Consider the following 53749-nt stretch of genomic DNA (forward strand, 5'->3'; position numbering starts at 1 on the left):
CGATATGCGTCGCGTCGTACGGCGTGATGCCGCAGACGTAGAGCCGGGCGACATCCGTGGGCCGGGCCTCGACGACCTGGCCGGTTGCGGTGTCGTGCAGCCTCGGGGCGTCCGACCGACCCGGAATCGACGGGACGACGGGTCGTTGCCATGCACGCATTCCCTCAGCCTAACTAGGCGCTGATCGTGTTCGTGGCCAGCAGCACGAAGAGAGCCGAGCCGAGCAGGATCCGGTAGATCACGAAGGGCAGGAAGCTGTGCTTGGAGATGTAGTTCATGAAGAACGCGATGACGGCCAGGGCCACACCGAAGGCGACGACGGTGGCGACGAGCGTCTCCAGCGGGCCGAACAGCTCCGGCGTGCAGTTGCCCGCCGCCTCCACGCACGGCTTCGCGACCGACTTGTACATCTGGTAGAAGCCGCTGCCGAGCACAGCCGGGATGGCCAGCAGGAACGCGTAGCGGGCTGCGGCGGCGCGCTCGTAGCCCATGAAGAGTCCGGCCGTGATCGTTCCGCCGGAGCGTGACACGCCGGGGATGAGCGCGAGGGCCTGCGCGAAACCGTAGACGATGCCGTGGCCGACGGTGAGGTCGTTCAGGCGCCGTTTCTTCGCGCCCACATAGTCGGCGATGCCGAGCAGGATGCCGAAGACGATCAGCACGGTCGCGGTGATCCACAGGTTCCGCAGCGACGTCTCGATCTGGTCCTGGAAGAACAGCCCGAGCACGATGATCGGCAGCGAGCCGAGGATGATCAGCCAGCCCATCCGCGCGTCCGGGTCGGTGCGGGGCACCTTGCCGACGAGCGACCTGCCCCACTGCCCGATGATGCGCACGATGTCGCGCCAGAAGAAGAGCACGACCGCGGCCTCCGTGCCGATCTGGGTGATCGCGGTGAACCGCGCCCCCGGGTCGGCGCCGGTGCCCAGGAATTCGCCGACGATGCGGATGTGGGCGCTGGAGGAAACGGGCAGGAACTCGGTCAGTCCCTGGACGAGGCCCAGGATGATGGCGTTGAGGAAATCCACGTGTGCTGGTGCTCCGGTTGCTAGTAGGTCGACAGCAGGTCGGTCAGGACCCGCCTGCCAAACACTAATGCGTCCAGCGGCACCCTTTCGTCCACACCGTGGAACATCGCCGGGAAGTCCAGTTCCGGCGGCAGCTTCAGCGGGGCGAACCCGTAGCCCTTGATGCCCAGCTTGCTCAGCGCCTTGTTGTCGGTCCCCCCGGAGAGCAGGTACGGCAGGACGGGTGCCCCCGGGTCGTGCCGGCCGAGTGTGTGGACCACGGCCTCGACGAGCGGCCCGCTGAACTCGGTCTCGAGCCCGATGTCGCGGTGGACGATGACGATTTCGATGTCGGGGCCGACCAGCTCGGCGACCTCGGCGAGCACGGCATCCTCTTCGCCGGGCAGCGAGCGGATGTCGATGAATGCCTCGGCCAGGTCGGGGATCACATTGTGCTTGTACCCGGCCCGCAGCAGGGTCGGGTTGGTGGTGGTGCGCAGGCTCGCCTGGATGAAACCGGAGGCGGTTCCCGTGGCGAGGGCGAGCTCGTCCGGTCCGACCCGCTGCGGGTCCACGTCGAGGATGCGGGCGAGTTCGGCGAGGAGCTCCGTGGTCGTGTTCGTGAGCCTGATCGGCCATTCCCGCCGGCCGACCTTGGCCACGGCCTCCGCCAGCCGGGTGATCGCGTTGTCGCGGATCAGCCGCGAGCCGTGCGCGGCCTGGCCGCGTGCGACCAGTTTGATCCAGATCAGGGCCTTCTCGCCGGTCTGCAGCAGGTACGCGCGCTTCCCGCCGAGGGTGATCGAGTAGCCGCCGACCTCGCTGATCGCCTCGGTGGCGCCGGCGAAGAGTTCCGGGTGGGTGTCGACCAGGTAATGGGAGCCGAACACTCCCCCGGCCTCCTCGTCGGCGAAGAACGCGACGACGAGGTCCCGGGCGGGCTCCTCGCCGGCGCCGAGGATGTCCGTGAGCGAGGCGAGCATCATGGCGTCCATGTTCTTCATGTCCACGGCTCCGCGTCCCCAGAGCAGCCCGTCCTTGATCACGCCCTCGAACGGGTCGACGCTCCAGTTGGCCGGATCGGCCGGCACCACATCGAGGTGGCCGTGCACGACGAGCGCGCCCCGGCTGCTGTCGCGGCCCTTGACCCTGGCCACGACGCTCGTGCGGCCCGGCGCGGATTCGAACACCTGTGGTTCCAGGCCGAGGCCGCGCAGCCGCGCTTCGACGTATTCGGCGGCATCCGTCTCACCGTTCGAGCGCCCCTCGCCGTAATTCGTGGTGTCGAAACGGATGAGATCGCGTGCGATCTCGGCCGTCAGATCCAGTCGGTTGTCGGCCACGGTGCTATCAACGGAGGGTGCCATGGTCCTCACGCTACCGGCATCCGATGGGTGCCGGGTGAATCAGGGCAGGTCCGAATCCGTGCTAAGTTATTCCTCGGCAGTCGATGCGAATCAGCTGCCCAAACACCCGCCCGGGTGGCGGAAATGGCAGACGCGCTAGCTTGAGGTGCTAGTGCCCGTAAGGGCGTGGGGGTTCAAGTCCCCCCTCGGGCACGGAGATTGAAAGTACTGAAAAGTGCGGGCAATCAACGGGAACTGGTTGAGACAGTTCAGAGGGGCCGGATCGAGAGATCCGGCCCTTTTTCATGCCCCTCCGGAACCGGTGATCGACCTCCCCCGGAACGGATCGCGGGGACTGGCCGTCGGGCGCCCCGTTGTGCATCCCAGCCGGGGATTGTCCCCATTGACACCCCGGTATCGCTGGAGCAGGATGTGACTCACATCGGTGCCCTCGTGTGAACTGTGTGGGCACATCTCGAAGAGGAGCGCCCTGTGCAGATTCCGGCCCCATTCGATTACGCCCGCGCCACCAGCGTCGAAGACGCACTCGCCCTTCTTGACCGACACGGCCCGGAGTCGAGAGTCGTCGCCGGCGGCCACAGCCTCCTGCCGATGATGAGGCTTCGGCTGGCTCGGCCCGAGTGGCTGATCGACATCAACGACCTGTACGAGCTCGACTTCATCCTGCGGGAGGGCGACTACCTGCGGGTGGGCGCGATGACCCGGCATACGACGCTGCTGGAGTCCGCCGAAATCGCCCGGCTCTTCCCGATCATCACGGATGCCGAGAGGGTGATCGCGGATCCCATCGTGCGCAATCGGGGAACCATCGGCGGCTCGCTCTGCCAGGCCGACCCGGCCGAGGACCTGTCCACCTGCTGCGTGGTCCTCCGCGCGGAGGCGGTCGTTCGTGGTCCGGGCGGGGAGCGCACCCTCTCGATGAGCGAGTTCCACAGGGGTCCGTACGAAACCGCCGTCGCCCAGAACGAGATCCTCTGCGAGGTTCGCTTCCCGATCCTGCCGCGGTCCGGCAGCGCCTACGAAAAGGTGGAGCGCCGGGTCGGCGACTGGGCCGTCGTGGCGGCCGGGGCCGCCGTTTCGCTCGCCGAGGACGGCACGATCGACGACGTGTCCATCGGCCTGACGGCGGCCGGCATCGACCACACCATCGCCGAGGCCGAGGCCGTCCTGCACGGCAAGAAGCCGACAGAGGGGCTGTTCATCGAGGCCGGGCGCCTGGCGGCCGCGGCATCCGACCCCATCGCCGACCAGCGCGGACCGGTCGACTACAAGCGGCACCTCGCCGACGAACTCACCCGGCGGGTGCTGCGGCAGGCCTGCGCACGCGCCCTCGAAGCCCGGCACACCACAACCCAGGAAGGCTGAACCGATGCAGATCAGCATGACGGTGAACGGCGAGGACATCACCCGCGAGATCGAACCGCGGGTTCTCCTCGTTCATTTCATTCGTGACGTCCTCCGCCTGACCGGCACGCACTGGGGCTGCGACACCTCCAACTGCGGCACGTGCGTCGTCCTGATGGACGGCCTGCCCGTGAAATCCTGCACGGTGCTCGCGGCCATGGCCGACGGGCACGCCATCACCACCGTCGAGGGCCTCGCCACCGGCGGAACCCTCGACCCCGTTCAGCAGGGGTTCATGGAGGAACACGGCCTGCAGTGCGGATTCTGCACGCCCGGCATGATGCTCACCGCCCGGGCCCTGCTCGACCGGAACCCGCACCCCGACGACGGCGAGATCCGTGAAGCCATCTCCGGCCAGATGTGCCGGTGCACCGGCTACGCCACCATCGTCCGCTCGGTGAAGTGGGCGGCCGAACACCCCGCAGCGCAAGAGACCACCGGAGAAGAGGTGACCGCATGACCATCCTCGAAGGACACCCCGCCAACCCGGCGGCCGGCGACGCCGACCGCCCGATCGGCTACGGCCGCCTCCAGCGGAAGGAAGACCCCCGGTTCGTCCGCGGCAAGGGGAACTACGTCGACGACATCGTACTGCCCGGCATGCTGCACGGCGCCATCCTGCGCTCCCCGGTCGCGCACGCCCGCCTGGTCTCTATCGACACCAGCAAGGCCCTCGCGCACCCGGGCGTCAAGGCGGTCATCACCGGCCAGGACCTGCTGGGCCTCAAGCTCGCCTGGGCGCCCACCCTCTCGGCCGATGTGCAGGCCGTCCTCGTCACCGACAAGGTCCGTTTCCAGGGCCAGGAGGTCGCCTTCGTTGTCGCCGAGGACCGCTACTCCGCCCGCGACGCCCTCGAACTGATCGAGGTCGACTACGACGTGCTGCCGGCCGTCGTGGATGCCCGCAAGGCGCTCGACCCCGGCGCCCCGGTCATCCGCGACGAGATCGAGGGCCGGACCGACAACCACATCTTCGACTGGGAGGCGGGCGACAAGGCAGAGACCGACGCGGTGTTCGCCTCGGCCGACGTCGTCGTCTCGCAGGAGATGGTCTACCCGCGCTCGCACCCGGCGCCGATGGAGACCTGCGGCGCAGTCGCGGACTACGAGCCGATCGACGGCACGCTGACGCTCTACGAGACGTCGCAGGCCCCGCACGCCCACCGCACCCTGTTCGCGATCGTCGCCGGCATCCCCGAGCACAAGATCCGCATCGTCTCCCCCGATATCGGCGGGGGGTTCGGCAACAAGGTCGGGATCTACCCGGGCTATATCCTCGCGGTCGTCGGCTCGATCGTCACCGGCAAGCCGGTGAAATGGATGGAGGACCGCTCCGAGAACCTCATGTCGACCTCGTTCGCCCGCGACTACATCATGCAGGGAGAGATCGCCGCCACGAAGGAAGGCAAGATCCTCGCGGTGCGCACCACCGTGCTCGCCGACCACGGTGCGTTCAACGCGACGGCGCAGCCGACGAAGTACCCGGCGGGCTTCTTCCACATCTTCACCGGCAGCTACGACCTCCAGGCCGCGCACTGCAAGGTGACCGGCGTCTACACGAACAAGGCCCCCGGCGGCGTCGCCTACGCCTGTTCCTTCCGGGTCACCGAAGCGGTCTACCTGGTCGAACGGATGGTCGACATCCTCGCCAGGAAACTGGAGATGGACCCCGCCGAACTCCGGCTGAAGAACCTGATCAAGCCGGAGCAATTCCCGTACAAGAACAAGACCGGCTGGGAGTACGACTCCGGCGACTACGCGACGGCGCTCCGCAAATCGATGGAGATGGCCGGTTACGACGAGCTCCGGCGCGAGCAGAAGGAGAAGCGCGCGCGAGGCGAACTGATGGGCATCGGCATCTCGTTCTTCACCGAAACCGTCGGAGCCGGACCGCGCAAGCACATGGACATCGTCGGCCTCGGCATGAACGACGGCGCCGAGCTGCGGGTGCACCCCACGGGCAAGGCCGTCGTGCGGATCTCCGTGCAGAGCCAGGGCCAGGGCCATGAGACGACGTTCGCCCAGATCGTGGCGGAGGAAATCGGTATCCCGCCGGAAGACATCGACGTCGTGCACGGCGACACCGACCAGACGCCGTTCGGCCTCGGCACGTACGGCAGCCGGTCCACGCCGGTCAGCGGCGCCGCCGTCGCCCTCGTCGCCCGCAAGGTCAGGGAGAAGGCGAAGTTCATCGCCGCCGCCATGCTCGAGACCCGGCCGGAGGACCTCGAATGGGAGAAGGGCCGCTGGTTCGTCAAGGGTGACCCGAGCGTCGGGAAGACCATGGCCGAAATCGCCATGGGCGCCCACGGCACCGTCGCCCTGCCGGAGGGCATCGAGGGCAACCTCGACGCCGAGGTCACCTACGACCCGCCCAACCTGACCTTCCCCTTCGGCGCGTACATCTGCGTCGTCGACGTCGACCCGGGCACCGGCCACGTCAAGGTGCGGCGCTTCATCGCCGTCGACGACTGCGGCACCCGGATCAACCCGATGATCATTGAAGGGCAGGTGCACGGCGGGCTCACCGACGGCGTGGGCATGGCGCTGATGCAGATCATCGAGTTCGACGCCGAGGGCAACAACCTCGGCGGGTCGTTCATGGACTACCTCATCCCCACGGCCCTGGAAGTCCCGAACTGGGAGACCGGCTTCACCGTGACCCCATCGCCGCACCACCCGATCGGCGCGAAGGGCATCGGCGAGTCGGCCACCGTGGGCTCCCCGCCCGCGATCGTCAACGCGGTCGTGGACGCGCTCGCGCCGTTCGGGATCCAGCACATGGACATGCCGTGCACCCCGGCCCGCGTCTGGGCAGCCATGCAGGGCCGTCCGCGGCCACCGATCTAGCATGGCGGCGCTGGGGGCAACCCTCGCGGAGAAGGCGCAGGAACTCGCCGGACGCCGGGAACCGCACGTGCGGGCCACGGTGGTGCGAGCCCAGCATCCGACCAGCGCGCACGCCGGCGACACCGCCCTCATTCGCGCCAGCGGGGAGATCGACGGGTTCGTCGGCGGGAACTGCGTGGAGGCGTCGGTGCGGGAGTACGGGCTGATGACACTGTCCACCCGGGAGCCGATCCTGCTGCGCGTCGTGCCGGGCGAGCCGTCGCGCGTGCGCGAGGAGGGTGCTGTCGAGGTCTCCAATCCGTGCCTGAGCGGCGGTGCGATCGAGATCTTCCTCGAGCCATGGATCCCGGCGCCGAGGGTGCTCGTGGTCGGGTCGACCCCGGTCGCGCAGGCTCTCGCCCGGCTGGGCGCCGGCGTCGGCCTGCAGATGGAACTCGCCGAGGGAGGCTCCGCGGAACCCCGTGCCGACGACGCGGCCCTCATCGTCGCCTCGCACGGGCGGGACGAAGAACCCGCTCTGACGGCCGGCCTGCGTGCCGGCGTGCCGTACGTGGCGCTCGTCGCCAGCGCGAAACGCGGCGCCGCCGTGGTCGCCTCCCTCGACGTCGACGAGGAACAGCGCTCGAGGGTGCACAGCCCGGCCGGGCTGGAGCTGGGTGCCCGCACCCCCGGCGAGATCGCGCTGTCCATTCTCGCGGAGTTGATTTCCGAACGCTCCCGGGTACGGCCCGAAGTGACCGCGCCACCTGCGGTCGCGTCGGCGATCGACCCGGTTTGCGGCATGACCGTTGCCGCGGTGGAGGCGAGCCTGCACGCCGAGTACGCCGGAGCCACGATCTACTTCTGCTCGGAGGGCTGCCGCAGGGCCTTCCTGGCCGATCCGGAGCGGTATGCCGTCGCGTCCTGACTCCCGGACGGCCGGACTCGTCCTGGCCGCCGGCGCCTCCGTCCGGCTCGGACGACCCAAGCAGCTCCTCCCCTACCGTGGCGGGGTCGTCCTGGACGCCGTCCTGGCCACCGCCAGGGCGAGCGGCTTCGACCAGATCGTGCTGGCTCTCGGCGGCGCGGGTGACGCCGTCCGGGACACCGTCGACACCGCGGGCTGCGATGTGGTCGACAACCCCGACTACGACGCCGGATGCTCCTCCTCGATCGCCGCCGCGATCCCTGCATTGCACCCGCAGACCGACGTTCTCGTGCTGCTGCTCGGGGACCAGCCGGGGGTGAGCCCGGAGAGCGTGCGAGGCCTGCTGGACGCACGAGGGGACTCGCCCATCGCGGTCTGCCGCTACGACAACGGCATCGGCCATCCGTTCGCCTTCGACCGCACCATCCTGCCGGACCTGGCCGCCCTGCACGGCGACAAGGGGCTCTGGAGACTCCTCGACCGGCGCGCGGCCGAGGTCACCGAGGTCCGGGTGAGCGGGCCGATTCCGCTGGACATCGATACCGAGGCCGACTACGAGCGTGCCCTCGCCCAGGTAGGGGACCTCGGATGAGCCGCCCGGCGCGCGCGGGCGCGGAGGAGGAGATGCGCCGGCTCGTCCCCGACGTCGCGACCCTGCTGGACGCCCTGAACACCGAGGACTACCTGGCCGACGTCGGCCTCGCGACGGCGCTCTTCCTCGCGGTGCGGCTGCCGCAGCCGATCCTTCTCGAGGGCGAACCGGGCGTGGGCAAGACCGAGGCGGCCAAGGCCCTGGCTCGCGTGCTCGACACTCCCCTGTACCGCCTGCAGTGCTACGAGGGCATCGACGCGGGAGAAGCGCTCTACGAATGGAACTATCCCCGCCAGCTGCTCGGGATCCGGCTCGCCGAGGCGCGGAAGGTCGACATCGACGAGACCGACCTGTTCGGGCCCACCTACCTGCTCCGCCGCCCGCTCCTGCAGGCGATCGAGCACGCCGGACCTCGCCCCGCCGTGCTGCTGCTCGATGAGATCGACCGCGCCGACGCGGAATTCGAGGCGTTCACCTTCGAGCTGCTGGCGGAGGCCGCGGTCACGATCCCCGAACTCGGCACGGTCCAGGCGAGCCATCCGCCGATCGTCATCCTCACTTCCAATCGCACCAGGGACCTGCACGACGCCCTCACCCGCCGCTGCCTGTACCACTGGATCGACTATCCGAGTCCCGAGCGCATCGCCGAGATCGTGCGTCGCCGGGTGCCGAGCAGCGCGGAGCGCATCGCGATTGAAGCAGCGTCGGCCATCACCCGGCTGCGCACCCTGGACATGGTCAAACCCCCCGGCATTGCCGAGGCCATCGACTGGGTGTCGGCGCTCACCGTGCTCGGAGTGGACCGGCTCGACGCGGCCACCGTCGACCGCACGTGGGGATCGGTCCTCAAGAACCGCGACGACCTCGACCTTGCCGGCACCCGCGGGGCCGCCTGGGTGGCCGGAGGCGGCAATGGCTGAGCGCGGGCGTTCCATCACCCAGACGAGCGTGGAGGCGGCCGCCCTGGCGGTCGGATTCATGACGGCTCTCCGCCGGGCGGGCCTGCCCACCTCCCCCGACCGCGCCGCACGGTTCGCCGAGGCGCTCGCCCTGGTGCCACCGGATGCCCGCGAGCGGCTCTATTGGACGAGCCGGGTCGTGCTCGTCTCCTCGAGTGAGCAGCTGCCCGTGTTCGACGCGGTCTTCGACGCCGTGTTCGGCGGCTTCCTCGACCCGGCCGACAGCCGCGGTGACCTGAACGCTCCTCCGGCGATCGGCGCCGAGCCGCGAGCCCGCCCGGCGGCACCCGACAACCGGCCGACCGACGCTGAGGAATCGGAAGAGGCCCCGCGTCCGCCCGCCGCGCTTCCAGGGCGGGACGGAGCGGACGACCGGGCGGGGCCGGAGCGGGAGGCGACGCTCCTGGTCGCCTCGGCAGAGGAACGGCTCCATGAGATGTCCTTCGCCGAACTCTCCGGCGACGAGATCGCCCAGATCCGGCACCTCGTGCGGCGGATCGTGCTGTCCACCCCGGAGCGGCAGAGTCGCCGGACCAGGCGGTCCCAGCAGGCCACCGAGCGCCTCGACCTCCGTCGCACCGTCCGGGCGGCCGAACGAAGCGGAGGCGACTCCATCCGGCTGGTCTACTCACGCCGCCGCCCACGGGCACGCCGCCTGGTCCTCCTGTGCGACGTCTCCGGATCGATGGAACCCTACACGAGGGTCTTCCTGTCGCTGCTCCAGGGCTCGGTCGCCGGCGCCCAGGCCGAGGCATTCGTCTTCTCGACCCGGCTGACCCGGCTCACCCGCCAGCTGGCCTCCCGCGACGCGGACGAGGCGCTGGCGCGGGCCGCCGAGAGCGCCTCGGACTGGGCGGGCGGGACCCGCCTGGCGGAGAGCATCCGGCGGTTCATCGACGAGCACGGGCGCCGGGGCCTCGCCCGGGGCGCGGTCGTCGTCATCATCTCCGACGGCTGGGCGCAGGATGCCCCGGAGCAGGTCGGCGCCCAGATGGCGCGGCTCAGCCGGCTCGCCCACCGGATCGTCTGGGTCAACCCGCGCAAGGTGGCCGCCGGCTACCGGCCGCTGGTCGGCGGCATGGCCGCAGCGATGCCCTACATCGACTCGTTCGTCAGCGGGCACAGCTACGCGGCGCTCGCCGAGGTGGCGGCGGCGATCCGGGACGACCGGCGGGCACCGCAGGGCAAACCGCACCACACGACCAGCGACACCACCTGACAAGAAGAGGACATCATCATGGAACTTGAGAGCACTTTCTCCGTCGTCGCACCGATCGACCAGGTGTGGGCGACCATCATGGACTTCGAACGGGTCGCCGGCTGCGTGCCGGGGGCGCAGATCCTGAACAAGCTCTCCGAAGACGCGTACCAGGTCGGCATGAAGGTGAAGCTGGGCCCGGTGTCCATGCAGTACAAGGGCCTGCTGAACGTGGTCGAGCGCGACGTCGCCGCCCACCGGGCGGTGTTCGAGGGCAAGGCGCAGGAGGCCCGCGGCCAGGGCACGGCCCAGGGAACCGGGAGTCTCGTCCTCGTCCAGGACGGGGACACCACGCGCGGCACGGTGCGCGCCGACGTGGCCCTGTCCGGCAAGGTCGCCGCGATGGGCAAGGGCGTCATCGGCAGCGTCACCGACCAGATGATGGCCCTGTTCGCCGAAAACCTGCAGGCCATGGTCGGGGCGCCCGCCGCGGAGGCAGCCGCCGCGGGAACTTCCGCCCCGGCGACGGAAGCGGGCCGGGCCGGCGGCGGCACGGGCCGTGCCACGCCCGCCCCGGCCGCGGACACGAGCCTGGACGCCTTCGCCTTCGCCAAAGGCATGATCACCGACCAGCTCAGCAGCCCGCCCAAGCTCCTCGGCCTGCTCGCCGCGGTGGCTTTCATCGCCTACCGCATCGGCCGACGCGCCTCCCGGAAGAACGGGCGATGACGATGCGTGCCGGGACGCACTCGGATGCGTGAGGTTCTCGGTCCCCTGATCACCGGGTGGCGGACGGGCGGAACCGCCGGCCTCGCCACGGTCGTGCGAACGTTCGAATCCGCGCCGCGGCCGGCGGGGGCGTCCATGCTGGTCACACCGGACGGCGAGGTCGTCGGCTCGGTCTCGGGCGGCTGCGTGGAGGGCGCGGTCTACGACCTCGCCAGCCAGGTCGTCGCGGACGGCAAACCCGTCCTGGTCCGGTACGGCATCAGCGACGACGATGCCTTCTCGGTCGGGCTGACCTGCGGCGGCATCCTGGACGTGTTCGTCGAACCCGTTTCGCAGAAGACCTTTGAAGAGCTCGACGCCGTTCGGGATGACATCGAGAACTCCCGGGCCGTCGGCGTCGCGACGATCATCGACCATCCGGAGCCCGGCTGGGCCGGACGGCACCTCGTGGTCCGGCCGCACGGCTTCGACGGCAGCGTCGGGTCTGAACGGGCCGACCGTGCGATCAGCGAGGACACCCAGGGGCTGCTGGCCGCCGGCCGGAACAGCGTACTGACCTACGGACCGGACGGCGAACGGCGCGGGGAGGGGATGCGAGTCTTCTTCAACAGCTTCGCGCCCCGGCCGCGGATGTTCGTCTTCGGCGCCATCGACTTCGCCGCGGCCCTCAGCCGGCTGGCCGCGTTCCTCGGCTACCGGGTCACCGTCTGCGACGCTCGCGCCGTGTTCGCGACCCCGGCCAGGTTTCCGGACGCCGACGAGGTGGTCGTCGCGTGGCCGCACCGGTACCTGGCCGAGCAGCTCGCCGCCGGTCTGGTGGACGAACGGGCGGTGATCTGCGTGCTCACCCACGATCCGAAATTCGACGTGCCGCTGCTCGAGGTGGCGCTGCGGGCACCGCGGGTCGCCTACATCGGTGCGATGGGGTCCCGGCGCACCCACGACGACCGCCTCAGGCGGCTGCGCGAGGCCGGTGTCGGCGAGCCCGAACTGGAGCGCCTGCACAGCCCGATCGGACTCGACCTGGGCTCACGCACCCCGGAGGAGACCGCCGTGTCCATTGCCGCCGAGATCATCGCCCTGCACTGGGGCGGCAGCGGCGAGCCGCTCGGCCGGCTGGGCGACCGGATCCACCACGACGACCTGGCCGAACCGGCCTCGCGGGCCGGCGCGACGCCGGGCGGCGTCTGAACCGGCTCTGGCCGAAGTGGCGGTGGTCGAACCAGCGGGATCTAGTGTGCCGCCGCGCGCGACAGCGCCTCTTCGAAGGCGACCCACGGCAGCATCGCGCATTTGACCCTGGCCGGGTAGCGAGAGACCCCGGCGAAGGCCGCGGCATCCCCGAGCCGTTCCTCGTCGGGCTCGATGGTGCCTCGCGACCGCAGCATGTCCCGGAACGCGCCGAGCAGGGCCGTGGCCTCACTCGCCGGGAGACCTCGGACGGTGTCGCTCAGCACGGAAGCGGATGCCATCGAAATGGAGCATCCCTCACCGCGCCAGGCGAGGTCCTCAATCCGGTCGGTCCCCGACGGGGCTTCGCCGGCGGAGGCCGCGCCGACGCTCACGCTCACGGTCACCTCGTCGCCGCAGGTCGTGTTGACCTGGTGGGACTGGGCGGTGCGAGTGCCGTCGGCCTCGCGCGCGACGAGGTCCGCCAGCGGCTCGACCGAAAAGCCATGCCGGGCCTTGGCATGGTCGAGGATGATCTGCTGGTAGAGCTGCTGCAGGTCGCTGGACGTCATCGGCTCACTCCAAAGAAGGGGGCGACCTCGCGCAGGGTGGCCAGGAACTGGTCCACCTCGTCGGTGGTCGTGTACAGGTAGGTGCTGGCCCGGGTCGACGCCGTCACGCCCAGCCGGCGGTGAAGGGGCTGCGCGCAGTGGTGGCCGACGCGGACCGCGATGCCGGCTTCGTCGAGGAACTGGCCGACGTCGTGCGCGTGCACCCCGGCGACGTCGATGCTGGCCAGGCCGATGCGTTCGACGCCGGCGGCGGGACCGAGCACCCGGACGCCCGGGATGTCGGCGAGCCCGGCCAGGAGGCGCTGCCCGAGCTCCGTCTCCCTGGCCTCGATCCGCCCCATGCCGACCGAGGACAGGTAGTCGACCGCGGCGGCCAGGGCGATCGCCTGCGAGACGCGCTGCGTGCCGGCCTCGAAGCGCTGCGGCGGCGCGAGGAACTCTGCACCCTGCATGTCGACGGTGGTGATCATTGATCCGCCGGTGAGGAACGGGGGCATGTCGGCCAGCAGCTCGGCCCGGCCGAATAGCACGCCGATGCCGGTGGGACCCAGCATCTTGTGTCCGGAGAACACCGCGAAGTCCACGTCGAGGGCGGCCACGTCCACGGGCACGTGCGGCACGGACTGGCAGGCGTCGACCAGCACAAGGGCGCCGACAGAGCGGGCGAGGGCGACAAGGTCGGCGACCGGGTTGACGACCCCGACCACATTGGAGGCGTGGGTGAAGGCCAGCAGGCGGGTGCGCGCCCCGATGACGGCCGCGGCGGCGTCGAGGTCGAGGGTGCCGTCATCCGTGACCGGGATGAACCGCAGCGTCGCGCCCGTGCGCAGCGCGAGCTGCTGCCAGGGGATGAGGTTCGCGTGGTGCTCCATCTCGGTGACGACGAGCTCGTCGCCGGGACCGAGGCGGAATCGTTTGGCCGCCTCTCCCCCGAGCCCGAGGGACGCGTTGGAGAAGGAGTAGGCCACGAGATTGATGGCCTCGGTGGCGTTCGAGGTCCAGACCACTTCGTCGGTCTTCGCCCCGATGAAGGCGGCAACGGTCGACCTCGCGTCCTCGAAGGCCTCCGTCGCCGTGAAAGCGAGCGTGTGGGCGCCGCGGTGCACGGCGGCATTGCGCTGCTCGTAGTACTCCCGCTCGGCGTCCAGCACGCTGGCGGGGTTCTGCGAGGTGGCCCCGGAGTCGAGGTAGACGAGGGGCCGGCCGTTGACCGGTCGCCCGAGGATCGGGAAATCCCGGCGAATGCCGGCGACCTCCTCGTCGGTCAGGGATCGAGGGGGTGCGAGCTTGAAGGCGTCAGCGGAGGGCATCATGTTTCAGGATATTCCTTCACCCCGCCAATCGCGCGGGAGAGTTGGAGCGGTGGGCGCTTGAGGCGTGGGTGCTTGAGGTGCGGGGCGGGTGCCGGAGCGGTGGGGACCGGAGCGGCGGGTTCAGCCGGGCGCCGGAGCCTCGTCGAGGATCCCGACGAAGCGGCTCCCGACTCCGTCGAACTCCCGTCGGCGGAGGCCGGCCGCCGGGGCGGGCAGCTCGTCGTAGCCGTGATCGTCGCACGTGATGTAAGTGAAGGCCGGCCACCACTTCTTGGGCCGCGCGGCTTCGGTGAATCCGCAGACGTCGCAGCGCAACTCGACCCAGACGGGCTTCTTGCCGGTGCGGTTCGCACGCGACTGGACCAGCCAGGCGGGCGGGTTGGACTCCATCTCGGCCAGTTCGGCCTCGGAGAGCCGAGTGGGAATGCCGTGCCGGTGCGCCATCTCCAGCGGGATGTCCAGCCGCAGGGCCGCTTCGCGTCTCGTAATCATCTCCCTCAACGATAGACGCTGCCGTCGCCGCCGACCACCGGAAGCGGGCGGCAGGCCCGGCGTGCGGCAGGCCCGGCGGGTCAGGCGCCGGCGTGCGCCGCGCGGAGACCTGAGATGTCGATCTTCTGCATCCCCAGCATGGCCTGCATGACCCGGCCGGCCTTCGCGGGGTCCGGGTCGGCGAGCAGCTCACCCAGCACCGAACTGGTACATCGGGCCCCCGTTGAGCGTCTGGAAGGTGAGCGCCTGGAACTCGACCCCGTCGAGCGGCCTGACGGATCAGGTCCGAGCCGGGTACTCTAACCGACAGGACACGCCCCGAGGCCGGTTCGCATCCGGCCGGAGCGCATCCGGTCGGCGCCGCGGCCCATGGACCGTTGAGATGAGAGGGTCGAGATGAGCGAGCCAGTTCCCGGGCAGCCTTCCGCAGGGAAGGGCTCCGGACCCACCGCCAACACGGTCATCCTGATCGTCGGCCTGTCGCTGGTGGCGATCACGACCATCGTCGGGTTGCTGTTCGCACTGAATTTCCGCGGCGGCCCGGTCGACCAGGACGAAGACCTGGCCGCCGGCCGGAGCGTCGCCGTGGAGATTCCGAATGCCGCGCTGGTGCTCGGGCCGAGCGACGACGACGAGATCCACGTCACGATGCGCGGCAGCTACATCGGGACGGCGCCGACCCTGGCGGCGAGCACGTCCGGCGGAGTGACCACCATCAGCGGCGGATGCTCGCGCCAGTGGTTCAGCTTCTGCTCCCTCGAGGTCACCGTGCGACTCCCCGAGTCGCTGCCGCTGGCCGTGGCGGGCGAGAACGGTGCCATCACGGCATCCGGGCTCACGGGTGAACTCAGCCTGCACACGACGAACGGTCGCATCGAAGCGTCCGGCACGGAGTCCAGGATCGAGCTGCGCACCACCAATGGGGCCATCCGCCTGCGGGAGGCGACCTCCGACGAGGTCAGCGCCGGCACGACCAACGGCAGCGTCGATCTGGGCTTCCTGGATCCGCCGGACGACGTCGTGGCCAGGAGCACGAACGGCTCGGTGACGGTGCGGGTTCCGGTGGACGGCGTGCGCTACTTCATCACGGCGCAGACGACCAACGGGTCGACGAACACGAACTCCGTGCCGGGTGACCGCGATTCCGAGCACACGATCGTTGCGGAGACCACGAACGGGAGCGTGTCGGTCGTCCCGAACTGAGGCGCGCTTCCTGCCCGGTCGGGACCGGCCGCGGGGGTGGGACAATGAGGGATGCGAGACACCGTTTCCCCGCTGGGGCTCCTCCTTGACGTTGATGGCCCGATCGCGAGTCCGGTCACCCGGTCCATCGCCACTCCGAGCATCCTGACCGACCTGATTCTCCTGGCCGGCGCCAATGTGCCGATCGCGTTCATCACCGGGCGTTCGGCCGCCTTCATCCGCGACGAGGTCGTCACCCCGCTGGTCGCGGCTGGCCTTCCAGGCGATTTCCGGATGTACGGCGTGTGCGAGAAGGGTGCCGTGTGGTTCCCCATCTCGGCAGCCGGGATGGGCGAGGTCGTGGTGGACGACAGCGTCGCCCTGCCGGCGGCCGCCGTCGACGCGCTGCGCCGGCTCGTGGCGGACTCCTTCGGCGACACCATGTTCTTCGACGAAACCAAACAGGCCATGGTTTCGGTCGAGCAGCGCACGGATGTCGACAACGGTGCCTACCGGGCCGCCCAGGAGGCGTTCAACGAGTCGGCATTCGCCCTGCTCACCGCGCGCGGCCTGGGGGTTCGGCTCGGTGAGCGCGAGGCGCCGGACTCGGCCGGGCGGATGCCCTTCAGAATCGACCCGACGATCATCTCGACGGACATCGAGTCGGTGCTCCTGGACAAGGACAACGCCGCGGAACGCGCGCTCGCGTTCTTCGCCGAGGGTGGTCCCCTCCCCCACCTGTGGCGTTCGGTCGGCGACTCCCGCAGCGACTATCTGATGGCCGATCACCTGCATGCCGCCGGCTACGACGTCTCCCACGTGGACGTGCGTCCGGCCGACGGGATCCTCGACCGGCCCTACCCGGTCATCGTCATGGGCGAGCAGATCCACGACGAGGCCGGCGCCAGCTTCCTCGACTACTGGGTCGACAGGCTCGGGCTCCGCGCGAACCGATCCGCCGGTCAGTCCTGAACGAAGCGGATGCCGTTCTGCAGTCGGCTCCGCAGCTCGAAGACCTTCTCGAAGGAGCCCCGGTCCATCCCCGGAAGCCCGTCCCGCAGGAGGCCGACCAGGCGTGAGCGGGGAATAGTGACCACCGTCGGACGGCGGCCGCGCCTCGGAACGGTCAGCGGTTCGGAGACGGCGCCATCGGGCAGCACGACGACGAGCGCGGTGAACCTGACCTTGAGGGACCGCGCCAGCGCCCGGGCGGCGTCCTCGAGGCCCTGGATCGGGCTTTCCCCGGGCGCGAGGGTGTCGCCGGCAAGCTCACCGCGCCGAAGCTGAACCGGCGCGCCCCAGTCCTCGGACAGGATGGCGAACAGGCCGGCCGGGCCCAGGACGACGTGGTCGAGCTTCTGCCCCTGCTCCCCGGTGTCGACGTCGTGCCAGGCGGTGAATCCGATGCCGAGGCCCGAGACGAGCTGCGCGGTGGATTCCTCGGCGATGGCCTTGGCCAGCCGGTGGCGGATCTCCTGCGGGGCCGTCCGCACCAACCCCGGGTCGTACGGATCGTCCAGGGTCGTTCCCCGCCCGGCCCACTCGCGAATCAGGGAGAGGAAGTGCTGCCTGGTCTGCCCGCCGGGGTGTCCGTACATCCGCGCGCGCACGCCGCCGGACTGCGCCGAACGGCCCGGGGCCGCGGGAGCCGCGTAGAACGAGCCGGAGGGCGACGGCTCGGCCTCCGAGTATCGGTGCCGATCGTACTCGGCCCGGCTGGCCGGGTTTCCGACCCGTTCCCAGGCGATCTGCACGGCGTGAAAGCGCTCCGCGCTGCCGCCCACATCGGGGTGGGTGTGCCGGAGCAGCCGGCGATACGCCCGGCGGAGTTCGTCCTGGCTGGCTGTCGGGCTGACCCCGAGGACCTCGTACGGTGTGGCCGCGGCCGGGCTATCGGGCATCCTGGGCGGTCTCTTTCGGAAATGTGGTGATTGAAGGTGTCTCTTTACGATACCCATCAAGGCTGACATCTGGCCCGTCGGAGCCCTAGGCTCGGCAGAATGAGCGACTTCGTCCTTCGCCGGTTCGACCACGGGGAGCTGACCCTGCTCGTGCGCGAGTACGGCGACGACCGGTCGGTCGGCGGGACCCGAGCCTTCGTGCTGGTGCACGGCATCGGGGCGTCGTCGCGCTACTACGCCAGGCTGTCCAGGCTCCTGGCCCCGCACGGCAGCGTGTACGCGGTCGATCTGCCGGGGTTCGGCGCGGCGCCGTCTCCGGCCGTTCCGCTGGACATTCCGGACTTCGCCGCGCTCCTGCGGGCATTCGCCGGCGCCCGGGGCCTCGTCGATCCGGTACTGGTGGGGCACTCGATGGGGTCGCAGGTGGTCACCGAGGTCGCCCTGCAGGATCCGGGTCTCGCCTCCAGCCTCGTGCTGATCGCGCCCGTCGTCGACCCGGCCGCCCCCTCCGCGCTGGGGCAGGCCCTGCGCCTGCTGCGAGACGTCTTCACCGAACCGCCGGCGGCGAACTGGATCGTCGCCGTCGATTACCTGCGCTGCGGGCCGCGGCGCTACTTCTCGGCGCTGCCGGCGATGCTCTCCTACCGGCTGGAGGAGCGGGTTGCCCGCCTGCAGGTATCCACGCTCGTCATTCGCGGTTCGCGGGACCCGGTCACGCCCGCCGGCTGGGCGGATCGGCTGGTCGCCGCGATTCCGCGCTCGAGCAGGCTCGACGTGCGGGGCGCCTCCCATGTCGTGCAGCTCGCGGCCCCCCGGGTGGTGGTGGCGGCCATCGTGGCGCACGCGCGGATTGGAGTTGCGGGATCCGCGCCGGAGGTTGACCGGTGAACATCCTGGCCAAGGCGTGGTTCTGGGCGCTCGACTATGCCTATGTCGGCATCCGGCAGTTGGATGCCGGCCCGTCGCGGGCTGCCCTTGCGCGGTATCGATCGGGCGATTCCGCCCCGGTCGTGCTGCTGCCCGGGATCTACGAGACCTGGCGGTTCCTGCGGCCGCTGGCGGACGCGCTGCACGGCAGCGGCCACCCGGTGCACGCGATCCGGGGACTGGGGCGCAATCGGCGGCCGGTCGCCGACGGCGCTCGGATCGCCGCGGAGTACCTCTCCCAGGAAGACCTGCACGGCGTGATCCTCGTCGCCCACAGCAAGGGCGGCCTGATCGGAAAGTACCTGATGATGTCCGCCGCAGGCCGGGAGCGGATCGATCGGATGGTCGCGATCGCGACGCCGTTCTCCGGGTCGTCCCTGGCGAAATACACGGTGCTCCCCAGCCTGCGCGCGCTCTCACCGACCGACCCGATGGTGCGCCTCCTCGTGGACGAGCAGTTCGTGAACGCCCGGATCACCTCCGTCTACGGGGCGTTCGACCCGCATATCCCGGACGGTTGCAGCCTGCCCGGAGCCACGAACATCGCCCTGGCCGCCTCCGGCCACTTCCGGATCATCGGCGATCGGGGGCTGATCACGGCCGTCAGCGCCGCGTGCGGCGGCGACGGAAAAGTAGGATCGCCTCATGAGTGAACTCCGCAACGGACCCGGGGGTCTCCCCGGACCCGTGAAGATCCACCATTCCACGACGCGCTTCGCCGTCATGCTCCTGGTCGGACTGACGGCGGGCATCCTCACCGGGATGCGGGGCGAATGGGTACCGGCCGTCATCGTCGGCTGGGCTGCGGCCTGCGTCACCTACCTGCTCTGGGTCTGGCTCACCGTGTGGCGGATGGATGCGTCGACGACGGCCAGCCACTCGACACGCGAGGACCCGGGGCGCGCGATTTCCGACCTTCTCGTCGTGATCGCCAGCCTCGCCAGCCTGGGCGCCCCCGTCTCCCTGCTGATCGAGGCGCGGGCATCGGAGCGGATCACCATCGCGATGCTGGCGGTGATGAGCGTGGCCCTGTCGTGGGGACTGATCCACACTCTCTTCACCCTGCGGTATGCGTCCCTGTACTATTCCGGACCGGACGGGGGCGTGGATTTCAACCAGGCCGAAGCGCCGAACTACGGGGACTTCGCCTACCTCGCGTTCACCCTCGGGATGACGTTCCAGGTGTCGGACACCACCCTGCAGACACACGGGATTCGCATGGCGGCGCTGCGCCACGCGCTCCTCTCGTACCTCTTCGGCACGATCATCCTGGCGACGCTGATCAACCTCGTCGCCGGGCTGTAGGCCGGGCACCTGACAGACCGCCTCGGCCGCCACCCGGGTTCACCCTTCGACCGCCGATTCCGCGTGCGGTGCCCCGACCGGCTTCGATTCCGGCGACCCGCGCTGGCGCAAGTAGATCGACAGAACAACCATGCTGCCCACCGCCAGGAACTCCGACTGCCAGTTCTGCAGCGTGCGATTCCAGAAGTCGGCCGACACGATGTAGTCCGGCCAGGTCACGGGCGACTGAAGGTGCGCGCGCTGTTCTTCGTTGTAGGCGACGACTCCCGTGAAGGATTGGGCCGCCCAGGAGAGCACAAAGATGGCACCCATGACGAGCAGAAGGGAATTCGAATAGATCCGGAGCCGCCAGCCGTGCTTCCGAGCCCAGGACGGCGAATTCGGGGGCGCGAACTCCCCCACCAGTTGCTCAGCGTCGGACCCGGGACCTTCCTCACCTGGCTGCTTTGACTCGGGCGACCCCCGCTGTACCAGCCAGGTCGTGGCGAGAATGAACAGGAAGAACTGGAGGAACTCCGACTGCCAGTTTTCGGAGACGTCCACGGCGAACGCGGAGGACGTGAGGTAGTGCCCGAGCGACACGGTTGCCAGGCCAAGGGCGGCCTGCTCCTCGTTGAAGAGCGCCAGCCCGGTCAGTGCCTGACCGATCAGGGCGAGGACGAATATGACGCCAAAGAAGATGCTGAGGCCGTGATTCCGCAGGGCGCGCATCAGCAGAGGCCCGTCATCGCCCGAGCAGCGCAATGACGAGCATGTAGGCCAGCCCGCCGCCGATCACGGTGAGCCAACCGGTGAACACGGTACGCACGCTAGCCCGATTTCGTTACGTGAGCAGGAGGCCGCAACGAGCGAGGAAACTGGACTGCCGGATTCATACCGGTAATCTAGCCCGAGCCGGGCAGGAGCGCCCGGGGTCTAGCTGCGGATGACCCGGGTCGGGATGGCCAGGGCGAGCGCGACGCAGAGGATTCCGGCGAAGAAGATCGGCAGCTGGAACGCGGTTACCGCGAAAGCGAGCCCGAACAGCCAGAGACCGAGGACGAAGACGGCCATCGCGACGATGAAGGCGACGACATGCATGGGTGGTCCTTTCGATGCGGTGCCCGCCAGTCTCGCCGGGCCGATGATTTGAGCGTACCGGGTCAGGGGCCGTCGGGCCGAACCGAACGCGGCACAATCAACCAGATCAACAGGGTGAGCGCCAGGACGGCGGCAGCCGCGATGAGTCCGGCCGCGCGCCCGAGCACGACATCGAAGATGAGCAGGGTCGTCCCGGTGAGCACGATTGCAACCCCGGCCAGCGTGATGCGCACGAGCGCACTGCCGATCTTCACGATCTGGGCCATCGCGTGGCGCCGGAACAGCATGCGGTGAAGGCTGACCGGGCCGAGGCCGACCGCGGTCGTGACCGCCGCGACAGTCACCAGCGCCAGGTAGACCGCGATCTGGTAGCCGTCGAGTTCCGTGAAGCGCGGCTGGAAGGCGACGGCCAGCAGGAATCCACCGAGGATTTGCGTGCCCGTTTGCGTGACGCGCAGCTCCTGCAGCAAGGAATCCCAGTTACGGTCGAGACGCTCGGCGGAGGTCTCCCTGCGGTCGTCGGCCTGCGCCGCCGGCTGTTCGCTCATCAGCGGGGCTCCCCGGACCCACCGACCACTCGCTCGCGGCCCACCGGTTCGGTGAGTTCGGGCCCGTTGGCGGCGCCGGCCAGGGGGGCGACCTCATAGAAACGCAGCCCGGCGGCCACCGGCCGCGAGGCCGCCACTGCGGCGTCGACCAGGCCCTGGTCACCTATGGTGTGCGGATCGAGCCACTGGTCCCACCACTCCTCCGGGAGCACGACCGGAGTGCGGTCGTGAATCTCGGCGAGGCCGCCCTGGGCGTCAGAGGTGAGGACCGTGGCCGTGAGGACCCAGCGCGTGGGATCGTCACCGGGCAGCGCGGGATTGCGCCACCAGGAATACAGGCCCGCGAAGGCCAGGGGCAGGCCGTCGTCGGAGTGCACGAAATAGGGAGTCTTGGTCTTGCCCGCCGTGTGCCACTCGTAGTAGCCCGCGGCCGGGATGAGCGCCCGCTTCGACGCCACTGAGCTCTTGTACGAGGCCTTCTCCGCGGCTTCTTCCGCCCGGGCGTTGAAGGTGGGGTAGCCGGACGTGAGCTGCTTCGAGAACGACGGCACGAGAGACCACCGGGCCGACTCCAGCCTGCGCACGACCGGGCCGTCTTTCACCGACTCGAGCACGATCGGTATCTGCTCGGTGGGTTTGACGTTCCACGAGGGTTCGGGGATGTTCTCCCCCACATGCTCGACGTCGAACATGGCGGCGAGGTCCTCCGCCGTATCGGTGATGATGAATCGGCCACACATACCGACAGGCTATCGCGAGCCCCCGACTTTCCGGCGGTCAACGGGGCACTGGTGAAACAGCACGTGTGGAGTGACAATTAATCCGTAAGCGCGCTCGGTGGGCCGGGCGCAGAAGAGATGAACCTTCATGAACATCTGGCAAATCATCATCCTGGTGATCGTCGTCATCCTCATCATCGTGTTCCTGGTCGCCTCCGTTCGGGTCGTGAAGCAGTACGAGCGCGGTGTCGTGCTGCGGTTTGGGCGGCTGAGGGCCACCAAGGAACCCGGCCTGCGATTCATCATTCCCTTCGTCGACGTCATGCACCGGGTCGCGCTGCGAATCGTGACCCTGCCGATCCAGTCCCAGGGCATCATCACCCGCGACAACGTGAGTGTGGGCGTGTCGGCGGTGGCCTACTACCGCGTGATCGATCCGGTGAAGTCCGTGGTCGCGATCGAGAGCGTGGGCGCCGCAATCGACCAGATCGCCCAGACCACGCTCCGAAAGGTCATCGGCCAGCACTCCCTCGATGAGACCCTGGCAGAGACGAGCACCCTGAACGTCAACATCCGCGAGATTCTCGACGCGCTGACTCTTGACTGGGGCGTGGAGGTCACCCTGGTAGAACTCAAGGACATCCTGCTGCCGGATTCGATGAAACGGGCCATGGCCAGGCAGGCGGAGGCCGAGCGCGAGAAGCGGGCGAAGATCATCAACGCGGAGGGCGAATCGTTGGCGGCCGCAGCCCTCGGACAGGCGTCCGACACCATGATGGAGCATCCGCTGGCACTGCAACTGCGCAACCTGCAGAGCCTTGTCGAGATCGGCGTCGACCAGAACACCGTCGTCGTCTTCCCTGCTCCGCTGATGAGCATGATCGGCGAACTCAGCAGCTTCCTGGCCAGGGAGACTGCAGCTGCCGGCGCGGCCGCTGCGGTCGGTGCGACCGAGTCGGCCCAGCCGCCGCTGACCGGGCCGTCGAAGATCCCGGAGAGCGCCTGACCGGCGGCCCCTCGGAACGCGGCGCGAGACACCCGCCCGCCTGCGGGGATCGACTCGAATCTCGGCTAACGTCGATCGGATGATGAACGAACGATACGGCTCCGACGTGCTCTCCCCCGGCTGGCGCGACGCGGGGCGCACGGTGATCCCCACCCGGGAAGCCGTCCGCGACCTGGTGGTCGAGGAGGCCACGACCGGGTTCTGCGGTGCCGTGATTCGCATCGAGAAGAAGATCGTCACGCTCGAGGACCGCAACGGCAAGCTCCGGCTCTTCCCGCTCGGCGCCGGGTTCCTGATCGACGGCGAGCCGGTCGTGCTTGTCGTCCCCGCGGCGAAAGCACCCACGACGCGGGCCCGGACCGCATCCGGCTCCATGGCCGTCAAAGACGCCCCCGCGCGCGTTGCCCGGGCCAGTCGCATCTTCGTGGAAGGGCGCCACGACGCGGAACTGGTCGAAAAGGTCTGGGGCGCGGACCTTCGGATCGAGGGCGTCGTCGTCGAATACATCGAGGGCGTGGACAACCTCGAAGAGCTCCTGGCCGAGTTCCGCCCGGGTCCCGGCCGCAAGGTGGGCGTACTGGTGGACCACCTCGTCGCCGGCTCCAAGGAGAGCCGGATCGCGGAGGCGGTGGCCAGGGGGCCGCACGGCCGCAACGTCCTCGTGGTCGGACATCCGTACGTCGACGTCTGGCAGTCGGTCAAACCCGAACGGCTCGGCCTGGCCGCCTGGCCCCAGGTGCCGCGCTCGGTGGAGTGGAAGCACGGCATTTGCGCCGCGCTCGGCTGGCCGCACGAGGACCAGGCCGACATAGCCCGGGCCTGGCAGCGGATTCTCGGACGAGTGCGGTCCTTCGCCGATCTGGAACCCCAGCTGCTCGGCCGAGTCGAGCAGCTCATCGACTTCGTCACCGTTGACTGAGACCGTTGACCGACGCCGTCGGCGGGGTCCGCGGTCCCTGCCCGGCAGCTGATCATGACGGCGCGACACAGATTTCTGGACGGATACGGCACGAACTCAGCATTGTGGGCTAGTGTTGTGTCAGTAGTTGTAGTGCTTGCACGTCTTAAAATCGCATCGGCCTCGGTTGATGCGCGCTATTCCTTAAGGAAGCGGACGACGAATACCGCGACGAACGGGCCCGACAGTCGGGTCCGATCTAAACACTCCTGGAGGAGTTTCAAAATGGCAACAGGTACCGTGAAATGGTTCAACGCTGAAAAGGGCTTCGGCTTCATCGCTCCCGACGACGGAAGCGCCGACGTGTTCGCGCACTACTCCGCGATCGCTTCGAACGGCTACAAGTCGCTCGACGAGAACCAGAAGGTCGAGTTCGAGGTAACCCAGGGCCCCAAGGGTCCCCAGGCCGAGAACATCCGCGCCCTCTAAATAGCGCAACTGCTCAATCCGAGCTTCGACAACGCCCCCACCTCGGTGGGGGCGTTGTCTCGTTAACCCCGGCATGTCGTTCTGCGCCCGCCTGCTCCGGGGGCCGCATCTGACGTGACGTAACCTGCTCCGGTCTGTTCGTTCAGCGGTTCGGGCCAGTCGTGGGCGGGCAGGAGCTCCCCCAGCGTGCGGGACCCCGTTTCGCCCAGGATGACCTGGGTGTCGAGATTGCCCGGGTCGACCCGGCGGATGAACTCCCGGCATCGACCGCAGGGCGGCAGAACGTACAGCCGACCCGCCTGGTCACGCCAGACCGCGACGATGGCGCGAATGCGGTACTCACCGGCCGTGACCATGGCCGCGATGGCGCGGTGTTCGGCGCAGAAACCGGTGCCTGAGCCGGAGTCAATGCAGACGCCGAGGTAGCGGTTGCCGCGATCGATGACGAGCGCCGCGCCGACATCGCCGAAGAGCCGGTCGCCCACGGCACGCGGATTCAGCGCGCATTGAGCCGCGGTGATGAGTTCTCGATTCGACACGGTTACCCGCCCGAGCATAGCCCCCGGGCGACCCACCGGGCCTGTCCGTTGGCCCGTTCACTCCTCGCAAGCTGGGCCGTCGGCCGGGTTGATTTCTTTCCGGAGTCCGGCGCTGATCGCGGTGCCGATGAGGGTCTCCGGCTCTGTCACGTAGGTGTGCCCGGTCGGGGTGGTCCAGGTCAGGGTTCCCGTTCCGTCGGTGGCCTGGCTGACCTTCCAGCCGGCCTCGTGCTTCAGGGCGTGGCTGGCTGGGCACAGGTGGGCGAGGTTGTTGTGGTCGGTCCGCCCGCCGAACGCCCAGTCGAGGCCGTGGTCGATGTCGGAGCGGCTGGCCGCCCGGCTGCACCCGGGGTGCCGGCAGGTGCCGTCGCGCACCTGCAGCATCGTGCGGAGCGAGCCGGGGATCGTGTACCGGTCCCGGCCGACCGAAAGCACCGCGCCGGTCTCCGGGTGGGTCAGTATCCGCACGCAGCTCGGGCACTTCGCCGCCAGCGCCCGGGCCGTGTCCGGATCGATCGGCCCGTACCCGTCCAGGTTGCCCGGCTCCTCCGTGACACCGAGGAGGGTGAGCATCGGGACCGTGACGAGCAGGTTCGGCCGCAACCCGCCGGCGGTCTCGGTGCAGCCGGCCCCGGTCCAACCGGCCTCTCCGCAGCCGGTATCCAGGAGCAGGTCCCGGAACACGTCCGCCCGCAACTGGGTGAGCGTGCGCGGCTCCTCCGGCCCCTGTAATTTGATCGCCCGGTCGGTGACCTGGTTGTAGTCACCGGGACCTGGGCGAAACCGGTTTCATCGGTCCACCGGGTGGTGAACGGGAACAGTGACAGCCAGAACAGCAGGTGCAGGTTCGCCCACAGGATGGAGCCGTTGACCGTGCCGGCGAGCTGGATCAGGTGGTGATGGTTGTTCCAGTAGATGCCGACGTAGACGAAGCTGAGCAGGTAGCTGAGGAACGTCGGCAGCACGGTGAGGAGAGCATGCCAGTCCGGCTCTTCGGGAACCCGGAGTTCGAGCACCATGATCGTGATGATGATGGCCAGCACCGCGTCGCTGAAGGCCTCGAGCCGGTTCTTGTTCATCGGTGAAGCTCCTGTGGATTCATTCTGCCCCTGTGCTGAGTCTGTCACGGAGGGACATCGCGTCGAACGGGGCACGAACCTTTGCGTCGTTGTCGAAGTAGACGTACACGTCGCGGCCGATACCGTCCGGGCAGGTCGTCCCGCCGGACCAGCCTCGCACCCGGGCGGCCCAGTCACCCAAGGCCGCATCGGTGTAGCCCGAGGCGTAGAGTTCCTCGGCCCCGTGCAGCCGCAGGTACAGGAAATCGGCGGTGACCTCGGTGAACCGCGGCCAGTCGCCGGCCGCGTCGGCCACGACAAGCGCGACCCCGTGGCGCCGCAGGATGTCGTAGCACCGCTCATCGACGAACGTCGCCGAGCGCGCCTCCAGCGCGTGCCGGAGCGGCCGGTCCTCTCCCGCGACGGTGAATGCCCTCCCGTCGAGCCGTTCGTCGTGCTCACCGGCCAGTGCGGCGGCCCGGGCGGTGCTGCGCGGGAGCAGGGCCAGGAAGTCATCGAGTTCCGCGGGATCGAAGGCGTGTCGTGCCGGCAGCTGCCAGAGGACCGGGCCCAGTTTGCTGCCGAGGGCCAGCGGCCCGGACGCGAAGAAATTGGCGAGGGCCACCCTCGAGTTCCGCAGGCGGAGCATGTGCGTGATGTATCGAGGGCCCTTGACCGAGAACACGAAGCCCGGCGGCGTCTCGTCGCGCCACCGGAGGTAGCTCTCCGGCCGTTGCAACGAGTAGAACGATCCGTTGAGTTCGATGGTGTCGAGGTGCTCCGCCGCGAAGGCGAGTTCCCGCCGCTGGGGCAGGTGCGGCGGGTAGAAGACCCCGCGCCAGGGCGCGTAGCGCCAGCCGGAGATGCCGATCCGGATCAGCGGGGCAGTCGTGGACACGCCACGACGCTAGCGAATCCCGGGCGGTTCGTCACCTACTTGACGAGATCCTGCCAGCCGTCCCCGTCCACGTACTCGAAGATGAGGTTGGTCTCCGTGTGGGCGACGGCCGGATGCTCGGCGAGGTGTTCGAGGACGAAGTCGCGCAGGTGAGAGGCATCGGCAGCGGCCACGTGCAGGAGGTAGTCGTCCGCCCCGGCCGTGTGAAACATCCCGATCACGCCCGGCCAGTGCGGGGCCGCGTTGCGGAACTCGTCGATCTGCCCGCGGGCGTGCTTGGCGAGGCGCACGGAGATGAGCGCCTGGAGGGATGCGCCGAGGGCGGCAAGGTCGATGTTGGCCCGGTAGCCGCGGATGTGGCCGAGCTGCTGGAGCCTGCGCAGCCGCAAGGACACGGTCGACTCCGCCACCCCGATTTCGGCGGCCAGGGCAGCCCCCGACGCGCGCGCATTCACCGACAAAGCGCGGAGGAGCGCGCGGTCAACCCGGTCGAGGTCGGCCTTCTTCGAATCCATGCGTGCAGCCCTTCGTCATAGGAAAGCATATTCGATGAATGGGGCCTGATCGCAAGACCCTCCACGCGTTCTTGCGCCGGGGCACAGCATCTGCTTTCCTCAGAGCATGTTGCCATCGTCGTCACACATTGAAACCATCGCCGTCCACGCCGGAATGGAGGGTGTCACCGAGTCAGGGTCGCACGTTCCGGTGATCGACCTGTCGACCACGAACCCGCTCACCGGGGTCGAATCCGGCGGCGACTCCTACGAGAACCTCGCCACCGGCGGGGACATCGTCCCCGGCGAGTCTGCGGTGTACCAGCGCCTCTGGCAGCCCGGCGTCGCTCGCTTCGAGGATGGCCTGTCGGCTCTCGAGGGCACCGAGGGCACCGTCGCCTTCGCCACCGGCATGGCCGCCCTGGCCGCCGTGCTGATCGCCTCCGTCGCCGCCGGCAAGAACCACGTCGTCGCGTTGCGCCCGATCTACGGCGGCACGGACCACGTCCTGGCCACCGGGCTGCTGGGCACCACGGTGACCTGGGTCGACGCGGCCGGCGTCGCGGCCGCCATCCGACCGGAGACCGGCCTGGTCATCCTCGAGTCGCCGGCGAACCCGACTCTCGAGCTCACCGACATCCGGGCCGTCGCGGATGCCGCTGGCAGCGTCCCGGTGCTCGTGGACAACACCTTCGCGACCCCCGTGCTGCAGCGCCCGATCGAGTCCGGCGCCACCCTCGTGCTGCACAGCGCCACGAAGTACCTCGGCGGCCACGGCGACGTCATGGGCGGCACGGTCTCCGGACCCCAGGACTGGATCGTGCGCCTGCGCCAGGTGCGCGCCGTCACCGGCGGCATTCTGCACCCCTTCGGCGCGTACATGCTGCACCGCGGCCTGCGCACCCTGCCCATCCGCGTGCGCGCCCAGCAGGCAACGGCCGCCGACGTCGCCCAGCGCCTCGTCGGCCACCCCGCCCTCACCCGCGTGCTCTACCCTGGCCTGCCCGGCCAGGACCCGCAGGGCCTGATCGGCCGCCAGACCGCCGGCGCGGGCTCGCTGATCGCCCTCGAGTTCGCCGGCGGGTTCGACGCGGCAGCGCGCTTCACCGAGGCCTGCCGCCTGATCACCCACGCCGTCTCCCTGGGCGGCGTCGACTCCCTCGTTCAGCACCCGGCATCGCTCACGCACCGCCCGGTCGAGGCGAGTGCCAAGCCCGGGGCCGGGATCGTGCGCATCTCGATCGGCCTCGAACACGCTGACGACCTCACCGCCGACATCCTGGCCGCCCTCGAGGCTGCCGGCGTCGTGGTCGCTGCCGAGGTCCCAGTCGAGGTCCCCGCGGAGGTCCCCGAAATGGTCATCACCGCCTGATCCACCCGCCGAACCGTGAGTTTGGCACCTTCCCGGGCCCAGCGAAGGTGCCAAACTCACAGTTCGGCGAAGGATCGTGGGACGATTGCGGCGATCGGCGATCGGCGAGGAGCGGCGAGGGTCAGCTGCGGCCGAGGCGGCGGCGCAGCAGGTCGATCCGCTTCTGCAGCTGGGTGACGCTGGCCTGCGCGACGGCCGGGCCGCCGCACTCGCGGCGGAGTTCCGCGTGCACCATGCCGTGTGGCTCGTCCGCCATCTTCGACCACATGCCCACCAGGCTCGCCAGCAGGGTGCGCTGCTCCTTGAGGGTGCGGTAGAGCGGCGGCGGATCCTCCGGGGCGATCTCCCCGGTCACGGGATCCTTCCGCTTGTCGGTGGAGCGCCTGGACTGCCGGTGCTGCCGTTGGCGCAGCAGCTCGGAGACCTGCTCCGGCTCAAGCAGGCCGGGAATCCCGATGAAGTCGAACTCCTCGTCGGTGCCCGGTTCGGCCAGCTCGCCGAACTCGTCGCCGTTGAACATGACCATGTCGAAGGTCGCCTGGGAGTCGATGGCCTGCCAGGTGAACTCCTCGCCGAGGTCGTCGGAGGCCTTCTCCTGGGTGTTGGCCGCGGCCACCATGGCGTCTTCGGGGTTGTACATCCCGTCATCGCCGTCGTCGCGGTTGCTGCGGTCGAGCGCGTGGTCGCGCTCCAGTTCGAGGGCGTTGGCCAGGCTCAGCAGGCCGGGAACGTTCGGCAGGAAGATCGACGCGGTCTCGCCGCGGCGACGGGCGCGCACGAACCGGCCGATCGCCTGCGCGAAGAACAGCGGGGTGGAGGCACTGGTCGCGTAGACCCCCACGGCCAGGCGCGGAACGTCGACGCCCTCGGACACCATCCGCACCGCGACCATCCAGCGGCTGGTGTTGTGCGAGAACTCGTCGATCCGGTCGCTCGACTCCTTCTCGTCGGAGAGCACGACCGTCACCTTCTCGCCGGAGATCTCCTCGAGGATGGCCGCGTATGCCCGCGCGGTGGTCTGGTCGGTCGCGATGACGAGCCCGCCGGCGTCCGGGATGCCGTGCCGCACCTCGGTGAGGCGGATGTCGGCCGCCCGCAGCACGGCCGGGATCCACTGCCCGGTGGGTTCCAGCGCCGTGCGCCAGGCCTGGGAGGTGATGTCCTTGGTGTTGCCCTCGCCGAGCTTGGCTTCCATCTCGTCGCCGGCCCGCGTGCGCCACTTCATGTGACCGGCGTAGACCATGAACATGACCGGGCGCACGACGCCGTCTTCGAGGGCGCGCCCGTAGCCGTAGTTGTAATCGCTCTGGGACAGCCGGATGCCGTGCTTGTCGGGCAGGTAGCTCACGAACGGGATCGGGGAGGTGTCCGACCGGAACGGAGTGCCGGTCAGGGACAGCCGCCGCGTCGCCGGTTCGAACGCCTCGCGGATCGCGTCGCCCCAGCTCAGGGCGTCACCGCCGTGGTGCACCTCGTCGAGGATCACCAGAGTGCGGCTGGATTGGGTCAGTTCCCGGTGCAGGGCGGCCCGGCTCGCGACCTGCGCGTAGGTCACGGCGACCCCGTGGTAGTGGTTGCCGTAGCGCCCGTTCGCGTTCTTGAACATCGGGTCCAGCCGGATCCCGGCGCGGGCGGCGGCGTCGGCCCACTGGCGCTTGAGGTGCTCGGTCGGCGCGACCACGGTGATCCGGTCGATCACCCGCCGCGCGCGGAGCTCCGCGGCCAGCCGCAGGGCGAACGTGGTCTTGCCTGCACCCGGGGTGGCGGCCGCGAGGAAGTCGCGGGGCTGGTGCAGGAAGTACGCCTCGAGGGCCTCCGCCTGCCAGGCCCGGAGTTTGCTGGCCGTACCCCAGGCAGCGCGTTCCGGAAATGACGGCGACAGGTGCTCTGCTGCACTTGTTCCCTGCGCAGGACCGAAAACGGGTGGAGTATTCACTTCATAAGAACCTATCAAGTCGGACCGACACTTTCGCACGGAAGGGAATCCCGGGCCATGTCCCAGCAGCAGCATCCCTGGTCGCGCTACGTGGCTCTCGGCGACTCCTTCACGGAAGGCATCGGCGACCCGGAGCCCGCCAGTCCCGGCGGGCACCGGGGCTGGGCCGACCGGGTGGCCGAGGTGCTCAGCCAGGGCACCGACGACCTCGCCTACGCGAATCTCGCCGTGCGCGGCAAACTGATCAGGCAAATCGTCACCGAGCAGGTCGGGCCGGCCCTCGCCCTGCGACCGGATCTCGTTACCTTGTCGGCCGGCGGCAACGACGTGATCCGCCCCGGCTCGGACCCGGACGTCATCGCCGCGCAGTGCGAGGTGGCGGTGCGGCGGCTCGCCGGGGACGGCGCGCAGGTCGTGCTCTTCACCGGGGCCGACATCGGCTTCTCCCCCGTCTTTCGGCACCTGCGGGGAAAGGTGGCCATCTACAACGAGAACCTGCGGGCGATCGCGGCACGACACGACTGCGTCGTCGCCGACCTCTGGGCGCTCACCGAGTTGCAGGATGCACGGATGTGGGCGCCGGACCGGCTGCACCTGAACGCGCTCGGCCACCACACCGTCGCGCGCATGGTGCTCGCCTCCCTCAACGTGCCCAATTCGCTCGAACCCCAGCGGCCGGAGCCGATGACGGGCACCACCTGGCGCCGGGCCAGGACGGACGACCTCGCCTGGGCGCGGGAATACCTCGTCCCGTGGGTGCTCCGGCGGGTGCGGCACCAGTCGTCCGGCGACCACGTGCTGCCCAAACGTCCCGAGGCGGCACCGTTCGGCCGGCTCCGGCCGTGAACTGACCTCCCAATCCCCCCCTGACCCGAACTCCCCCTTCGGCAAATCGCGGAGTTCAGGGTGGTGCGACAGCTCGCGGATCCCCGGTACCTGCTCTTTGTTGCAGTCGACTTACGCGAGATTCCCTTTCGGGCGGGGTATGCGGGCACGACGTCCGGTTCGGACTCTCGCGTCCCTGGTGTTGTGCCCGATGGCCGTATATCGTCCGATTTGCGGGACACTCAGTGACGGCCGTGCCACATTTTCCATGCTCGTGGGATAGTCAGGCGATGGAAGATCGCGAGATGGATGCCGACATGCCTGCGTTCGAAGCGCACACGGGCGGTGCTGACAGACCTTGCGCGGCTCGCGCGAAGCCTCGCCGGCCCGGCCGCCCGATTCGACGAATCCATCATCGACTCGTGGCCGATGATTCGCATCCGGCCCGAGCGATCAGATGCGATCGCGATCACCCTCGAAGTGGACCACTGGCTAATGCTCAGCGCGGGACACCACGGCGGTTGGTGGGAGCTGGATTGGGACAGTGAGGCCGACACGGAACTTGCCCGTGATCTCATTGCCTCGATCATTGCGGGTCGAGTGGAAGAACGCTTCGGCGCATTTTGTTCCCGCGTCACAGTCACATTCCCGAACGGGTCGAAGGAATCCGAAACGGGTTGGGCCTGTTGTCTGGCGCTTCTTGTTCCTCAGCCAGGGTGGACGGTATGGGGCCGACGCCGCCGGTACGCACCCTATCTTTGGCCTGAAGTGAGGAGTGAGTCGCAGACATGAGATCAGATGAGCAGATGCTCGAGGACGTCGTCAACTATCGAGGCGACGTTCCGCGGGCAATTGTGCTGCTCAGAGAAGCGTTGGGGGACAGAGACGAAGATGCCGGACAGCACGTCCTCACGATCTGGGCCGCACGGGCCGTGACGATGATGTTCCACGCCGGCACCGTCAACGCCGACGACTGCAGGACATGGGCTCGCTTCCTCTTGGGACGCCGTGACGTGGCTCTCATGCCGGGCAGTGAGTACGAGATGCTCGAGTTCCTGGAAGATTGGAGCTTTCCAGACGTCGGTGGACCGATCGACGCCGATTCGGTCAGCGTCTGGCAGTTGCGCTTCGATTCAATGGAGTTCGGGTAGGACGGCTGCGAACCGTCCTCGCGCGACTTGACGGCTCACGAGGACGGCGGCCATCCGTATGGGGTTCCCGACTGTCGAGTCGGCCGCGGCGCCTCAGCGCTCTTCGCTGCCTCGTGCAATTCGGTCAGCGATATCGGAAACGTCATCAAGGCGCCCGGAAGCAACATCCATGATGAACTCGTAGGCATCATCATTGGACCAGGTCAACCGTCTTCCGTTCATACCCAGGAAGGCGATCAGTGCAGCGAGACTCAGCCGTTTGTTACCGTCAATCAAGCCGTGATTGCGGGCCAAGGAATGCGTCATTGCCGCGGCCTTCTCATTGAGGCTCCCGTAGGCGTCCCTTCCGAATGCGCTCGAGCGCGGACGGGCCAGCGCCGACTCAAGCAATCCCTGGTCCCGGACCGGCATGTCTCCCCCGAGGGCTCGCTGCCCGACGTAGAGGAGATCCGCGGAGGTGAGATAGATCACTTTCCGAGACGTTCAAGCGCTTCCGCGTAGCGCGGGAGCTGCTCGTCAAGGACACTGCTCAGTAGGTCCTGGCGACTGTGGTTCTCGACGTATTCACGCACCGCCTGCTTGGCGACGTCCTGCATGGACCGTCTCTCGTATTCGGCACGGCGACGCAGGGCGTCCGCCTCAACATCAGTCAAGCGAAGGGTCATGGGCATGGACACATGGTATCACCGGTGACACCGTTGTCCGTCGGGTCCGATGCGGGTTCCCCTTGAGGATGAGGACGCTCATTGACGTCAGCTTGCGGTTAGCGCGTCGAGATTTGCGAGCGGCACGACACCTTTGGCCCTCATTGCCAACCCGGGGTCGACTGTGACCAGGGCGTCGGCCTGAAGCTCGGTGACGGCCAGGTATTCCGCGTCGTACGTTGTCTCCCAACCCTGCTCGCGTGCGATCCTCCAAGCAGTCCGGTGTGACACCCGGTCACCGAGCAACCTCATCTTCAGTTCGGTCAGGCGGCGGTGGTGCTGAAGTGCCAGATCCTCGGTGAGGTCACCGTTGAGTACTGCCTCGAATAGCAGCGAGAGCGCCTGCGAGCGGATGAGGTTCGGGGCGACGATCTGATGCTCGGGGCTGGGCTGGATGCCGTTGGCGACGATGTGCAGGAGCGTAGGCGCGTCGATCACGTAACGGGTCATGTCGGAACTTTACGCGGGAAAACGGGCAGCCGACGAAGGTCAGCGGCCACCAATGGCGCAACAGGAGCGCCCCGGCCTGCGAGAGGGCCGCCGACACGCCCTGCACGGCCAGCGAGGCGCCGGTGCGAGCAGGGTTGCGGCTGCGGCCGAGCTGCGCGGTGATCCGCGCGGCGGCGACGAGCGAGATCGCGGATCCACCGGGTCGGCCAGGCCCAGTTCGAGCAACCGGTCGGCGAGCAGGACGCCGACACGGCCCGCACTCCCATGGATGCCAGGCGGGGCATGAGCTCGGAGAGGGGAGCCCGGTTGCCCGCAACGGCACGGGACGGGTCGACGGCCGCCGGGGTGAGGTGGAGCACGCGGTGCTGAACGGCGAGCTGGTGGCGGACTTCATCCGCCGGGGTGCGGGGTCCGCGCCGCGCGCCTAACCGTCGGCGTTCAACTCGCCGGGATGCGAGAAACGCCAGGCCGGTCCCGGGTCACTGATCGTGCGGTCAAGCACGAGCGGCACGCTGACGGTCCGGTCGCCGACCCGGAACTCGACCGAGCCGACGGTGTCCTTCCTGGTGCCCAGGGCCAGCGCCCTGGCCGTCGCGACGCCGGAGACGGGCGTGTCGGACCAGACCAGGGCGGATGCCGCCCGGGAGGCGACGGCGCTGCTCTCCTGGCCCCAGGCGGTGGCGTAGCTGCCGAAGGCCCTGCCCTTCTCGGTCAGGGTGACCTCACGGAATCCCGCCTTCGCGGTGGTGATCAGGGCGGCCACGGCCCGGTTCACGTCGCCGTGGGTGGCGCCGCCGAGCACGACGCCGACCAGGGTCACCGTGCGGTCTCCGACCTTCAGGTCGGTGGAGAAGAGCAGGCAGGCGCCGGCCTCGTCGGTCGTGCCGGTCTTGATCCCGTCGACGCCGTACCGGCCGAGCAGTTTGTTGGTGTTCTTGACGGCGCCGATGACCGGGAGCTTCGCGCTCGGCTCGGACACGATAGAGGCCAGCGCCGGGTCGGTGACGGCGAGCTTGCCGATCTCGACGAGGTCGGCCGGGCTGCTCCGGCTGGACGTCGACAGGCCGCTCGTGTCGGCCACCACGGTGTCGTCCAGGCCGTTCTTCGCCAGCCAGCCCTTCGCGGCCGCCAGGTAGGCGTCGAGGGAGCCGTAGGCCCAGACGGCGAGGGACAGGGCATAGTTGTTCGCCGAGGGCAGCAGCATGGCTTCGAGGGCCTGGCGCTCGGTGAGGACCATGCCGGCGACGACCGGGGCGACCGAGCCGTTCTCGGCGATGACGTCGTAGTAGATCGCCACGTCGGCGTCGGTGAAGGTGATGTCCGGTCCGGGGTCGCCGCCGGCGAGCGGTTTCGCGTCGAGCACGACGAGCGCGGTCACGGTCTTGGTCACGCTGGCGATCGGCACGGATTCCGCGGCGCCGGACGAGCCCAGGACGCCGGGGAAGCCGACGGCCCCGATCGCGCTCGAACCGAAGCCGGGCCAGTCGGGTTGCGCCGCGGCCTGGGTCAGCGCGGCCGGCTGGGTCAGCGCGGCGGCTTCGGACGGAACGGGGGCCAGACCGGTCGTCGCGAGGTACCCGACGAGCGTCAGGACGACCGCCAGGGCGCTGAAGAAGACGATCCGGCGCCGGCGAAAGATCTGGCGTCGGGTCAGCGGCATCCCCCGATTGTACCGTCCGTCGCCCGTCACCGGCGCAGGGCCCACAGGGCGACGGCGCTGGCGGAGGCCACATTGAGCGAGTCAACCCCGTGCTGCATGGGGATGGTGACGACGGTGTCGGCGGCAGCGAGGGCCCGGCTGCTGAGCCCGTCGCCCTCCGTGCCCAGGATCAGCGCGAGGCGCTCCGGCGGCTCGGCGGCGAAGCGGTCCAGGGTGACCGCGTCCTCGGACAGCGCCAGGGCGGCCAGGTGGAAGCCCGCGTTCCCGAGGAGCGGCGCCGCCTCGTCCCACTCCGGCAGCCGGGTCCACGGCACCTGGAGCACGGTGCCCATGCTGACCCGCACGCTCCGGCGGTAGAGCGGGTCGGCGCAGCGCGGCGTGATCAGCACGGCGTCGGCACCGAGGCCCGCGACGGCCCGGAAGATGGCTCCCACGTTCGTGTGGTCGACGATGTCTTCGAGGATGACGATACGCCGGGCATCCCGGATCAGGTCGGCCGGCGGAACGAGCGGCGGCCGGTGCATAGCGGCGAGGGCGCCTCGGTGCAGGTTGTAGCCGGTGAGCTTCTCCAGCAGGTACGGCGCGCCGACGTAGACGGGCACATCGGGCCAGTCGGCCAGGAGCGGAGCCACGTCGGGCAGCCACTGCTCCTGCACGAGCAGCGACCGCGGCCGGTGGCCGGCGGCCAGGGCGCGGGTGATCACCTTGCTCGACTCGGCGATGTACAGCCCGCCGGCCGGTTCGGAGACCCGGCGCAGCGCGACATCCGTCAGCCGTGAGTAGTCGGCCAGGCCGGGCAGGTCGAGGTCTGCAATGGGAACGATCCGCACGGTACTGCCTTCTGTTCGAGGTGGTGTCCCGTCCAGACTGCCAGTTTCGCGTAACAAAGACGTAAAGCGGCGAGTTTAGACTCGGTACAGGCGAGGATGGAGCACTATGAGCATCGAGACCCTGCAGGCCGCGGCTGTGGCCGAGGAGGCGCTCGACGCCGTGTCCGAGATCCTGCGCGGACGCGTCGTGGCGGTGCTCACCGGCGCCGGCCTGAGCACGGATTCCGGCATCCCCGACTACCGCGGGAACGGCGCGCCCAAGCGCTCCCCGATGACCTTCCAGACCTTCGTCGGCGATGAGGCGGCGCGCAAGCGCTACTGGGCCGGCAGCCACCTCGGCTGGCGTCGCTTCCGGGCGGCCGAACCGAACCTGGGCCACCATTCGCTCGTGCGGCTCGAGGCGAGCGGGATCATCTCGGGCGTCATCACCCAGAACGTCGACGGCCTGCACACCCGGGCAGGGTCGCGCCACGTCGTGGACCTGCACGGGTCGATGGACCGGGTCGTCTGCCTGTCCTGCGGCCAGGCGTTCGGCCGCGACAGCGTCGCGTCGCGGCTCGAAGCGGCCAACCCCTCGCTCGGCTCCGCGGAGGCTGTGAGCATCAACCCGGACGGCGACGCGGAGGTACACGACATCGACGGATTCTCCGTGCCGGCCTGCACCGTCTGCGGCGGGATGCTCAAACCCAATGTGGTGTTCTTCGGCGAACTCGTGCCCACCGAGAAGTTCACCGAGGCCTCCGCCCTCGTCCAGGCCGCCGACGCCCTGATCGTGGCGGGTTCGTCCCTGGCCGTGAACTCGGGCATCCGGTTGCTCGAGCAGGCCCGGCGGCGCAAACTCCCCATCGTGGTGATCAACCGCGGCGTCACCAAGGGCGACGGCCGCGCGCTTGTTAAGCTGGAGGCCGGCACTTCCGAGACGCTCGCCGGACTGGCGGCGCGTCTCGCCGACTGAAGGGTCGACCGTGACCACCGACAGCAAGGACGGCTTCCCGACCATGACCCGGATTTCGATCGTGCGCCACGGCCAGACCGAGTGGAACCTGCACCGCCGCATCCAGGGCAGCACGGACATCCCGCTCAATTCCGTCGGCCGCGCCCAGGCGGCCGAGGCGGGCGTCCGCCTGCGGGAGCGGCGCTGGGACGTGGTCGTGGCCAGCCCCCTGATGCGGGCGCACGAGACCGCCCGGATCATCGCCGGCGAGCTGGACCTGCCGAGCCCGGAGATCGTGAGCGAACTCACCGAGCGCCACCACGGCGAGATCGAGGGCCTCACTTTCGCGGAGCGGCAGGCGCGGTTCCCCGACGGCGTCCCTGTTCCCGGCCTCGAGTCCCGCCAGGACGTGCTCGACCGGGTACTGCCCTCGCTCGCCCGGGTCGCCGCGGCGCATCCAGGCAAGTCCGTGCTCGCGGTCAGCCACGGCGGCATCATCGGCACGTTGATCCGCCACACGAGCGGCGGGCAACGCCCCCGGCACGACGAACTCATCGCCAACGGTTCCGTGCACGACTTCATCTGGCAGGACGGTGAGCTCGTGCTCGAACACTTCGACGCCACGGTCCGCTCGCTGGACGAGATCTTCCCCGTCATCCGCTGACCGGGGCCACACGCGCTGACCGGGGCCCGGAACCTAGCCGCGGGTCCTGGCCGGCGTGTCCTCGAGAGCCTCGAGCAGTTTCCGGGCGGACTCGCGCCAGGTGAACCTGGCCGCCTGCCGGGCGGACTCCTTCGACCGGGCGGTCCACTCCCCCGGACGGTCCAGCTGCCGCACGGCACCGACCAGCGCGTCGGGGCTGCCCGGGTCGAAGTAGAGCGCCGCATCGCCGCCGATTTCCCGGAAGATCGGGATGTCGCTGGCGACGACCGGGATGCCCAGGCTCATCGCCTCGACCAGCGGAATCCCGAAGCCCTCGTCGAGCGACGCCGTGACCAGGGCTGTGGCCGAACGGAGCACCGCGTAGTACTCCTCGTCGCTCGCGCCGTCGTGGAAGACGAGCGCGGCCTGCGGGGCGAGCGCCGACAGGCGGGCGCGCTCCTCCGGGGTCACCCGGCTCATCAGGTGCAGCTCGTGTCCCGGCAGGCCGGCGACGGCCCGCACCAGGGTGTCCACGTTCTTGTACGGCATGAACGAGCCCATGTAGACCAGGCGCCCCGTCTCGGGTGCGGTGCGGTCCACGGGCGGCCCGGGCACCGCATCCGCGGCGTTCGGAATCACGGTGACGGGACGGTCGGTCAGCCTGTGCTCGGCGATGAGGGCCCTGGTCGTTTCGGATACCGTCACCACGCCGTCGGCGCGGTTGAGCAGCATCCGTTGCGGCCACCAGGACAGGTGGTACAGGCGCCAGAGCAGCCGGATCGGCCAGGCGAACTCACGCGGTGGCGTGCGGTTGCGGTAGTAGATCAGGTCGTGGACCGTGAGCAGCAGCCGGTACTTGCGGCCCCACGAGCCCATCGTCTGCATCGGGCTGAACACCACATCCGGGCTGAGGCCGTTGACGGTGAGCGCGACGAACGGCTCCCGGATGCTCGTCGGTGAGCTGACCAGCTGCCAGGGCAGGTCCGGCAGCATGGCCAGCTGGCGGTGGTCGCTGATCAGCATCGTGACCGGATGCAGTTTCGCGAGCTCGGCGACGAGGCCGGCGCTGTAGCGGCTGATCCCGTCGTGGCGGTCGAGGCGGGTGTAGCGGCAGTCGAAGGCGATCCTCATGCGGGCTTCACCTCGGACAGGAAGCTGCGCAGTTCCTCGGCGGCCTCGGCGGGCATTTCGTAGTGGATGAGGTGGCCGACGTTCGGGATGACGTGCAGGGTCGCCTCCGGGAACAGTTTCTGCAGCCGGTGCTGGGCCGCGACGGGGGTGATGTCGTCCTTCTCGGCCGCGATCAGCAGCGTGCGCTCGGGGATCTTCGCGGCGAACTCGCTCACGTCGCTGCTCACCGATGCCGTGAACGCCTCGAGCACGACCCGGCGGTCCGCGAATGCGGAGAAGAACCGGTCGTGCTGGTCGTGGATCCAGCGGCGCAGTTCGCGGCTCTGCGTCTTGGCCATGGTGACGCTCATCACCCGGACGATCATCCGGTTGCGCAGCAGGGCGAAACCGAGCCGCTCCGGCAGCCGGGCCGCCGCCCAGTAATAGAACACGGCCAGCCGGGTCAGGATGCCGCGCGGCCCGGACAACGCCGGCGACGCGATCGGGTTCACCAGCACGACGTCGTCGGCGGGCAGGCCGTCGGCCAGTGCCGCCGCCGCGACGATCGAGCCGAAGGAGTGGCCGAGGATGACGATGCGGCCGGTGGGCGCCAGGGCGCCGAGGAAGTCCCGGAGCCACCGCGCGTAGCCGGCGATGTCGTGCCGGAGGCCGTGCAGGGGCTCGGACTCGCCGAACCCGGGCAGGTCGGGTGAGATTATCCGGAAACCGGAGAGCTGGGCGACGACGGGTTCCAGGCCGTGGTGGTCGCCGCGGAAGCCGTGCACCATCAGGATCGTCGTCGGCGCGGCGGGGTCGCCGTACTCCCAGTACCGGGTCCGGCTCCCGAGCACAGACAGCGTGTGCGAGCGCGTGGGAATCCGGGCGAGGGACTCGTCATAGGGCGAAGGAACGATCATCAGCCCAAGTTTAGGCGGCAGTGTGTCGCCGAACTGGACAGATGCCGTGTCGCTCGACCTAGACTCGTGACGTCCCCTCTGCACCCCACGACTCCCCCCGCACATCAAGACGGCCACACAGCCCCTGACGCGGGCCGGAAGGAACTCCGTGAGCTTCACTGCACCTATCCAGCTTCCCGGTCTCACCCTCGATCCGCGTTGGTATCGACGCTCGGTGTTCTACGAGGTGATGGTGCGCTCCTTCGTTGACAGCAACGCCGACGGGGCCGGCGACCTGTCCGGGCTGATCTCGAAACTGGACTACCTGCAGTGGCTGGGCATCGACGCGCTCTGGATCCCGCCGTTCTTCACCTCGCCCCTCAAGGACGGCGGCTACGACGTTGCCGACTACCGCTCGATCCTGCCCGAGTTCGGCACGCTGGACGAGTTCAAGGAACTCGTCACCAAGGCGCACGAGCGCAACATGCGCATCATCATCGACCTCCCGCTGAACCACACCTCGGACCAGCACGATTGGTTCCAGCAGTCCAGGGAACACCCGGACGGCCCCTACGGTGACTTCTACGTCTGGAGCGACACCGACGAGAAGTACCCGAACATCCGGATCATCTTCACCGACACCGAGGAGTCGAACTGGGCGTTCGACCCCGTGCGCCGGCAGTTCTTCTTCCACCGCTTCTTCTCGCACCAGCCGGACCTCAACTTCGAGAACCCCGCCGTGCACGACGCCATTTTCGATGTGGTGCGGTTCTGGCTCGACCTGGGTGTCGACGGGTTCCGCCTCGACGCGATCCCTTACCTGTACGAGTCGGAGGATGGCAACGGCGAGGGCGAGCCGCCCACGCACGAGTTCATCAAGCGGCTGCGAGCCGTCGTCGACCGCGACTACCCCGGCCGCATCATGATCGCCGAGGCGAACCAGTGGCCTCGCGAGGTCGCGGCGTTCTTCGGCACCGAGGAAGAGCCGGAGTGCCACATGGCCTTCGACTTCCCGGTCATGCCCCGCATCTTCTATTCCCTGCGCTCGCAGCAGGCCGACGAGCTCGTGCGGGTGCTCTCCGAGACGACGGACATCCCGGACGGCGCCGGCTGGGGCGTGTTCCTCCGCAACCACGACGAACTCACCCTGGAAATGGTCAGCGAGGAATACCGCCAGGCGATGTACGGCTGGTACGCCTACGACCCCCGGATGCGCGCGAACATCGGTATCCGCCGCCGGCTCGCTCCGCTGCTCGACAACTCACGGGCGGAGTTGGAGCTGGCCCACGCGCTGCTCTTCGCGCTGCCCGGCAGCCCGTTCCTCTACTACGGCGACGAGATCGGGATGGGCGACAACATCTGGCTGCCCGACCGCGACAGTTCGCGCACGCCCATGCAGTGGACCCCCGACCGCAACGCCGGTTTCTCCGACGCCGACCCGGGGAAGCTCTACCTGCCCGTCATCCAGTCGCTCGTCTACAACTTCACCCAGACGAACGTCGAGTCGCACCTGGCGCAGTCCAATTCGCTGCTGCACTGGATCCGCAACGTCATCCACGTGCGGAAGGCGCACCCGACCTTCGGCCTCGGCGCGATCCGGGTGCTCGCCACCAACCACGAGTCCGTGCTGGCGTTCACCCGCGAATACGAGGGCTCGGGCACGCGGATGGGCGACCAGGCCGAGACGGTGCTCTGCGTCTTCAGCTTCGCTCACAACCCGGTGTCCTTCAAGATCGACGACGCGGAGCTGGCCGGCACCCGGCTGTACGACATCTTCGGCGGTTCGGTCTTCCCGAGCTTCGACGATGACGGTTCCCTGACCCTGACGCTCGGCGCCCAGAGCTTCTACTGGCTGCACTGCGGGTAGCGGCCGACGATGGCTGAGCCGGTGGCTGAGTACCGTGGCTGAGGCCGACCTGCTGGTCGTCGGCGGGACGGGCCTGGCCGGCCGCGCCGTCGTCGCCGCCGCCGTGGCCCGGGGCCTTCGGGTGCGGGTGCTCAGCCGCCGGCCGCCGGGCCCCGACGCGCAGGGCCGGATCACCGGCGCCGAGTACCGGGCCGGCGACATCCGCACCGGCGCGGGGCTGCGCGAGGCGCTCACGGGTGCGCGGGCGCTCATCGACACCACGAACGGTTTCGGCCGGGCCGACCGGCCGACCCTGACCGACGGCGCCCGCCGGCTCACGGAGGCCGCCGCGGCCGCCGGTGTGGAACGCGCGGTCGTGCTCTCGATCGTCAACGTCGACCGCAGCAGCTTCGGCTATTACCGGGCCAAGGCGGAGCAGGAGCGGCTGTACCTCGGCGCGGGCCTCAGCGCCCGGGTGGTGCGCGCCACCCAGTTCCACGACTTCGTCGCCACCTTCTGCCACCTGGCGCCGTTCGGCCTGGCGACCGCGATCCGCCGAGTGCGGTTCCAGCCGATCGCCGTCGAGGACGTGGCCGTCGTTCTCGTCGACCAGGCGCTTGACCCCGCGGCCGCGCCGGAACGCACGATGGTCATCGGCGGCCCGTTGGCACACACCACCGGGGAACTCGCCGCCCTTTGGCAGAAGGCTCGCGGCCGGCGCGGGCCGGTGATCCCGGTGCCGTTGCCCGGGCAGCTCGGCAGGTTCTTCCGGGCGGGACTGAACCTGGCGCCGGACCATCGGGCCGGCACGGTGACGTTCGAGGAGTGGCTGGCCGGGCACTGACGGTGGTCGGCCCTAGGCTTGCCCCATGAGCAACTGGAGCGACACCCTGGCCGTGTTCGACCTCGAGACCACCGGCATCGACGTGGAGACGAGTCGAATCGTTTCGGCGACCGTGGCCGTGCTCGACGCTGACGGCGTCGTCCAGGAACGAATCGACTGGCTCCTCGACCCGGGCGTCGAGATCCCGATCCAGGCCACGAATGTGCATGGCATCACCACCGCGCACGCGGTCGAGAACGGACAGGATGCCGCCGCCGGCGTCGCCGAGATCGTCGCGGCCCTGCGCGCACACCTGGCCCGCGGGCTCCCCCTGGTCGCGTACAACGCCCCCTACGACCTCACCCTACTCAACCGGGAGTCGCTCCGCCACGACGTGGCGCCGCTCCTGTCGCCGTCCCCCGTCGTCGATCCGCTGGTCATCGACAAGGCCGTCGACCGGTATCGCAAGGGCAAGCGCACCCTCGAGGTGACGAGCGCGTTCTACGGCGTGCTGCTGGAAGACGCGCACGACTCCGGCGCGGACGCGATCGCCGCCGGCCGCGTGGCCCAGGCCATCGCGAAGGCCCACTCGAACGCCCTGCCCAGCACGGCCGCGGGGCTGCACGACCTGCAGGTGGGCTGGTGCAAGCAGCAGGCCGAGAGCTTCCAGGACTACATGCGCCGCGAACGTGACCCGCAGTTCGTCGCTGCCGGCGGCTGGCCGGAACGCTGACCGGAACGCTGACCCGCACCTCGTGCCGGGCACCGCGCGGTGCCCCGGCTCGAGGTTGGCGACTTCCGCCGCACCAGACGCGTCCGCGGCTCCTCCGGGCATGAGAAAGGGCGACCGGCAGAAGCCGATCGCCCTTTCTTTCATGGCAGTCTTATTTGCCGAAGCCCTTGTAACGGGTGTTGAACTTCTCGACGCGTCCGGCCGAGTCCATGATGCGCTGCTTGCCCGTGTAGAACGGGTGCGACTCGGAGGAGATTTCGACGTCGATCACCGGGTAGGTGGTGCCGTCTTCCCACTCGATCGTCTTCGAGCTGGAAGTCGTCGAACGGGTAAGGAACGTCGCACCCGACGCGAGGTCGCGGAAGACCACGGGAGCGTACTGGGGGTGAATGTCAGACTTCATAAAGACTTCCTTGTTGCTGTTCGAATGATCACGAATGGTGGAGATGAAAAGTGCCGTATCGCCGGTGAGGGCGAAAAAGTAGCCTGGCCTCACGGGCCAGCTACCGAGTTTAGCAGAAACCGGCCGCGGTGGAGTCCAGGGGTCAGACCGCGCGCGCCGCGTATCGGCCGTGGTTCTCGGTGAGGTCGATGCTGAGGCCGAACGTCGTGCTGAGCGCCTCGGCGGTGAGCGCCTCGGCGAGGGGGCCGGCGCCCACGATGGCTCCGCCCGCAATCAGCAGCACGTGGGTGAAACCGCGCGGAATCTCCTCGACGTGGTGGGTCACCATGATGATGGCCGGGGCATCCGGCGCGCTGGCGTATCCGCTGAGCAGATGCAGCAGCTCCTCGCGGGCGCCGAGGTCGAGGCTGGCCGCCGGTTCGTCGAGGAGGAGCATCTCCGGGTCGGTCATCACGGACCGGGCGATCTGCACCCGCTTCTGCTCACCGTCGCTGAGCGTGCCGAACTTGCGTTCGGCCAGGTGGTCGAGCTTCCATTCGGCGAGCACACGCTGGGCCCGACGTTCGTCAATCGACTCGTACTCTTCGTTCCACCGTCCGGTGACCGAGTACGCGGCGGTCATCACGACGTCGATGACCCGCTCGGTCGCGGGGATCTTGCGTGCCATGGCGGTCGACGCGAACCCGATCCGCGGGCGGAGCTCGAACAGGTCGGTGCCGCCGAGGGGCTCTTCGAGCACCTCGACCTTGCCGCTGGACGGATGCATCATGGCTGCGGCCATCTGCAGCAGCGTGGTCTTGCCTGCGCCGTTCGGGCCCAGGATGACCCAGCGCTGGTCGTCCTCAACGCTCCAGTTCACTGAGTCGAGGATGGCAGTGCCACCCCGGACAACGGACACGTCGGTGAGCTGAAGAACGTTGACCATGGCTCCATGTTATCCGCCGCGGTGGGACTCGCGGACCCAGTGCGGGCACGTCGCGCACCGGCCGCGCGCCCAGCCGGGGGTCCGGCTAGAGCAGGGACGCGTAGATCTCCCTGGTGCGGACGGCGATCGTGTCCCAGCTGAACTCCCGCTCCGCCCGGAGACGTCCGGCCCGGCCCATTTCCGCGGCGCGAACCGGGTCGCTCAGCACCTCGATGAGGATCCGGGCGAGGTCGGCGACGAAGAGATCGGGGTCGAGCGGGGTGCCGGTGCCGTCGGTTGCCTGGTCGATCGGGACCAGCCGGCCCGTCTCGCCGTCGGCCACGACCTCCGGGATCCCGCCGGTGGCGGTCCCCACGACCGGCAGTCCGCAGGCCATCGCCTCGAGGTTGACGATGCCGAGCGGTTCGTAGACGGAGGGGCAGACGAAGACGGTTCCGGCCGTGAGCACGGCCGACAACTCGTGCTGCGGCAGCAGCCGGTCGATCCAGACCACGCCGGAGCGCTGCTCCTGGAGCGCGCGCACCCCCGCGGTGACCTCCGCCATGATGCCCGCGGTGTCCGGAGCTCCCGCGCAGAGCACCAGCTGAACGTCCTCCGGCAGCGCCGCGGCCGCCCGCAGGAGGTAGGGCAGGCCCTTCTGGCGGGTGATCCGCCCCACGAACACGACGGAGGGCCGATCGGGGTCGATGCCGAGCGCCCGAACGGTGTCGTGGTCGGTGGTCGGCTTCCAGCGTTCGAGGTCGATGCCGTTGTAGACGACCTGCACCCTTGAGGCGTCGAGGGCCGGGTAGCTGCGGAGGATGTCCCGGCGCATGCCGTCGCTGACGGCGATCACGGCATCCGCTGCTTCGAACGCGGTCTTCTCGATCCAGCTCGACACTCGGTAGCCGCCGCCGAGCTGCTCGGCCTTCCACGGCCGGAGCGGCTCCAGGCTGTGCGCCGTGACGACGTGCGGGACGCCGTGGAGGAGCTTGGCGATGTGCCCGGCCCCATTCGCGTACCAGGTGTGGGAGTGCACGAGATCCGCGCCCTGCACGTCCTGGGCCATCCTCAGGTCGACCCCGAGCGTGGCGAGGGTCGCGTTCGCGTCGGCGAGCTCCGCCGGAACGCCGTACGCGTGTGTCGAGGGGGCGTCACGGTCGCCGCCGAAGCAGCGCACCACGACGTCGATGTCGTGACGGAGCGCTCGGACGAGCTCGGCCACGTGCACACCCGCTCCCCCATAGATTTCGGGCGGGTATTCCTTGGTCAGCAGATCGACTCGCATGGAGTAAAACTAGCGCAGCGCCGAGCGTCACACACCACAGTCCGGGTGGTCGAGGCGAGCGGATGCCCCTACTGTGGGAACCATGGAGTCGAAGAAGAAGATCTTTGGAATCGTTCTCGCCGGCGGAGAAGGAAAGCGGCTCATGCCCCTGACCGAGGACCGTGCCAAGCCCGCCGTACCTTTCGGCGGCCACTACCGCTTGATCGACTTCGCCCTGTCCAACCTGATCAACTCCGGGCTCACCCAGATCGTCGTGTTGACGCAGTACAAGTCGCACAGCCTGGACCGCCACGTCTCGCAGACCTGGCACGTGACCGGCGGCCTGTTCAACTCGTACATCGCCTCGGTTCCCGCCCAGCAGCGCCTCGGCAAGCGGTGGTTCAGCGGATCCGCCGACGCGATCCTGCAGAGCCTCAACCTCATCCACGATGAGAAGCCCGACATCGTCGTCGTCGTCGGAGCCGACCACGTCTACCGGATGGACTTCAGCCAGATGATCGCGGCGCACATCGCATCCGGCGCCCAGGCCACGGTCGCCGCCATCCGCCAGCCGATCGGCCTGGCCGACCAGTTCGGCGTGATCGAGGTCGACGCGGCCAGCCCCGACCGGATCAAGGACTTCCGTGAGAAGCCGAAGGATGCCGTCGGCCTGGCCGACAACCCCGAGGAGGTCTTCGCCTCGATGGGCAACTACGTCTTCAACACGGATGCGCTGATCGAAGCGGTGCTGCGCGACGGCGAGAAGACCGACTCGAGCCACGACATGGGCGGGGACATCATTCCCGACTTCGTCTCCCGCGGCGAGGCCGGCGTCTACGACCTCAAGCTCAACGACGTGCCCGGGTCGACCGCCCGCGACCGCGACTACTGGCGCGATGTCGGCACGATCGATTCGTTCTTCGAGGCCCACCAGGACCTCATCTCCGCCCTGCCCGTGTTCAACCTGTACAACCAGCAGTGGCCGATCTTCAGCCAGCAACTCAACTCCCCGCCGGCCAAGTTCGTCCGCGATTCGCGCGGCGCGCTCGGAACAATGATCGACTCGATCGTGTCGCTCGGCAGCGTCATCTCCGGCGCCCACATCGAACGCAGCGTGCTGGGCCCGTGGGCGGCTGTCGACTCCGGCGCCGAGGTGGTCGACTCGATCGTCTTCGAACGCGTGCAGATCAAGCCCGGCGCAATCGTTCGCCGGGCGATCCTCGACAAGGAAGTGATCGTCGAGGCCGGCGCGAGCGTGGGCGTGGACCGTGACCGCGACCTGGCCCGCGGATTCAGCGTGACCGACTCGGGGATCACCGTTGTCGGCAAGGGCGTGCACGTTCACCCGTGACACGGTTCCTGGTCGTTCTCGACGCTGACTCCACCCTGATCGAGGACGAAGTCATCGAGCTGCTCGCGGACGCTGCGGGCTCCCGCCCCGAGGTGCAGGCGGTCACCGAGCGCGCGATGCGCGGGGAGCTCGACTTCGCGGAGAGCCTGGTCGAGCGGGTGAAGACCCTCGCGGGGCTGCCGACCAGCGTCTTCGCGGACGTCGGCCGGCTCATCCGCCCGACCCCGGGCGTGCACGAGCTGATCGCCGGCCTGCATGCGCACGGCAGCCGGGTCGGCGTGGTCTCCGGCGGGTTCCACGAACTGCTCGACCCGCTGGCCGGCCTGCTCGCCCTTGACCACTGGCGCGCCAACCGGCTGGAGGTGTCGGACGGCCGGCTCACCGGCGGCCTCGTCGGCCCGATCATCGACGCCGAGGCGAAGGCCGCCGCCCTGCGCGAGTGGGCGGCCGCCGACGGCATCGCCCTGGCCCGGACCGTCGCCGTGGGTGACGGGGCCAACGACCTGCGGATGATGGACCAGGCCGGGCTGTCGATCGCCTTCAACGCGAAGCCGCTGGTGAAGGCCGGGGCCGACGTCGTGATCGATGTGTGCGACCTCAGCCAGGTCCTCCCCGTGCTCGGCCTGCGCGGCTGACCCGCGAACCCGTCCTACCCCTCACCCACCCCCGCGAACCCGCAGTTGTGCGCGTTATGCGCGCGTTTTAGCGCGCACAACTGCGGTTTCGCGGTGGCTAGTGGCCCATTCCGAGGCCGCCGTCGACGGGGATGACTGCTCCGGAGATGTAGGAGGAGTCGTCGCCGGCGAGCCAGGTGACGACTCGGGCCACCTCGGTCGGGGTAGCGAACCGGCCGGCGGGGATGTTGCGCTTGTACTCGGCCTGCTGTGCCTCGGGCAGTTCGGCGGTCATGTCCGTCTCGATGAAGCCGGGGGCGACGACGTTGGCCGTGATGCCGCGGGCGCCGAGCTCGCGGGTGATCGAGCGGGCGAGGCCGATCAGGCCGCTCTTCGACGCGGCGTAGTTGACCTGTCCGGCCGAGCCGTACAGGCCGACCACGCTGGAGATGAGCACGATCCGGCCGAACCGGGCCTTGAGCATGCCCTTCGAAGCGCGCTTGACGACGCGGAAGGCTCCGCTGAGGTTCGTGTCGATGACCGAGGTGAAGTCGTCATCGGACATGCGCAGGAGCAGCGTGTCCCGGGTGATGCCGGCGTTCGCGACGACCACTTCCACCGGCCCGAGCGCCGCCTCGATTTCGCTGAAGGCGCTGTCGATCGACGCGGAGTCGGTCACGTCGGCGCGCACGGTGAGGCTCCCCTCCGGTCCGCTGCCCGAGCGGGCGGTCACGGCCACGCGGTGGCCCTGCGCGAGGAATTCCTCGGCGATGGCGAATCCGATTCCCCGGTTTCCTCCGGTGACCAGTACAGTTCGAGCCGTCGTCATGCGGTGATCCAATCTCCTGCCGGGCGGATGAACGGCCGCGCACCGGGGGTTTCAGCTTAGAGCGTCACCGCCTCCGCCCTGCGAGACGTAGGCTTGGAAGGGCAGAACGTTCTCTGGCCGGAAGCGATGGCATCCCATGAAACAGCAGTCGATAACCTCGCTCCCCCTCTCGCCCGAGGAGGAGCGGCGCAGCCGCATGGTCAAGTACTCGATCACCATGGGCATCCGGATCGTCTGCATCGTCCTGATGTTCTTCGTGCAGGGCTGGTGGTTGCTGGTGTGCGCCGCCGGCGCGATCGTGCTCCCCTACATCGCCGTCGTCATCGCCAACGTCCACGCCGACCCGCGGGGCTCCCAGGTGCTCCGCCCCGGCGGGGTCGAGAAGTTCAGACGCGACCACCCCGAGGACGGCAGATGATCGGTCTCGGCGCGCCCCTGGAGCAGACCAGCTGCTCCAGGGCCGGCTGCCGGTCCGGCGCGACCTGGCGCCTGGACTGGCGGAACCCGCGCATCCACGCCGCCGACCGGGTGAAGACCTGGCTCGCCTGCGACGAACACGTCGACTACCTGCGGGAGTTCCTGGCCGCCCGCGACTTCCCGCTCACGGTCGAAGCGTTGACCGTCGCCACGCGGCCGGAGGCGGGTGCGGAGTGAACGGCTGGTCCTTCCTGCTCAGCCGTCGCTGGGCCGGCTACCTGGCGCTGACGATCGTCTTCGCGCTCGTGTCCTCGGGACTGGGTGTCTGGCAGTTCGCCCGCCGGGCCGAGGCGCTGGCGGAGATCGCCAAGATTGACGCGAACTACGATTCCTCGCCCGTGCCCCTGGCCGATGCCCTGCCTGGCCTGGACTCGTTCGCGGAGGCTCAGAAGTGGCTTCCGGTGACCGTCACGGGCACCTATCTCGTCGGAGACCAGCTGCTGGTCCGCAACCGCCCGCTGAACATCAACCCGGGCTTCGAGGTGCTCACGCCGCTCCGGCAGGACGACGGGACCGTCTTCGTGGTCAACCGTGGCTGGCTGCCGACCGGGCAGAACCAGGATGCCCCCGACGCCGTGCCGTTCCCTCCCTCCGGGCGGGTCACGGTCGTCGCCCGGCTCAAGGCCGGCGAGCCGACCCTGGCCGGGCGCACGGCCAGCGGCAACCAGATCGCCACGATCAACCTCGACGACGTCGCGCATCGGCTGGACGCGCCCACCTACACCGGAGCGTACGGGCTGCTGGACTCCGAGGATCCACCCGCCGCCGATCGCCCGACCGCGGTGGTGCGCCCGATCCGGGACGAGGGTCCACACCTGTCCTACGCCCTGCAGTGGTTCGTCTTCGCCCTTCTCGGCTTCCTCGGGCTGGGCTGGGCCGCCCGCAAGGAGTTCCGGGCCGTCAACATCGACGACCCGGCCGAGCGCGAACGCGCGAAGACGCGCGCCCGTCGCGAGGCGGCCAGGCCGCGTGGCGATGGTGAGATCGAGGACGCGCTCCTCGACGGCAAGAACTGAACCGACGAGCACCACGCGCAGAAGGAACGAGCACCGGCCGGCACGCACCGCGGCCGGCCGGTGCGCCTAGGCGAGGGTGATCAGGTCCAGGTAGTCCTTGTTCCAGTGGTCCTCGACGCCATCGGGCATGATCAGCACCCGCTCGGGGTTCAGGGACTCGACGGCGCCCTCGTCGTGGCTGACCAGCACGACCGCGCCGGCGTAGTTGGCCAGCGCGTCGAGGATCTCGGCGCGGCTGGCCGGGTCGAGGTTGTTGGTGGGCTCGTCGAGGAGCAGCACGTTCGCGCCCGAGACGACGATCATGGCCAGCGCGAGCCGGGTCTTCTCGCCGCCGGAGAGAACACCGGCGGCCTTGTGCGAGTCGTCACCGGTGAAAAGGAACGAGCCGAGGACCTTGCGGGCCTCCATCTCGGTGATGCTGGGTGAGGAGGAGACCATGTTCTCGAGCACGCTGCGCTTGACGTCGATCGTCTCGTGCTCCTGGGCGTAGTACCCGATGCGCAGGCCGTGGCCGGGCTCGATCTGGCCGGTGTCGGGCTTGTCGACGCCGGCGAGCATGCGCAGCAGGGTCGTCTTGCCCGCACCGTTGAGTCCGAGGATGACGACCTTCGACCCGCGGTCGATGGCGAGGTCGACGGCGGCGAAGATCTCCAGCGAGCCGTAGCTCTTGGACAGGTTCGTCGCCATCAGCGGGGTGCGGCCGCACGGGGCGGGCTCGGGGAACCGCAGCTTGGCGACCCGGTCCACGGCGCGCACGGCGTCGAGGCCGGAGAGTAGCTTCTCGGCCCGGGCCACCATCTGGTGGGCGGAGGCCGCCTTGCTGGCCTTGGCGCCGAATTTGGCGGCCTGCAGCTGCAGGGTCGACGCCTTCTTCTCCGCGTTTGCGCGTTCCTTCTTGCGACGTTCGGCGTCGGCCTCGCGCTGGCGCTGGTAGTTCTTCCAGTTCATGTTGTAGATGTCGATGGCCATGCGGTTGGCATCGAGGTAGAACACCCGGTTCACCGTGTCGCCGACGAGTTCGATGTCGTGGCTGATGATGATGCATCCGCCGCGGTAGTTCTTCACGAACTCGCGCAGCCAGACGACGGAGTCCGCGTCGAGGTGGTTGGTGGGCTCGTCGAGGATCATCGTCTCGGCGGCGGAGAACAGGATGCGCGCCAGCTCGATCCGGCGGCGCTGGCCGCCGGAGAGCGTCTTGAGCTGCTGGTCGAGGATGCGATCGGGCAGGTTCAGGTTGCTGGCGATCGACGCGGCTTCCGCTTCGGCCGCGTAGCCGCCCAAGGCGTTGAACTCGTCGGTCAGGGTGCCGTACGTGCGCATGGCGGCCGCGCTGACCAACTCGTCGTCGCTGGCCATGTCAAGGCTGGACTGGAGCATGCCGAGGGAGATGGTGCCGAGTCCGCGGGCGTCGAGGATGCGCGTGCGAGCGAGCATCTCCGGGTCGCCGGAGCGCGGGTCCTGCGGGAGGTAGCCGATCTCGCCGGACCGTTCGATGTTGCCCTTGGTGGGCAGGGTCTCCCCCGCCAGGGTCTTGGTCAGCGTGGTCTTGCCGGCACCGTTTCGACCGACGAGGCCGATCTTGTCTCCGTTGGAGACACGGAAGCTGACGTCCTCCATGAGCACGCGCGCCCCCACACGGATCTCGAGATCTTGCACGTTCAGCACAGCAATAGTCCGTTCAGAGGGGGGTAGAAAGTCACCGGCCCAGTCGGGCCAACTACCCAGTATATTTGCTCGCCGGGACCGGGTCGTACCCGGCAGCTAGGAGAGGGTGGCTTTCAGCGTCTTCCCGAGCCATTCGCGGTAGGCCTCGGCGGACCAGCCGAGGTCGTTCACGAAGGACTGGTAGACCTGCGGATGGCCGATGGCCCAGATCGCGGCGGCCGCCTCGTGGTCGCTCAGCCCGGCCCGCAGTCCCCGCCTGGCACGGAGGGCGGATGCCGCCTCGCCGTAGTTGTGCAGCCGCCCGGCGGCGCGCCGGAGCTCGAGTTTCGCGACGTCCGGGTCGACGGCGGCGGCCTGGCCGATCACCCGGAACACGCTCGACGTTCGCGCGTGCATCAGGGCGAACCAGTCGGCCAGGACCCGGATGATCTCCGGCGCGCTCACGGCCGCGGCCACGCGCCGGCGCAGCAGGTCGGGCACGAGCGCCGGGGACTCCGGCCCGGCGCCGGCGAGCTCCAGCACGGCGGACAGCAGGTCGGCCTTGCTGCCGACCGAGTTGTAGATCGTCTGGACGGCGACGCCGGCCTCTGCGGCGATGGCGCCGATCGAGGTGGCGACGTAGCCGCGTTCGAGCATCAGCCGGTGCGCGGCTTCGACGATCGCCGTGCGCGTGGCCACGGCCTGCAGGGTTCGGCGGATCTGCGCGGGAGTTGACGGTGCGGACATGACACTGAGAATAGCGTTCTATTCGCTGTAATTGCATTCCACTCGGCGTCTCGTCCGTGACGGTGCGCGGTCCAGGACGCGGAACGGCCCCGCTGCGCGAACGCAGCGGGGCCGCCAGGAGCGGTGGGCGGGTGAGCCGGCTAGACCGAGAAGCCGAGGGCGCGCATCATGTCGCGGCCGTCGTCGGTGATCTTCTCGGGACCCCACGGCGGCATCCAGACCCAGTTGATCCGGAACTGGTCGACGACCCCGTCCAGGGCCTCTGCGGTCTGTTCCTCGAGGACGTCGGTCAGCGGGCAGCCGGCCGAAGTCAGGGTCATGTGGATGATGAGCGCGTCGTTCTCGTCGTCCCAGCCGAGGTCGTAGATGAGCCCGAGATCGACGACGTTGATGCCGAGCTCCGGGTCCATGACGTCTTTGAGCGCCTCTTCGATTTCATCGAAGCGCGCGGGACTCAATGTGGAGGACATACCCCTAGTTTACGTTCGACTCGGCGAGATAGCGATCGTAGCCCTCGTCTTCGAGGCGGTCGGCCAGCTCGGGGCCGCCCTGCTCGGCGATGCGGCCGTTGACGAACACGTGCACGAAGTCCGGCTTGATGTAGCGCAGGATCCGCGTGTAGTGGGTGATCAGCAGGATGCCCAGGCCGGTGTTCTCCTTGGCCCGGTTCACGCCCTCCGACACGATCTTCAGCGCGTCGACGTCGAGTCCGGAGTCGGTCTCGTCGAGCACGGCGAACTTCGGTTTGAGCAGTTCGAGCTGGAGGATCTCGTTGCGCTTCTTCTCGCCGCCGGAGAAGCCCTCGTTGACGTTGCGCTCGGCGAAGCTCTTGTCCATACGCAGGCGGGTCATCGACTCGCGGACATCCTTGATCCAGGTGCGGATGGGAGGCGCCGTGCCGTCGATCGCCGTCTTGGCGGTGCGGAGGAAGTTGGTGACCGACACCCCGGGGATCTCGACCGGGTACTGCATCGCGAGGA

General features: G+C 69.0%; 62 protein-coding genes, 1 tRNA gene and 1 pseudogene (2 of these 64 only partly in view). 31 read left to right on the forward strand and 33 right to left on the reverse strand.

The window, feature by feature from the left end; all coding sequences use genetic code 11:
- The 3 genes in view from mshC to E3O23_RS11655 are tightly spaced (at most 20 nt apart) and all read right to left on the reverse strand, a layout consistent with a single transcriptional unit that may run on beyond the window.
- Window positions 1-160: the 5' end (the start) of a cysteine--1-D-myo-inosityl 2-amino-2-deoxy-alpha-D-glucopyranoside ligase gene (mshC, locus tag E3O23_RS11645; RefSeq protein WP_134491199.1), read on the reverse strand. 1136 nt of this gene lie to the left of the window's left edge; 160 of the gene's 1296 nt are visible here — the first part of the coding sequence; the start codon lies at window positions 158-160; the stop codon falls past the left edge of the window.
- Between the two features lie 13 nt (window positions 161-173).
- On the reverse strand, window positions 174-1028 hold the full coding sequence (locus E3O23_RS11650) for an undecaprenyl-diphosphate phosphatase (protein ID WP_134491201.1): 855 nt from the start codon (window positions 1026-1028) through the stop codon (window positions 174-176).
- 20 nt (window positions 1029-1048) lie between these two features.
- A complete protein-coding gene (locus E3O23_RS11655; RefSeq protein ID WP_134491203.1) occupies window positions 1049-2374 on the reverse strand; it encodes a M20/M25/M40 family metallo-hydrolase in 1326 nt (441 codons plus the stop codon).
- 108 nt (window positions 2375-2482) lie between these two features.
- Here E3O23_RS11655 and E3O23_RS11660 point away from each other — a divergent pair.
- The 10 genes from E3O23_RS11660 (at window position 2483) to E3O23_RS11705 (ending at window position 12204) form a co-directional block, all read left to right on the forward strand.
- Window positions 2483-2566 (forward strand) — tRNA-Leu (locus E3O23_RS11660).
- 279 nt (window positions 2567-2845) lie between these two features.
- Window positions 2846-3739 carry an FAD binding domain-containing protein gene (locus E3O23_RS11665; protein WP_134491205.1) on the forward strand — a complete coding sequence of 298 codons (894 nt, stop codon included), beginning with the start codon at window positions 2846-2848 and terminating at the stop codon, window positions 3737-3739.
- A 4-nt stretch (window positions 3740-3743) separates the two neighbouring features.
- Window positions 3744-4238: a (2Fe-2S)-binding protein gene (locus E3O23_RS11670; RefSeq protein ID WP_134491207.1), complete on the forward strand. Its 495-nt coding sequence runs from the start codon at window positions 3744-3746 to the stop codon at window positions 4236-4238.
- The gene (locus E3O23_RS11675) at window positions 4235-6628 is read left to right on the forward strand and encodes an aerobic carbon-monoxide dehydrogenase large subunit (protein ID WP_134491209.1); all 2394 of its coding nucleotides are present in this window, start codon (window positions 4235-4237) and stop codon (window positions 6626-6628) included. The genes E3O23_RS11670 and E3O23_RS11675 overlap by 4 nt, the downstream gene beginning before the upstream one ends.
- A gap of 1 nt (window position 6629) precedes the next feature.
- Entirely contained in the window at window positions 6630-7535 is a 906-nt protein-coding gene (locus E3O23_RS11680; protein WP_134491211.1) for an XdhC family protein, read from the forward strand.
- Entirely contained in the window at window positions 7519-8127 is a 609-nt protein-coding gene (locus E3O23_RS11685; RefSeq protein ID WP_134491213.1) for a nucleotidyltransferase family protein, read from the forward strand. Before E3O23_RS11680 ends, E3O23_RS11685 begins: the two co-directional genes overlap by 17 nt.
- On the forward strand, window positions 8124-9047 hold the full coding sequence (locus tag E3O23_RS11690; protein WP_134491215.1) for an AAA family ATPase: 924 nt from the start codon (window positions 8124-8126) through the stop codon (window positions 9045-9047). Before E3O23_RS11685 ends, E3O23_RS11690 begins: the two co-directional genes overlap by 4 nt.
- Window positions 9040-10305: a vWA domain-containing protein gene (locus tag E3O23_RS11695; protein ID WP_134491217.1), complete on the forward strand. Its 1266-nt coding sequence runs from the start codon at window positions 9040-9042 to the stop codon at window positions 10303-10305. The genes E3O23_RS11690 and E3O23_RS11695 overlap by 8 nt, the downstream gene beginning before the upstream one ends.
- A gap of 18 nt (window positions 10306-10323) precedes the next feature.
- Window positions 10324-11013 (forward strand): SRPBCC family protein, encoded by a 690-nt coding sequence (locus E3O23_RS11700; RefSeq protein WP_134491219.1) that lies wholly within the window; start codon window positions 10324-10326, stop codon window positions 11011-11013.
- A 24-nt stretch (window positions 11014-11037) separates the two neighbouring features.
- Window positions 11038-12204 carry an XdhC family protein gene (locus tag E3O23_RS11705; RefSeq protein WP_134491221.1) on the forward strand — a complete coding sequence of 389 codons (1167 nt, stop codon included), beginning with the start codon at window positions 11038-11040 and terminating at the stop codon, window positions 12202-12204.
- A gap of 41 nt (window positions 12205-12245) precedes the next feature.
- Here E3O23_RS11705 and sufU read toward each other — a convergent pair whose 3' ends face one another.
- From sufU to E3O23_RS11720, 3 genes are all read right to left on the reverse strand, one after another.
- Complete coding sequence (gene sufU / locus E3O23_RS11710; protein WP_134491222.1) at window positions 12246-12755, reverse strand: Fe-S cluster assembly sulfur transfer protein SufU; 510 nt, start codon at window positions 12753-12755, stop codon at window positions 12246-12248.
- Complete coding sequence (locus tag E3O23_RS11715; RefSeq protein ID WP_134491224.1) at window positions 12752-14068, reverse strand: aminotransferase class V-fold PLP-dependent enzyme; 1317 nt, start codon at window positions 14066-14068, stop codon at window positions 12752-12754. The genes sufU and E3O23_RS11715 overlap by 4 nt, the downstream gene beginning before the upstream one ends.
- Before the next feature lie 120 nt (window positions 14069-14188).
- Window positions 14189-14560, reverse strand: coding sequence for a hypothetical protein (locus E3O23_RS11720; RefSeq protein WP_134491226.1), 372 nt, complete (start codon window positions 14558-14560; stop codon window positions 14189-14191).
- A 396-nt stretch (window positions 14561-14956) separates the two neighbouring features.
- On the opposite strand from E3O23_RS11720, the gene E3O23_RS11730 reads away from it, so the two are divergent.
- Window positions 14957-15763, forward strand: a complete 807-nt coding sequence (locus tag E3O23_RS11730; protein WP_134491228.1) for a DUF4097 family beta strand repeat-containing protein — start codon at window positions 14957-14959, stop codon at window positions 15761-15763.
- A gap of 51 nt (window positions 15764-15814) precedes the next feature.
- Entirely contained in the window at window positions 15815-16714 is a 900-nt protein-coding gene (locus E3O23_RS11735) for a hypothetical protein (protein ID WP_134491230.1), read from the forward strand.
- Here the strand turns inward: E3O23_RS11735 and E3O23_RS11740 are convergent.
- Window positions 16705-17643, reverse strand: coding sequence for a J domain-containing protein (locus tag E3O23_RS11740; protein WP_134491232.1), 939 nt, complete (start codon window positions 17641-17643; stop codon window positions 16705-16707). The two genes, E3O23_RS11735 and E3O23_RS11740, sit on opposite strands and share 10 nt — an antisense overlap.
- Before the next feature lie 99 nt (window positions 17644-17742).
- Between E3O23_RS11740 and E3O23_RS11745 the strand changes: the two genes are divergently transcribed.
- Genes E3O23_RS11745 through E3O23_RS11755 form a run of 3 tightly spaced genes read left to right on the forward strand, consistent with a single transcriptional unit; the run spans window position 17743 to window position 19875 of the window.
- Complete coding sequence (locus tag E3O23_RS11745; RefSeq protein WP_134491234.1) at window positions 17743-18531, forward strand: alpha/beta fold hydrolase; 789 nt, start codon at window positions 17743-17745, stop codon at window positions 18529-18531.
- Window positions 18528-19223 carry an esterase/lipase family protein gene (locus E3O23_RS11750; protein WP_134491236.1) on the forward strand — a complete coding sequence of 232 codons (696 nt, stop codon included), beginning with the start codon at window positions 18528-18530 and terminating at the stop codon, window positions 19221-19223. Before E3O23_RS11745 ends, E3O23_RS11750 begins: the two co-directional genes overlap by 4 nt.
- Window positions 19216-19875, forward strand: coding sequence for a DUF1345 domain-containing protein (locus E3O23_RS11755; protein ID WP_134491238.1), 660 nt, complete (start codon window positions 19216-19218; stop codon window positions 19873-19875). Before E3O23_RS11750 ends, E3O23_RS11755 begins: the two co-directional genes overlap by 8 nt.
- Before the next feature lie 39 nt (window positions 19876-19914).
- On the opposite strand, the gene E3O23_RS11760 is transcribed toward E3O23_RS11755, so the two are convergent.
- The 4 genes from E3O23_RS11760 to E3O23_RS11770 all read right to left on the reverse strand — a co-directional run bounded on the left by E3O23_RS11760 (window position 19915) and on the right by E3O23_RS11770 (window position 22243).
- A complete protein-coding gene (locus E3O23_RS11760) occupies window positions 19915-20586 on the reverse strand; it encodes a DUF6766 family protein (protein WP_134491240.1) in 672 nt (223 codons plus the stop codon).
- Window positions 20587-20790: 204 nt separating this feature from the next.
- A complete protein-coding gene (locus tag E3O23_RS18165) occupies window positions 20791-20955 on the reverse strand; it encodes a hypothetical protein (protein WP_166790496.1) in 165 nt (54 codons plus the stop codon).
- 62 nt (window positions 20956-21017) lie between these two features.
- Entirely contained in the window at window positions 21018-21503 is a 486-nt protein-coding gene (locus tag E3O23_RS11765) for a DUF6328 family protein (protein ID WP_134491241.1), read from the reverse strand.
- The gene (locus E3O23_RS11770; protein ID WP_134491243.1) at window positions 21503-22243 is read right to left on the reverse strand and encodes an SOS response-associated peptidase; all 741 of its coding nucleotides are present in this window, start codon (window positions 22241-22243) and stop codon (window positions 21503-21505) included. Before E3O23_RS11770 ends, E3O23_RS11765 begins: the two co-directional genes overlap by 1 nt.
- Window positions 22244-22370: 127 nt before the next feature.
- On the opposite strand from E3O23_RS11770, the gene E3O23_RS11775 reads away from it, so the two are divergent.
- From E3O23_RS11775 to cspE, 3 genes are all read left to right on the forward strand, one after another.
- Entirely contained in the window at window positions 22371-23228 is an 858-nt protein-coding gene (locus E3O23_RS11775; RefSeq protein WP_134491244.1) for a slipin family protein, read from the forward strand.
- Window positions 23229-23310: 82 nt separating this feature from the next.
- A complete protein-coding gene (locus tag E3O23_RS11780; protein WP_134491335.1) occupies window positions 23311-24147 on the forward strand; it encodes a DUF3097 domain-containing protein in 837 nt (278 codons plus the stop codon).
- A 264-nt stretch (window positions 24148-24411) separates the two neighbouring features.
- Window positions 24412-24615 (forward strand): transcription antiterminator/RNA stability regulator CspE, encoded by a 204-nt coding sequence (gene cspE / locus E3O23_RS11785; RefSeq protein ID WP_035840308.1) that lies wholly within the window; start codon window positions 24412-24414, stop codon window positions 24613-24615.
- Between the two features lie 62 nt (window positions 24616-24677).
- Here the strand turns inward: cspE and E3O23_RS11790 are convergent, their stop codons facing one another.
- The 5 genes and pseudogenes from E3O23_RS11790 to E3O23_RS11810 all read right to left on the reverse strand — a co-directional run bounded on the left by E3O23_RS11790 (window position 24678) and on the right by E3O23_RS11810 (window position 27625).
- A complete protein-coding gene (locus E3O23_RS11790) occupies window positions 24678-25154 on the reverse strand; it encodes a cytidine deaminase family protein (RefSeq protein ID WP_174776641.1) in 477 nt (158 codons plus the stop codon).
- 57 nt (window positions 25155-25211) lie between these two features.
- Window positions 25212-25892, reverse strand: coding sequence for an HNH endonuclease signature motif containing protein (locus tag E3O23_RS11795; RefSeq protein WP_134491246.1), 681 nt, complete (start codon window positions 25890-25892; stop codon window positions 25212-25214).
- Between the two features lie 86 nt (window positions 25893-25978).
- Window positions 25979-26233, reverse strand: a pseudogene (locus tag E3O23_RS18695) (TMEM175 family protein); the annotation flags it as partial.
- Window positions 26234-26252: 19 nt separating this feature from the next.
- A complete protein-coding gene (locus tag E3O23_RS11805) occupies window positions 26253-27110 on the reverse strand; it encodes a DUF72 domain-containing protein (RefSeq protein WP_134491248.1) in 858 nt (285 codons plus the stop codon).
- A gap of 35 nt (window positions 27111-27145) precedes the next feature.
- Window positions 27146-27625 carry an Lrp/AsnC family transcriptional regulator gene (locus E3O23_RS11810; RefSeq protein WP_092321939.1) on the reverse strand — a complete coding sequence of 160 codons (480 nt, stop codon included), beginning with the start codon at window positions 27623-27625 and terminating at the stop codon, window positions 27146-27148.
- 106 nt (window positions 27626-27731) lie between these two features.
- Between E3O23_RS11810 and E3O23_RS11815 the strand changes: the two genes are divergently transcribed.
- Window positions 27732-28976 carry a trans-sulfuration enzyme family protein gene (locus E3O23_RS11815; RefSeq protein ID WP_134491250.1) on the forward strand — a complete coding sequence of 415 codons (1245 nt, stop codon included), beginning with the start codon at window positions 27732-27734 and terminating at the stop codon, window positions 28974-28976.
- Between the two features lie 121 nt (window positions 28977-29097).
- On the opposite strand, the gene E3O23_RS11820 is transcribed toward E3O23_RS11815, so the two are convergent.
- Window positions 29098-30912 carry a DEAD/DEAH box helicase gene (locus E3O23_RS11820; protein ID WP_241983455.1) on the reverse strand — a complete coding sequence of 605 codons (1815 nt, stop codon included), beginning with the start codon at window positions 30910-30912 and terminating at the stop codon, window positions 29098-29100.
- A gap of 57 nt (window positions 30913-30969) precedes the next feature.
- On the opposite strand from E3O23_RS11820, the gene E3O23_RS11825 reads away from it, so the two are divergent.
- A complete protein-coding gene (locus tag E3O23_RS11825; protein WP_134491253.1) occupies window positions 30970-31758 on the forward strand; it encodes an SGNH/GDSL hydrolase family protein in 789 nt (262 codons plus the stop codon).
- A 221-nt stretch (window positions 31759-31979) separates the two neighbouring features.
- Here the strand turns inward: E3O23_RS11825 and E3O23_RS11830 are convergent, their stop codons facing one another.
- Window positions 31980-32210, reverse strand: a complete 231-nt coding sequence (locus tag E3O23_RS11830) for a hypothetical protein (RefSeq protein WP_134491255.1) — start codon at window positions 32208-32210, stop codon at window positions 31980-31982.
- Window positions 32211-32543: 333 nt separating this feature from the next.
- On the opposite strand from E3O23_RS11830, the gene E3O23_RS11835 reads away from it, so the two are divergent.
- The gene (locus E3O23_RS11835) at window positions 32544-32888 is read left to right on the forward strand and encodes a hypothetical protein (protein WP_134491257.1); all 345 of its coding nucleotides are present in this window, start codon (window positions 32544-32546) and stop codon (window positions 32886-32888) included.
- Between the two features lie 93 nt (window positions 32889-32981).
- Here the strand turns inward: E3O23_RS11835 and E3O23_RS11840 are convergent, their stop codons facing one another.
- The 5 genes from E3O23_RS11840 to E3O23_RS11860 all read right to left on the reverse strand — a co-directional run bounded on the left by E3O23_RS11840 (window position 32982) and on the right by E3O23_RS11860 (window position 36532).
- Window positions 32982-33359: a type II toxin-antitoxin system death-on-curing family toxin gene (locus E3O23_RS11840; RefSeq protein WP_134491259.1), complete on the reverse strand. Its 378-nt coding sequence runs from the start codon at window positions 33357-33359 to the stop codon at window positions 32982-32984.
- Window positions 33356-33559 (reverse strand): ribbon-helix-helix domain-containing protein, encoded by a 204-nt coding sequence (locus E3O23_RS11845; protein WP_174776642.1) that lies wholly within the window; start codon window positions 33557-33559, stop codon window positions 33356-33358. Before E3O23_RS11845 ends, E3O23_RS11840 begins: the two co-directional genes overlap by 4 nt.
- 81 nt (window positions 33560-33640) lie before the next feature.
- Window positions 33641-34042 carry a type II toxin-antitoxin system VapC family toxin gene (locus E3O23_RS11850; protein WP_134491261.1) on the reverse strand — a complete coding sequence of 134 codons (402 nt, stop codon included), beginning with the start codon at window positions 34040-34042 and terminating at the stop codon, window positions 33641-33643.
- A 424-nt stretch (window positions 34043-34466) separates the two neighbouring features.
- Window positions 34467-35702: a D-alanyl-D-alanine carboxypeptidase family protein gene (locus E3O23_RS11855; protein WP_241983456.1), complete on the reverse strand. Its 1236-nt coding sequence runs from the start codon at window positions 35700-35702 to the stop codon at window positions 34467-34469.
- 26 nt (window positions 35703-35728) lie between these two features.
- On the reverse strand, window positions 35729-36532 hold the full coding sequence (locus tag E3O23_RS11860) for a TrmH family RNA methyltransferase (protein WP_134491263.1): 804 nt from the start codon (window positions 36530-36532) through the stop codon (window positions 35729-35731).
- A 106-nt stretch (window positions 36533-36638) separates the two neighbouring features.
- Between E3O23_RS11860 and E3O23_RS11865 the strand changes: the two genes are divergently transcribed.
- On the forward strand, window positions 36639-37487 hold the full coding sequence (locus E3O23_RS11865) for an NAD-dependent protein deacetylase (protein WP_134491265.1): 849 nt from the start codon (window positions 36639-36641) through the stop codon (window positions 37485-37487).
- Between the two features lie 10 nt (window positions 37488-37497).
- Window positions 37498-38130 (forward strand): histidine phosphatase family protein, encoded by a 633-nt coding sequence (locus E3O23_RS11870; RefSeq protein ID WP_241983457.1) that lies wholly within the window; start codon window positions 37498-37500, stop codon window positions 38128-38130.
- Window positions 38131-38163: 33 nt separating this feature from the next.
- On the opposite strand, the gene E3O23_RS11875 is transcribed toward E3O23_RS11870, so the two are convergent.
- Both E3O23_RS11875 and E3O23_RS11880 read right to left on the reverse strand, forming a co-directional pair.
- Window positions 38164-39240: a glycosyltransferase family 4 protein gene (locus E3O23_RS11875; protein WP_134491267.1), complete on the reverse strand. Its 1077-nt coding sequence runs from the start codon at window positions 39238-39240 to the stop codon at window positions 38164-38166.
- Complete coding sequence (locus E3O23_RS11880) at window positions 39237-40136, reverse strand: alpha/beta fold hydrolase (protein ID WP_134491269.1); 900 nt, start codon at window positions 40134-40136, stop codon at window positions 39237-39239. The genes E3O23_RS11875 and E3O23_RS11880 overlap by 4 nt, the downstream gene beginning before the upstream one ends.
- A gap of 148 nt (window positions 40137-40284) precedes the next feature.
- On the opposite strand from E3O23_RS11880, the gene treS reads away from it, so the two are divergent.
- The 3 genes from treS to E3O23_RS11895 are packed head-to-tail and all read left to right on the forward strand — an operon-like array spanning window position 40285 to window position 43517.
- Window positions 40285-41982: a maltose alpha-D-glucosyltransferase gene (gene treS / locus E3O23_RS11885; RefSeq protein ID WP_134491271.1), complete on the forward strand. Its 1698-nt coding sequence runs from the start codon at window positions 40285-40287 to the stop codon at window positions 41980-41982.
- 34 nt (window positions 41983-42016) lie between these two features.
- Complete coding sequence (locus tag E3O23_RS11890) at window positions 42017-42805, forward strand: SDR family oxidoreductase (RefSeq protein WP_134491273.1); 789 nt, start codon at window positions 42017-42019, stop codon at window positions 42803-42805.
- 25 nt (window positions 42806-42830) lie between these two features.
- A complete protein-coding gene (locus E3O23_RS11895; protein ID WP_134491275.1) occupies window positions 42831-43517 on the forward strand; it encodes a 3'-5' exonuclease in 687 nt (228 codons plus the stop codon).
- Between the two features lie 151 nt (window positions 43518-43668).
- On the opposite strand, the gene E3O23_RS11900 is transcribed toward E3O23_RS11895, so the two are convergent.
- The 3 genes from E3O23_RS11900 to glgA form a co-directional block, all read right to left on the reverse strand.
- Window positions 43669-43920 carry a type B 50S ribosomal protein L31 gene (locus tag E3O23_RS11900; protein ID WP_092321955.1) on the reverse strand — a complete coding sequence of 84 codons (252 nt, stop codon included), beginning with the start codon at window positions 43918-43920 and terminating at the stop codon, window positions 43669-43671.
- Window positions 43921-44062: 142 nt separating this feature from the next.
- Complete coding sequence (locus tag E3O23_RS11905; protein WP_134491277.1) at window positions 44063-44845, reverse strand: ABC transporter ATP-binding protein; 783 nt, start codon at window positions 44843-44845, stop codon at window positions 44063-44065.
- 85 nt (window positions 44846-44930) lie between these two features.
- Window positions 44931-46112 carry a glycogen synthase gene (gene glgA / locus E3O23_RS11910; protein WP_134491279.1) on the reverse strand — a complete coding sequence of 394 codons (1182 nt, stop codon included), beginning with the start codon at window positions 46110-46112 and terminating at the stop codon, window positions 44931-44933.
- A gap of 82 nt (window positions 46113-46194) precedes the next feature.
- On the opposite strand from glgA, the gene E3O23_RS11915 reads away from it, so the two are divergent.
- Both E3O23_RS11915 and serB read left to right on the forward strand, forming a co-directional pair.
- Entirely contained in the window at window positions 46195-47442 is a 1248-nt protein-coding gene (locus E3O23_RS11915) for a glucose-1-phosphate adenylyltransferase (protein ID WP_134491281.1), read from the forward strand.
- A complete protein-coding gene (gene serB, locus E3O23_RS11920; protein WP_134491283.1) occupies window positions 47439-48077 on the forward strand; it encodes a phosphoserine phosphatase SerB in 639 nt (212 codons plus the stop codon). Before E3O23_RS11915 ends, serB begins: the two co-directional genes overlap by 4 nt.
- A 97-nt stretch (window positions 48078-48174) precedes the next feature.
- On the opposite strand, the gene E3O23_RS11925 is transcribed toward serB, so the two are convergent.
- Window positions 48175-48885 carry a beta-ketoacyl-ACP reductase gene (locus tag E3O23_RS11925; RefSeq protein ID WP_134491285.1) on the reverse strand — a complete coding sequence of 237 codons (711 nt, stop codon included), beginning with the start codon at window positions 48883-48885 and terminating at the stop codon, window positions 48175-48177.
- A 136-nt stretch (window positions 48886-49021) separates the two neighbouring features.
- Between E3O23_RS11925 and E3O23_RS11930 the strand changes: the two genes are divergently transcribed.
- Genes E3O23_RS11930 through E3O23_RS11940 form a run of 3 tightly spaced genes read left to right on the forward strand, consistent with a single transcriptional unit; the run spans window position 49022 to window position 50378 of the window.
- On the forward strand, window positions 49022-49303 hold the full coding sequence (locus E3O23_RS11930) for a DUF3099 domain-containing protein (protein WP_134491287.1): 282 nt from the start codon (window positions 49022-49024) through the stop codon (window positions 49301-49303).
- Window positions 49300-49539: a hypothetical protein gene (locus tag E3O23_RS11935; protein ID WP_134491289.1), complete on the forward strand. Its 240-nt coding sequence runs from the start codon at window positions 49300-49302 to the stop codon at window positions 49537-49539. The genes E3O23_RS11930 and E3O23_RS11935 overlap by 4 nt, the downstream gene beginning before the upstream one ends.
- The gene (locus E3O23_RS11940; protein ID WP_134491291.1) at window positions 49536-50378 is read left to right on the forward strand and encodes an SURF1 family cytochrome oxidase biogenesis protein; all 843 of its coding nucleotides are present in this window, start codon (window positions 49536-49538) and stop codon (window positions 50376-50378) included. The genes E3O23_RS11935 and E3O23_RS11940 overlap by 4 nt, the downstream gene beginning before the upstream one ends.
- 66 nt (window positions 50379-50444) lie before the next feature.
- On the opposite strand, the gene E3O23_RS11945 is transcribed toward E3O23_RS11940, so the two are convergent.
- The 4 genes from E3O23_RS11945 to sufC all read right to left on the reverse strand — a co-directional run.
- On the reverse strand, window positions 50445-52043 hold the full coding sequence (locus E3O23_RS11945; RefSeq protein ID WP_134491293.1) for an ABC-F family ATP-binding cassette domain-containing protein: 1599 nt from the start codon (window positions 52041-52043) through the stop codon (window positions 50445-50447).
- A gap of 96 nt (window positions 52044-52139) precedes the next feature.
- Complete coding sequence (locus tag E3O23_RS11950) at window positions 52140-52769, reverse strand: TetR/AcrR family transcriptional regulator (RefSeq protein WP_134491295.1); 630 nt, start codon at window positions 52767-52769, stop codon at window positions 52140-52142.
- Window positions 52770-52909: 140 nt separating this feature from the next.
- Window positions 52910-53239, reverse strand: a complete 330-nt coding sequence (locus tag E3O23_RS11955; RefSeq protein ID WP_092321968.1) for a metal-sulfur cluster assembly factor — start codon at window positions 53237-53239, stop codon at window positions 52910-52912.
- 4 nt (window positions 53240-53243) lie between these two features.
- A protein-coding gene (gene sufC, locus E3O23_RS11960; protein ID WP_134491297.1) for a Fe-S cluster assembly ATPase SufC crosses the window boundary here: on the reverse strand, window positions 53244-53749 show its 3' portion. It continues 259 nt past the right edge of the window; the window shows 506 of its 765 coding nt (coding positions 260-765); the start codon falls outside the window, past its right edge; the stop codon is at window positions 53244-53246.

Origin of the sequence: Cryobacterium tagatosivorans, from assembly GCF_004402215.1 — a bacterium.
In the GTDB taxonomy this organism is placed as follows: Bacteria; Actinomycetota; Actinomycetes; order Actinomycetales; family Microbacteriaceae; genus Cryobacterium; species Cryobacterium tagatosivorans.

Bases quoted from the DNA above. Each gene is read 5' to 3' on its own strand.
- E3O23_RS11655 (WP_134491203.1), bottom strand. From the start codon at position 2,374: ATGGCACCCTCCGTTGATAGCACCGTGGCCGACAACCGACTGGATCTG.
- E3O23_RS11670 (WP_134491207.1), top strand. From the start codon at position 3,744: ATGCAGATCAGCATGACGGTGAACGGCGAGGACATCACCCGCGAGATC.
- E3O23_RS11675 (WP_134491209.1), top strand. From the start codon at position 4,235: ATGACCATCCTCGAAGGACACCCCGCCAACCCGGCGGCCGGCGACGCC.
- E3O23_RS11680 (WP_134491211.1), top strand. From the start codon at position 6,630: ATGGCGGCGCTGGGGGCAACCCTCGCGGAGAAGGCGCAGGAACTCGCC.
- E3O23_RS11685 (WP_134491213.1), top strand. From the start codon at position 7,519: ATGCCGTCGCGTCCTGACTCCCGGACGGCCGGACTCGTCCTGGCCGCC.
- E3O23_RS11690 (WP_134491215.1), top strand. From the start codon at position 8,124: ATGAGCCGCCCGGCGCGCGCGGGCGCGGAGGAGGAGATGCGCCGGCTC.
- E3O23_RS11695 (WP_134491217.1), top strand. From the start codon at position 9,040: ATGGCTGAGCGCGGGCGTTCCATCACCCAGACGAGCGTGGAGGCGGCC.
- E3O23_RS11700 (WP_134491219.1), top strand. From the start codon at position 10,324: ATGGAACTTGAGAGCACTTTCTCCGTCGTCGCACCGATCGACCAGGTG.
- E3O23_RS11705 (WP_134491221.1), top strand. From the start codon at position 11,038: ATGCGTGAGGTTCTCGGTCCCCTGATCACCGGGTGGCGGACGGGCGGA.
- sufU (WP_134491222.1), bottom strand. From the start codon at position 12,755: ATGACGTCCAGCGACCTGCAGCAGCTCTACCAGCAGATCATCCTCGAC.
- E3O23_RS11715 (WP_134491224.1), bottom strand. From the start codon at position 14,068: ATGATGCCCTCCGCTGACGCCTTCAAGCTCGCACCCCCTCGATCCCTG.
- E3O23_RS11720 (WP_134491226.1), bottom strand. From the start codon at position 14,560: ATGATTACGAGACGCGAAGCGGCCCTGCGGCTGGACATCCCGCTGGAG.
- E3O23_RS11730 (WP_134491228.1), top strand. From the start codon at position 14,957: ATGAGCGAGCCAGTTCCCGGGCAGCCTTCCGCAGGGAAGGGCTCCGGA.
- E3O23_RS11735 (WP_134491230.1), top strand. From the start codon at position 15,815: ATGCGAGACACCGTTTCCCCGCTGGGGCTCCTCCTTGACGTTGATGGC.
- E3O23_RS11740 (WP_134491232.1), bottom strand. From the start codon at position 17,643: ATGCCCGATAGCCCGGCCGCGGCCACACCGTACGAGGTCCTCGGGGTC.
- E3O23_RS11745 (WP_134491234.1), top strand. From the start codon at position 17,743: ATGAGCGACTTCGTCCTTCGCCGGTTCGACCACGGGGAGCTGACCCTG.
- E3O23_RS11755 (WP_134491238.1), top strand. From the start codon at position 19,216: ATGAGTGAACTCCGCAACGGACCCGGGGGTCTCCCCGGACCCGTGAAG.
- E3O23_RS11760 (WP_134491240.1), bottom strand. From the start codon at position 20,586: ATGCGCGCCCTGCGGAATCACGGCCTCAGCATCTTCTTTGGCGTCATA.
- E3O23_RS18165 (WP_166790496.1), bottom strand. From the start codon at position 20,955: ATGCATGTCGTCGCCTTCATCGTCGCGATGGCCGTCTTCGTCCTCGGT.
- E3O23_RS11765 (WP_134491241.1), bottom strand. From the start codon at position 21,503: ATGAGCGAACAGCCGGCGGCGCAGGCCGACGACCGCAGGGAGACCTCC.
- E3O23_RS11770 (WP_134491243.1), bottom strand. From the start codon at position 22,243: ATGTGTGGCCGATTCATCATCACCGATACGGCGGAGGACCTCGCCGCC.
- E3O23_RS11775 (WP_134491244.1), top strand. From the start codon at position 22,371: ATGAACATCTGGCAAATCATCATCCTGGTGATCGTCGTCATCCTCATC.
- E3O23_RS11780 (WP_134491335.1), top strand. From the start codon at position 23,311: ATGAACGAACGATACGGCTCCGACGTGCTCTCCCCCGGCTGGCGCGAC.
- cspE (WP_035840308.1), top strand. From the start codon at position 24,412: ATGGCAACAGGTACCGTGAAATGGTTCAACGCTGAAAAGGGCTTCGGC.
- E3O23_RS11810 (WP_092321939.1), bottom strand. From the start codon at position 27,625: ATGGATTCGAAGAAGGCCGACCTCGACCGGGTTGACCGCGCGCTCCTC.
- E3O23_RS11815 (WP_134491250.1), top strand. From the start codon at position 27,732: ATGTTGCCATCGTCGTCACACATTGAAACCATCGCCGTCCACGCCGGA.
- E3O23_RS11825 (WP_134491253.1), top strand. From the start codon at position 30,970: ATGTCCCAGCAGCAGCATCCCTGGTCGCGCTACGTGGCTCTCGGCGAC.
- E3O23_RS11835 (WP_134491257.1), top strand. From the start codon at position 32,544: ATGCTCGAGGACGTCGTCAACTATCGAGGCGACGTTCCGCGGGCAATT.
- E3O23_RS11845 (WP_174776642.1), bottom strand. From the start codon at position 33,559: ATGCCCATGACCCTTCGCTTGACTGATGTTGAGGCGGACGCCCTGCGT.
- E3O23_RS11850 (WP_134491261.1), bottom strand. From the start codon at position 34,042: ATGACCCGTTACGTGATCGACGCGCCTACGCTCCTGCACATCGTCGCC.
- E3O23_RS11855 (WP_241983456.1), bottom strand. From the start codon at position 35,702: ATGCCGCTGACCCGACGCCAGATCTTTCGCCGGCGCCGGATCGTCTTC.
- E3O23_RS11865 (WP_134491265.1), top strand. From the start codon at position 36,639: ATGAGCATCGAGACCCTGCAGGCCGCGGCTGTGGCCGAGGAGGCGCTC.
- E3O23_RS11875 (WP_134491267.1), bottom strand. From the start codon at position 39,240: ATGAGGATCGCCTTCGACTGCCGCTACACCCGCCTCGACCGCCACGAC.
- E3O23_RS11880 (WP_134491269.1), bottom strand. From the start codon at position 40,136: ATGATCGTTCCTTCGCCCTATGACGAGTCCCTCGCCCGGATTCCCACG.
- E3O23_RS11895 (WP_134491275.1), top strand. From the start codon at position 42,831: ATGAGCAACTGGAGCGACACCCTGGCCGTGTTCGACCTCGAGACCACC.
- E3O23_RS11900 (WP_092321955.1), bottom strand. From the start codon at position 43,920: ATGAAGTCTGACATTCACCCCCAGTACGCTCCCGTGGTCTTCCGCGAC.
- E3O23_RS11905 (WP_134491277.1), bottom strand. From the start codon at position 44,845: ATGGTCAACGTTCTTCAGCTCACCGACGTGTCCGTTGTCCGGGGTGGC.
- glgA (WP_134491279.1), bottom strand. From the start codon at position 46,112: ATGCGAGTCGATCTGCTGACCAAGGAATACCCGCCCGAAATCTATGGG.
- E3O23_RS11915 (WP_134491281.1), top strand. From the start codon at position 46,195: ATGGAGTCGAAGAAGAAGATCTTTGGAATCGTTCTCGCCGGCGGAGAA.
- E3O23_RS11925 (WP_134491285.1), bottom strand. From the start codon at position 48,885: ATGACGACGGCTCGAACTGTACTGGTCACCGGAGGAAACCGGGGAATC.
- E3O23_RS11930 (WP_134491287.1), top strand. From the start codon at position 49,022: ATGAAACAGCAGTCGATAACCTCGCTCCCCCTCTCGCCCGAGGAGGAG.
- E3O23_RS11935 (WP_134491289.1), top strand. From the start codon at position 49,300: ATGATCGGTCTCGGCGCGCCCCTGGAGCAGACCAGCTGCTCCAGGGCC.
- E3O23_RS11950 (WP_134491295.1), bottom strand. From the start codon at position 52,769: ATGTCCGCACCGTCAACTCCCGCGCAGATCCGCCGAACCCTGCAGGCC.
- E3O23_RS11955 (WP_092321968.1), bottom strand. From the start codon at position 53,239: ATGTCCTCCACATTGAGTCCCGCGCGCTTCGATGAAATCGAAGAGGCG.